Origin of the sequence: Slackia isoflavoniconvertens, from assembly GCF_003725955.1 — a bacterium.
In the GTDB taxonomy this organism is placed as follows: domain Bacteria; phylum Actinomycetota; class Coriobacteriia; order Coriobacteriales; family Eggerthellaceae; genus Slackia; species Slackia isoflavoniconvertens.
Genome location: NZ_QIBZ01000012.1, coordinates 1 through 57,671, shown reverse-complemented (window position 1 = coordinate 57,671; position 57,671 = coordinate 1). Strand labels below are relative to the sequence as shown.

The window sequence follows — 57,671 nt, the reverse complement described above, 5'->3', positions numbered from 1 at the left end:
TCAACTCGTTCTACTACTCCGAAGAGCTTACATCCACGCTCGATCGCAACAAAAATATTCGCGTGCGCGATAGGGCGACGCTGTTCAACCTGCTCATCGGCCTGAATGGCTATACGGTGTGCTCGGGCGTGATTAGCGCTGAGCTCAATGGAGCGTCGATTATTTCAGTTCCGCTCGATATCGATGAGTATATGGAAGTGGGTCTGGTCACGCGCAAGGGCACGCAGCGTTCGGTATACGGCGCGGCGTATGTTGAAGCGATTCGACGACATATTCCGCAATAGGGTCGAGGTGGCGCGAAGCGAAGCGCGCGCGGTGACTTGCCACTTTGTGGCGCATTCTCGCAGGTCGTCCAACGGTGGCCCCCATGCTTCCGTTCTGGTTTGTGTGACGGCGCTCTTGGGTAGCTTGGCTCGGTAGCGCCGTGGCATCGACTCATTGCCTCGGCGGTTCGTCTTAGTACCGTGAGCTCGCGGCGCATTTCGAGGGCTGGCATCCGGCAGCTCGGTTTTCGACAGGCTGGCTGTCTGCATCGCTCTTTGTCCAGCCATAGGAAAAGACTATCACAAAAGCAAAGTTATTCGTATTTCACAATCGCAAAGCAAACCCGCATACTGTTCGGCAGACATTAAACCAATTCGAACAGAGGGTTAAACATGACTGCGAATTCTGTAACTAATGCGCCGTTTCGCTGCGATATCGTTGGCAGCTTTCTTCGTCCCGACGTGCTGAAGCAAGCGCGCGCCGATTTCAACGCGGGCATCATCGACGCCGCCCAGCTCAAGACTGTGGAAGACGTGGCCATTCGCGACCTTGTCGCCAAGCAGAAGGCTGCGGGTCTGAAGGTTGTGACCGATGGCGAATTTCGTCGCAGCTATTGGCACCTCGACTTCATGTGGGGCCTTCAGGGCATTGAGCGCCGCACGAGCCGCGAGGGTTATATGTTCCACGATGAGGAAACCACGGCAGATACCGCGGTGGTCACGGGTTCGATTTCTGGCGAGAACCACCCGTTCGTTGAGCATTTCAAGTTCGTGAAGGCGCTCGCTGGTGACGACCACGTTGCGCGCCAGACCATTCCTGCGCCTATCCAGACGTTTTCGGAAGTGACGCTCGATCGTTGCGACGGCCAGCAGGAAAGCCTGCGCAGCGTGTACGCGACCGAGGAGGAGCTTGCCGATGCGATTGCTGCCGCATATCGCCAGGTGATTGCCGATTTGTATGCCGCGGGTTGCCGCAATATTCAGTTCGACGACTGCACGTGGGGCATCTACTGCGACACCGATTTCGTGGCGAAAACGGGCATGCAGGCCGTCGATATCCAAAAGGTGAGTGAGCTCGGCGTAGCGCTGAACAACGCCGCTATCGAAGGCGCGCCCGAAGACCTTGTGATTAACACCCACGTATGCCGCGGCAATTACCACTCCACCTATGCGTTCGAGGGCGGCTACGACCCGGTGGCGCCGTATTTGTTCGCCCATGAAAACGTCAACGCGTTCTATCTGGAATTCGACACTCCGCGCGCGGGCGGTTTCGAGCCTTTGGCTCACGTCGCCGAGGGTAAGAAGGTCGTGCTCGGCCTTATCACGTCCAAGCAGCCCGGCTTGGAGGACAAGGAAGTGGTGAAGGCGCGCATCAAGGAAGCGTCGAAGTACGTGCCGCTCGAGAACCTCTATCTTTCGCCGCAATGCGGCTTCGCGAGCTGCGAGATTGGCAATAAGCTCACTGAGGAAGAACAGTGGGCGAAAATCGCTCTCATCCAAGAAATCGCCGCCGAGGTGTGGGGCGAGTAACGTTGCGGGCAATGTTGCGGAAATGCGCGATTGCAAACGACTTTATGGCGTGGTCATCGTAGAGTCGCTGTGGGTTGTGTTCTGGTCTGAGGATAAAGAAAGGGCTGGTCGTTTGACCAGCCCTTTCGTGTGCTTACGGAAAATAGGAATCAAACCCGTTTCCGCTTAGCGACGTCCGCCGCGACCGGGACGATTGCCGCCCTTGCCACCACGGTTGTTGCCATTGGAACGGCCGCCGCCGAAGTTGCCGCCACGGTTGTTGCCGCCGCGACCGCCGAAGTTGCCGCCGTTGTTGCGGCTCGCGCCGCCCTTGCCGGAGCGCTGGAAGCCATCAGAATGGCCGCCGTTGCCGGGGCGTCCGCCGCCGTTGCTCGGACGGTCACCGAAGCCCTTGCCGCCGAAACCGTTGCTGCGGTTGTTGCCGCTGCGGCCGCCGATGCCGTAGTTCTTCTTGCCGGGCTTGCTGCCGCGGCCGTCGGAGTACTGCTTGTCGGCGTACTTCTTGCCGCGGGCGCCGCGGCTGCCGCGCTCGTCGTCGAAGAAACTGCCCTGGTAGCCTTCGTTGCGCGGGGTATCCCAGCTGCCACGCTTGCCGCCGTTGCGGTCGTTGCTGCCACGGCGATCGTCGCGGTCGTTGTACTTGCGCACGCGGCCGCCGCCACGGCGCTCGTCGCGGAAGCCGTCGAGGTCGCGGTTGTCATGGTTGGCCATGCGGCTGCGCTTACCGGGCTTGCCCTTCGCGCCGCCCTTCTTCGAGAAGGAATCGTACGAATAGCCGCCCTCGCCGTTGTCGCGCTTTTTGGACTTCTTCTTGCCGCCTTCCATATTCGGCGTGTCGAACATGGCTGCGTAAGCTGCGTCGGCTGCGGCTTGGCGCTCGCTCAGGCTGCGCTTCTTCTCGCCGCCGTTGTTGTGGTGCGGATTGGCGGGAATGTACTCCTCGCCGTTCGCTTCGGCTTCGAGCTTACGCTTGTGCTCGGCGGAACGCTCCAGGTCGCGCTTGCGGGCGCCCTTCTTGCCGCCTTTGCCCTTGCCGCGATCGAACTTGCCTTCGCCGCGGCTTTTGCCGCCCTTCTTGCCGCGGCCCTTCTTCTCTTCGAAGAAGTAGCTCTCGTCGTCGGCGAGCAGGCGTTCATCGGCGCCTTCAACCGGCTCGAACGCATCGGCCGAAACCTCGAAGTTCATCTCGGGAATTTCCTGACCCGTGAACTTCTGAATGTTACGCAACAGGTTGCGCGTGTCAGGCGTCACGAGCGACACGGCGAAGCCATCGGCGCCCGCGCGGCCCGTGCGGCCAATGCGGTGCACGTAATCTTCGGGCATCATGGGCAGATCGTAGTTCACGACGTAGTCGACCTCGGGCACGTCGATGCCGCGGGCGAGCACGTCGGTGGCGACGAGCACGTTGGTCTTGCCCTCGCGGAAATTGGTCAGCGCGCGGCTACGCTGGGCCTGGCTGCGGTCGGCGTGAATGGCCTCGGCGGGAATGCCGATGCGGCGAAGGCGCTTGCAGCAGTTGTCGGCGCCGCCCTTGGTGCGGGTGAACACGATAACGCGGTAGCCGCCTTTTTCCTTGATGAAGGAGTTGAGCAGCTCGGGCTTCTGGCGACGCGTTGTTTTAATCACGTACTGATTGACTTTGTCGGCCGTTTCGCCGCGGTGGGCGATTTCGACGATCGCGGGGTCGTTCAGGATGCTGAACATGGTTTTGTCCTGGCTGCGGTCGATGGTCGCCGAGAACAGCAGCGTCTGGCGGTTTTTGGGCGTGGCCTCGACAATGCGCTGGACTTGGGGCCAAAAGCCCATGTCGAGCATGCGATCGGCCTCGTCGAGAACGAGCACTTGAACCTGCGAGAGGTCGGCGGCGCCGCGCTCCATAAGGTCGATCATGCGGCCGGGGGTCACGATGGCCACGTCGAGACCGCGCTCGAGCTTCTTGATCTGCGGGCCGTAGGCCACGCCGCCCACGAATGTGCCCACGAAGTGGTGCGTGTGCTTGCCGATGGGCATGCACGTGTCAGCGATCTGGCTGGCCAGCTCGCGGGTGGGGGTCACGATGAGCATGAAGGGGCCGCGGTCGTTGCCTTCGCGATGGCCCAGTTGGTCCATGGAAGGAAGCGAGAACGCGGCGGTTTTGCCCGTGCCGGTTTTTGCGGCGGCGATAAGGTCGCGGCCCTGGAGCACCAGCGGAATGGCCTGCTCCTGGATGGGGGTTGAATCGGTGTAGCCGAGGGTGTCAACGGCTTCGAGGGTCTGCTCGGAAAGGCCGAGCTCAGCGAACGTAGTAATGACGTGCTCCTTTGGTCAGGTGCTTTAACGCGATGCGAATTGAATGCGAGGTCGCACGTGGCACGAGGCGAGCAGGCATGCGGGCGAAATGGATGCGTGCGCAGCCGTTTCTGCGGGCATGATGGACGTGGCGCCTGCAGCCGCAGAGCGGCATACGGGTGCTACGGCCGAAAGGTCGCAAAGTGCCAAGCGGCATAAAGCCGCAGCGAAAGTCAGGCGAGCGAGACGCTTGCCTTGTATGCCATTTCTTTTGGACTGTTGCGCGAAACGCGAGAACAACCCGCCATGTGAGGCCAATCGTCGTGTGCGGAGCCCCGGGCGAGTTACATGGGAAGCGGGGAGTCAATCCGCATTCACCGAGCCGCCAAGGCTCTTGGGCGCAATCGATATGCGATCGAATAAAGCGCGGTTAAAAACAACGTTGGCTATTATGCCTGGCAATGCGCGAACGAAGCGCAGGCGGAAAACAATTCACGAAATTTTTATTGCTAGCGTGCTTTAGTGTGCTATAGTGCGTGGCAGCGAAAACGCAGCGCTCACGCGCTGCAGACGATTTTCCGAAAGGAGCCACCAGCATGAACAGCATTCAGAACAACCTCATGAACTGGTGGTGGCGTGATGCGAATACGGTCGGTCGACTGTGAGTTCCTCACGCCTTTTATAGTTTGGCGAATAGGGGCCCTCGGTTAGACCGAGGGCCTTTTTGTATGCGCCGAACTTCCTTGGGCGCCCCAACGTAAAAGGCATCGACCGCATTCGCATCACGCGCCTCTACTTCTTCGAACAATGCTCATTCAGCCTGTTACTCAACCTGCCCCCGACCTGTTAAATGCTCGTAGCATTTAACAGGTGGCATTAGCGAATAGTGCTAACGGGCGACTTTGACAGGCTTTCCTCGAAAGGACGCATCTCATGTCTGAAAATGCTACTACCGCCCAGCCCCGTACCGTCGCAACCGTCGATCGCGGAAAGCTCGACATTAAAGCGCTCGTGCTGCTCGCCATTTTGCTCGCGGCGGGCTTTATTCTGAATATGTTTGTGGGTAAGGCGATTTCTGGCGCCACGGGCGGCATGATTTCGCCCGAGTTCATTATCTCGGCGTTCTGCCTGACTATTTTGGTGGTTCGTCCAAATATCGGCCAAGCCCTGGCCATTGGCCTTATTTCTGCGGCTGTTATTCAAATTACCACCACGTCGCCGTTTATCGATTTCGCAGCGGAAGGCGTTGCCGCGGTGGTTATGGCGCTCATCGTAAAGGCGGGCATGAAGACGCCGGCGAAAAAGATTATTCCTTTGGTCGGCACGTTTGTGACCACGGTGCTTTCGGGCTGCATTTTCATGGTTATCAAGATGGCCATGATCGGCGTGGTGGGGGAACTTGCTGCTGCAATGCTTCCCGTTGTTATCGCCACGGCGGTGTTCAACGCCATTCTGTGCCAGGCGCTTTATGTGCCCATTAAGAAGGCTCTGAAGGTCGAAGATTAGGCCTCACTTAACCTTTCTAAAGGTTATCAAGTATCTAAAAGTAATTAAGTACTATCTCGCATATAGGTTTCCGAAAGGTCAGCCATGAATTCGATCATCGAAGTTAAAGACGTAACGTTCACGTATTCAGGCGCGCAACGTCACGCGCTCGAACGGGTATCACTCGCCGTTGCCGAGGGCGAATTCGTGGGGGTCATTGGGCCGTCGGGTGCCGGCAAGTCGACTCTGGCGGGCGTTATGTCGGGCGCGGTGCCACACCACTTCACGGGCGAGCTGTACGGGGCGTGCCTGGTCGATGGCAAAGATACATGCGAGGTTACCCTAACCGATGTATCACGCCTGGTAGGAAGCGTGTTGCAAGATACCGATGCTCAGTTCGTGGCATCGAATGTGCGTGACGAGTTGCTGTTCGGGCTGGAGAATTTCGGCGTGACGCGCGATGAAATCCCCGCTCGTATGCAGCAGGCGCTCGAAACGGTGGGCATCGAAGATTTGTGCGATCGCGAAATCGCAACGCTTTCGGGTGGTCAAAAGCAAAAGGTTGCCATTGCGGCTATTCTGGCGTTGCGCCCGCGCGTTCTGGTGCTCGATGAACCCACCGCAGCGCTCGACCCGGCGTCTTCAACGCTTGTGTTCGAAACGCTGCGCGAAGTGAACCGATCGGCCGGCATCACCGTGGTGGTTATTGAGCAGAAGGTTGCGTTGCTTTCGGAATACTGCAGTCGGGTTGTGGTGTTTGAACAGGGAAAACTGATATTCGACGATACGCCGCGCAAGGTGTTCTCGCATGGCGAGCGACTGCGTGAGATTGGCGTTGATAGCCCGCGCGTCGCCCGCGTGTCGAACTCGCTTGCGGCGGCGGGGCTGTGCGAGCCGGGTGGGCCGGCGCTTTCCGTCGATGAGGTGGCGGCGCTTGTTGCCCGCATCGTGGGCGAGGGCGTGCGCGGCGCCGTCGTTGAAGGGGCTTGTGCGGTGCCTGTCGTGCCGAGTTCGCCGTGCGACTCATCGATTGACGGTGATTCCGTTGTTGCCGCCGCCTCCTCTGCGCGCACTGGCGAGCCGGTGGCTCGTTTTGAAGGCGTGGGCTATTCCTATCCAGGCGGCGGCGCTTCGGTGCGAGCGCTCGATTTTGAAGTATTCCCTGGCGAAATCGTCGGTATTGTGGGGCAGAATGGCGCGGGCAAAACCACGTTCACCAAGTTGCTCAATGGTTTGCTCAAGCCCGCTGAGGGCAACGTGGTTGTTGCTGGCTTGAATACGCGCGAGGTTCCCACGAGCCGCATTGCCCGTCACGTGTCCACGCTGTTCCAAAATCCTGATCGTCAAATTTGCAAAGATACCGTGCTCGACGAAGTTGCGTTCGGGCTGCTGTTGCAGGGTGTTTCGCTGGACGAGGCATCTGCGCGCGCCAAAGCGACGTGCGAGCGGTTCGGCCTTCCGCTCGATGAAGCGCCGTTTTCGCTGTCGCGCGGCCAGCGCCAGATGGTTGCGCTTGCGTCGGTCGTGGTGGGCGAGCCGCAGATCATCGTGCTCGACGAGCCCACGAGCGGGCTTGACTACCGCGAGTGCATGACGGTCATGGAAACCGTGCGCGACATGGCGGCGGCGGGAAGCGCGGTGGTCATGGTGTGCCACGACATGGAAGTGGTGAGCGATTTCGCCGACCGCCTGGTGGTCATGGCGAACGGGGAAATTCTTGGGCGCGGAACGTGCGCCGATGTGTTCGCGAACGACGGCCTCATGCAGAGCGCCTTCGTCGAGCCTCCTCAGGCCATCGCACTTGCGAAAAGGCTCGCGGCCGAGGTATCGCCGGCGTTCGCGGGGCTTTCCGAAGTGTCGGACATTGTTGCCGTTTCGAAGGAGCTGGCTTGCCGTGCTTAACGTCATCGACTATATGCCGGGCGACACGCTGCTGCATAAGCTGAACCCCGTGGTGAAGGTGGCGCTTGCCGCCTCCATTATCGCGGCGATGTTTCTGACCAATTCTTACGCCATGCTTGTAGGGCTGCTCGCGTTCACGTTGCTTATGGGGGCTTACGCGGGTGTTGCGGGCCGTTTGGTCGTGCTCATGAAACTGCTCGTGCCGCTTGCGCTCATCTTATTTGTGCTGCAAGTTCTTTTCATGCGTGCGGGCACGCCTGTGTTTGGGTTTGCCACCGATGAGGGTCTTATTACGGGCAGCAAGGCGTGCCTTCGCCTGCTCGGCGTGGCGACGCCGCTGTTGCTCATGCTCATGGTTACTCCGCTTGGCGATCTTGCGAACGCCTGCGTCGAGAAGCTGCATATTCCGTATCGCTATGCGTTCACGTTTACCACGGCACTGCGTTTTGTGCCTATTTTCTCGCAGGAAATGACTGCCATCATGGAGGCCCAAACCGCGCGCGGCGTCGAATACGATACGAAGAACCCTTTCAAGAGAATGCGTCTCATGCTGCCTTTGTGCGTGCCGCTATTGCTTTCTTCGGTGGGCAAAACCGACGCCACGGCGCTTGCTGCCGAGCAGCGGGGGTTTTACTTGCGCACGCGTGAGAGCGCCTACGATCGCCACCCGTTCGTGGCGCGAGACTATGCGGCCTTCGCTCTGTGCGTTGCGCTCATTATGCTGGGTGTTGCGTTTTAGTCGGCGCCACTGGTGCCTGTGCGAATGCGCGAAATGGCTTGCCTCATTAAAAAAGGGAGTCGATTGCTCGACTCCCTTTGTGCATGTGCGCGAATGGCACGTTTACAAGTGAGATGCGCGAATTAGAAGCGCAGGCTCAGGCAGCTCAGGCCGCCGTCGATTTTGCGGTACTCAGACGTATCAACGGTGAGCGTTTTGTAGCCCAGATCCTGCACGGCCTTGAGCACGGTGGGGTAGCCCTCGGGCACGATGACGGTGCCGTTGACCCAAATGCAGTTGGCGGCATAAGCCTCGTCCTCGGGAATTTCAACCTTGTTGTACTTCTCGAAGTCGGGCTTGGTCTTGAACTCGCCAGAAACGAGCATGTTGTTGTCTTCCAGGTAGTTCACGCCGGTCTTCAGGTGCAGCACGTACTCCAGCGGCACCTCGCTGCCCGAAAGGCCCCAGCCCTCGAGAATTTCGATGAACTGGCGAATGCCCTCTTCGTTGGTGCGGGCGGAGCGGCCCACATAGAAGTGGTCGCCGACCATCATGACGTCGCCACCCTCGAGCGTGCCAGGAGCGGTGATGTGGGCGATGTGATCGTCGTCGAAGAACTGGCGAATGGTGGGCTCCATTTCCTTGGCCTCGCCATTGCGGGTGCCAGCGCCTGGGTTGTCGATGATGGCGCCGCAGCGGGTGATAACGGCGGTGTCCTCGACGAAGCAGCTGTCGGGATACTCTTCCATTGCGGGAAGCACGGTAACGTCCACGCCACACTGCTTCAAGGCTTCGATGTAGGCGTCATGCTGCTTAATCGCCTTCTCGTAAATCGGCTTGCCCAGCTCGGGTGCGCTGGTGATGCCGTCGCACAGCGATTTGCCGGGGCGGCGGACAATAACGTGGGAAAACTTAGCCATGGAAAGTTCCTCTCTCTGCGAACGTGGCTACAGTCGCGCGTTGCGCGGCTTTCCAAACGACCCCCATTGTACCCCCTTTAAGCGAATACGTCTCGGAGGGAGGGGCCGAGGTTCTTCGTGTCTAATCGAGTTTATCTCCCCCATGACCTTCGTAAACCCAACGCACGTTTGTGCATCGGTTTTCTTGCAAATGCTCGTAAGGCAGCGCTGGGCCATACGAAGCGATATTCCCGGGTTATCATCTACTTGTTTAAGCGGCCGTTCGTCGCGGGTCACGGCACGCAATACGTCGGTCCCACGCGGCGTGGGCGCATCGGGCGATAAACGCCACCTGTAGCGGCTCGGCGGAAACGGCGTTTTCGGCGGCGCGGCTAGCTTCTGGCATGGTTTTTGCTTTTCCTTCCGTATCCACATGCAAGGAGGAGGAAACATGGCAGAAGAAACGTTCGAACCATTTGGCCCGCTGCAGGGCGTGAAGGTTCTTAATCTTTCGCAGGCAATTGCTGGGCCGTTTGCTTGCGCTATGTTGGGCGATTTGGGCGCCGATGTTATTGGCATTGAGAATCCCAAAGGCCGCGACACAAGCCGTCCGAACCCAGCGCTCCCCGGTTGGGGCACGCGCATGGATCGTCGCAACTCCCGATCGCTATGCATGGACGTGCGCCATGGCCGTGGCCGTGAGCTGTTCTACAAGCTGCTTGAAAACGCCGACATTCTGGTTGACGGTTTCCGTGGCGGCCAGATGGACAAGTGGGGCATGAGCGACGAGGCGTTGTGGGAGGTCAATCCGGCGCTCGTCATTGTTCATATTTCGGGTTTTGGTCAAACGGGCGACCCCGGCTACGTAAGCCGCGCGAGCTTTGATGCCATCGGTCAGGCGTTTTCGGGCTATATGGAAATGAACGGCTTCCCCGATCGAGCTCCCGTGCCCGCGTTCCCGCAGCCTTCCGACTACTTTGTTGGCCTGTTTGCCATCGTCGGAGCGTTGGCCGCCCTTAACCGCGCCAAGGAAACCGGTCAGGGCGATTCAATCGATGCTGCACAGTATGAGGCTATGGTGCGCTGCTCGGGCTTCTATGTGGTGAATTACCTCAATGCCGGCGTGCTGCCCAAGCGCGAGGGGTCCCACTCGACGAGCTCTGCGGGATACGGCACCTATACCTGCAAAGATGGCGTGAATCTGTACATCCTCATTCTGGGTGCCGGCGTTGTGCGCAACGCATGCAAGGTGCTCGGCATCGACATTGCCGAAGATCCGTTCTATGACGGCATGGGCCTGTGCGGCATGGGTACGCCCGCTGGCGATATTTTGGAGGGCAAGCTCGCCGAATTCTTCGGTACGCATACGGGTGCCGAGGCTGAGGAAATCCTGCTCGAAGCAGGCGTTCCCTGCAGCCGCATTTATACGTTCGCCGATTGCGATGCCGACCCTCACTACAAAGCGCGTGAAACGTTTACCACGTGGAAAAACGCCCACGATGACGAAACGATGCGCGGTGTGAACGTGGTTCCGAAGTTGAAGAAGAACCCGGGCAAGATTCAGCGCGGCATGCCGCTTGTCGGCCAGCACAACGAAGAGATCCTGCATGGTCTCGGCGTGAGCGACGAGGAAATTGCCCAGCTTTATGACGAGGGCCTTATTCGTCAAGAAACGACACTTACCGGCAAGTAATTGCCTTTCCGCATATTCGGCGGCGGCTCATCTTCCCATTCCTCTCTCATGCCGCCGCATCTCCTTTTTGCGAGCCCGCACTCCATTTCCCCTGGATGCGGGCTTTCTTTTTTCGCGTCGGCCGAAAGTCGAGCGTTCAATTGCTGCTGTTTTTGGCTCAGGGAAACGCGCCGATTGGCCTGTTGCGTTATGTCGCGCACGGCCCTCGTCTTCTTCTGGCCGCTGTGGCATGGTTTTTGCTTCAGCGGAATGGTTGTTTTCGTTTAGAGGTGTTTTATGGTGACTGAATCCCCATCGGGAAATGCTCGGAACGCGCGTCCTCATTTTGGTTTCTTCGTTGTTTTCGCTCTTGTCATATGCATGTTTTGCCCTGTTTCGTTTGGGCATAGCTGTGCCGGAATCTTCTATCCCTATGCCGCCGCCGATTTAGGCGTGGGAACGGGCGTGCTGAGCTACTTCACACCCCTTGCGTGCCTATCTGGTCTCGTATTTCTCCCCTTTGCGGGCCGTTTGCTGAACGGTTGCGATGCGCGTGCATGCATCGGAGGGTCGTGTTTTGTGGCGGCGCTCGCGTTTTTTCTGGTATCGTTTTCGACGCAATTGTGGCAATACCTCGCGTGCGGCGTGCTTATGGGATTTGGCACGTGCACGCTTATTTATCTGGCGCCCGCGACGCTTATCACGCGTTGGTTCGATAAGAATGCGGGCTTCTATATTGGTTTGGTTGCGGCTTTTACGGGTGTTGGCGGCATGGTGTGGGCAGCCGTTGGTGGCGCCCTCATTCAAGCGCTCGGGTGGCAGGCGACCTATCGCGTGTTTGCCGCCATTACGCTCGCATGCGTGCCGATTATGATTGCATGCATCGCAAGCCGTCCTTCCGACAAAGGACTTTTGCCCTATGGGACAAATGCGCAGAGTGCTTCGACCGATGAAAGGGGCCAAGCTTCTGCGCCGATTGATGCCGCTGCCCTTGTCGCTCAACTTGCGCCAGGCGAGCATCCTCGCGCCCGCAAGGGCATCGCGGCGAAGGAAGCGTTCAAAATGCCCCAGTTCTATCTCATTATGGGCTTTTGCTTCTGCTTGAATTTCGGCATGTACCTCAACGGCATGGTTCCCTCGTATGTGCATACGCTGGCGGTTGGATCTGCTGTTCCCATGCTTGGTGCGTGGGCCACGTCGCTTTCCATGGCGGCTCAAACGGGCACAAAGCTCGGGCTTGGATACGTGGGCGAAAAGCATCCATTCTCGGGCACGGTTGCGTGCATCGCCATGGGCATCGTGGGTGCTGTGCTTATTTTGGTAGGCGGCGCCGGCAATGCGGCCGTCGTTATCGCGGTGGGCGCATTCGCGTATGGCGTCTATTACGGCGTCACCAATGTCATGACGCCGTCGTTTGCCCGTAAAACATTCGGCGGCCTTGAATATCCTATTGTGTATGCGCGCATTTCCATGGCAGCGAATGTTGCGGGCGTATGCTCGGGATTTTTATGGGGCGCCGTAATCGATATCGCCGGCTTCGAGGTTGCCTTTGTGGGCGCTGCGCTGCTCATCGCCTGCGCGATTGCCTGCACGCTGGGACTTGCTTATTTTCAGAGTCGCGACATCAAGCGTTTCCTCGAGGGCGATAAGGCGAAATAAGAATGCGGCTTTCTGCTTAAAGAGGATTCGTGATGCCATGGGGTCGCTTCGGCGGCTCCATCGTTTTAAGCGCGCGCTGCGTTTAGAAACGCGCGGAAGAGTGGCGTGGCGTTGCCCAAATATTCCGGATGCCATTGCACGCCTACGTAAAAGGCCGAGGTGTGACTTTCGACCGCTTCGATAACAGGGCCGCACGTCCCGGTTATTTCAAGCAAAGGGGCAATATTGCGAATTGCCTGATGGTGCATGGAATTGACGAAGAGCGGCAGGGGGTCGTCCGCTTGTTCGGCGTGCTCTTCGCGGTATATGGCGTGGAGCGTCGATCTGGGCGAAATATTCACCTCGTGTTGCCCTCGTTCGAAGGGTTTTGGCTGCCGATGAAGGTGAGCCTGCTCGTCGGCGATGCCCTCGATAAGAGCGAGGTCTTGATAAAGAGTTCCGCCAAGTGCGACGTTCATGATTTGCAAACCCCGGCAAATGCCAAGCGTCGGCATGTTTAACACGAAGGCTCGTCGAGCAAGCTGAAGCTCGAAATAGTCCCTTTGCTCGTTGACGCCAAGAATTGACGGATGTCTGAGCGTTTCTCCGTATGCACGAGGAGAAATGTCGCCGCCTCCTGAAAGAAGAACCCCGTCAAGCGAGGCGAGCACGTCTTCGACATAAGAAGGGGAATCTGAGAGGGGCGCCAGCATGACGGGCGTGCCGCCAGCTGCTGCGACGGCGAGCGCGTATTCATGATTAACTTCGCACATGTTCGTCGCGGGATTGATTTCTGCGGTTATTCCAATAAGCGGCTTCATGGTCGCTCGGTCCTTCCATGTCTTAATGCATGCGCGCTTGTTGTTGCGGCGCTGCAAAGTGGTTGCCACATTCTAGGGCAAATAGTGGGTCCCTTCGCTAAAAGCAAGAAGTATGCCAGTTGGAACGTTTGGCCATGGCACGCGTTTTGCTACGCATCTCGTTTGGACGGCAAAACGCGCAAGGAGGCATCGCATGGCGAAAACGAACGACATACCCCGATTCGGGCTCTTGAGCGGTTATCGCGTTGTGATGGTGGGCCTGTCGGTTGCGGCTCCTTTTGCCTCTGAGCTTTACGCCGAACATGGCGCCGATGTCATATGGGTCGAAAACCCCATCAATCCCGACATGGGGCGCTTTTCTCAGCATGGCGCTTCGACGCAGCAAGACCGCCGCAATATGAGAAGCCTCGCTATGAATTATCTGAAGGGCGAGGGGCGCAGTGCGTTCTTGAAGCTTATCGAAACCGCCGACGTGCTCATAGAGGCATCGGTGGGAGGGCGCTTTGCAAGCAAGGGGCTCGGCGATGAGAAATTGTGGGAAGTGAACCCGCGCCTGGTCATCGCCCATATTTCCGGCTTCGGGCAAACGGGCATCGAAAGCTATGTGAAGCGCGCGAGCTACGATCCGATTGCCCAGGCGTTTGGCTGCGCGATGCGCATGAACGGCATTGAAGGCCAGCCGTCGATTCCCGCCATGCCGTTCCCGGGTGATTATTCCGCGGCATTCTACGCGTTTGGCATGACGCTCGCTGCTTTGTTGAAGCGCCAGGAAACCGGCCGCGGCGAATCTATCGACGTGGCGCAATTCGAAACCATGATGCGCATCCAGTCGCAATACCCCATTAAAGGCTGGACGTACGGCGAGGAATATGTGAAGGAAGGTACGCATAGCCTTATTTGCGCGCTGTACGGGACGTATGTATGCAACGACTGCGAAGAAGTGTATGTGCTGTTCTTGGGGCCGGGCGTTTTGAAAGCTGGCCTGCCGTTGCTTGGCCTGGAGTACGCCAGCGAGCTCTTCCCCGAAGGGGAGGGCATTATTCCTTACGGAAGCCATGCGGGCGATGTTGCCGAAGAGGCGTTCGCGAATTTCCTTGCGCAGCACACTGCAGAGGAAGTCGAGACGATTCTGAACGAGGCGGGTGTGCCGTGTTCACGTCTGATGAACTACGAGCAGGCCGCGGCCGATCCCCATTACCAAGCGCGAGGTGTTATCGAGACATGGCCTGCCGTCGATGGCGTGCATGAGATATCGGGCGTGAAGGTTGTTCCCGACCTTGCGAACTACCCCGGGCGCGTATGGCGCGGAGCCCCATGCACGGGCCAAGATAACGATGACATCCTTACCGAGCTCGGCTTTTCTTCGGATGCGATTGCCGAGATGTACGAATGCGATCTTCTCGGCAAAAAATCGTACAAGGAATCTTTCGCAAATTAGCAAAACTGGCACAAAAGTTGCTTATAAGTCGTCATGAAAGTTCTCGACTTTACCAAAAGCGGTGAAGCGTGAGAACTGGGACACAACACAAGGAGGTTGTTGCATGAAGTCAACTGATCTGCCGAAATTCGGCAACCTTCATGGCTTGAAGGTCATCAACGCGGCGTCTGTTATTGCGGGCCCGTTTGTGTGTGGCCTTTTCGCCGAGCAGGGCGCTGACGTTATTGAGCTGGAAAGCGTGAAGGCTCCCGATATGTATCGCATGTATGGCGACGCATGGTCGGCGGAGCGCCGCAACCAGCGCATGATGACGCTGAACATTCCGAGCGACGAAGGCAAGGAAGTGCTGTTCAGACTCATCAAAGACGCCGATGTGCTCGTCGAGTCGTCCAAGGGCGGCACGTGGAAGAAGTGGGGCCTCACCGACGAGGTTCTGTGGGAGCACAACCCTGCACTTGTCATTCTGCATATTTCGGGCTTTGGCCAGACGGGCGATCCCGATTACGTAAAGAAGGCAAGCTTCGATCCCATCGGCCAGGCTTTCTCGGGCTACGCGAGCCTCAATGGCTTCCCGGGCACGCCTCCCTCGGTTACCAAACCTTTCACGGGCGACTACATGACTGGCCTCATGGGCGCATGGGCGACGCTCGCCGCTGTTATCCATGCCAAAGAAACGGGCGAAGGCGAGTCCATCGACTGCACGCAGTTCGAATCGCTTGTTCGCGTTCAGGGCGCGACGCTTTCCGACGGCATTAACCATGGCATTCAGCCGACTCCCATCGGCAACGAAGACTTCGTGGGCGCATGCGCCGGTTCGCAGAAGTGCAAAGACGGCTATGTGCAGGTCGCGGTCGGCGGCGTTGGTCCCGTCTCGAAGCTCGTGGAATTCTTTGGCTTCAAAGACGACCCCGACTTCCAGCCCTTCGGAACCTATCCGTCGATTACCCGCGCTCCGGGTTGCAAAGACATCAACGATCCTCTGCCGGCACGTGCGGCTAAGTTCCGCGCGGCGCTCGACGAGTACTGCCTGTCTCATACCGTCGATGAGGTGAACCAGCAGTTCAGCTCCATGGGCGTGCCGGTGAGCCCTCACATGACGTATGAGCGCATGCTGAAAGACCCGCAGTATCAGGCGCGCGAAGTGTTTGTCGATTGCTTCGACGAAGTGACCGAAACCACCGTCAAGCAGGTGAACATGTTCCCGAAGTTCACCAAGCATCCGGGCCAAATCGTGCGTGGCGGCGCGAAATACGACGCCGATACCGCTGATGTGATGGCCGAACTCGGTTACACCCCCGAGGAAGTCGAGGCGCTCTATGAGAAGGGCGTTTTGAAGAAGGGCAAATAGGCCCATCGAAAGTCCTGTCGGGTTTTTGACAGGCGTTGAAGTTTGATCCCCCGGGCCGCGTGCTTGGACATGCGGCCCCGTGAGATGGTCGGCGAAAACGGGTTCCGATTTTTCGTTGCAGCGAGAAATGGGCACGGTTTTTGCTGATGTTTGGATGCATTCCGATGCATCAGAGAAAGCTCGAAACAAGGAGAGAAAAATGGGAACTGAGAATGTGAAGGGCAGCAATTACGCGTGGGCAGTCGCCATTGCGTGTATTGCGTTCTACGCTGTTCCGCTGGGCTTTGCTGCCAACCATGCGGGCCTGTTCATTACCCCGGTTATGAATGAGTTTGGCTGGTCTCGTACCGACGCCACCCTGTTCATGTCCATCCAGCCTTGGGTTGCCGCCCTGTGCACCCCGCTCGCTGGCAAGCTTATTTCCAAGTACAACCCCCGCTGGATCATGACCGCCTCCGTGCTGGTCTTCGGCTTGGCCAACCTCGCTTGCGCTTGGTTCACCGCGCCGTGGCAGTGGAACATTTACGGTGTGCTGTATGGTGCTTCCGCAGCATTCTGGATGTACATCGCTACCCCGACCATGGTCAACCGCTGGTTCGCTAAGTCCAACGGCACCGTGATTGGCGTTATCGGCGTTATGGTGTCGCTGTTCGGCGCCATCATGTCGCCCATCATCAATGGCTGGATTGCGAGCATGGGTTGGCAGACCGCTCGTATCATCTGCTCTGTGATTGTTATCGTCGTTGGCGGTGGCCTGACCGCGGCCCTGCTGCGTGAGTCCCCCGAGAAAATGGGCGTTCTGCCTTGGGGCTACGGCACCGTCGAGGAGAAGAAGTCCGAGGCTGCTTCCCAGATCGCCGTTGGTGCCGATGAGGGCGCAACCGTTGCTCAGGCTCGCAAGAACCCTGCTCTGTGGCTGCTCATCGTCATGGCTGGCTTCTTCGTCATTTCCGCTTCCTTCGTTCAGCAGCTCGCCTCTTACGCTTCCACGGGCGAACTCGGCGCTGCCGTCGGCGCAATGGCTGTTTCCGTCGCCATGGTCGCTTCCATCATCGGCAAGTTCGGCCTGGGCTGGCTGTGCGACCACATTGGTGCCCGCGCGACTGGCGTTATCGCTGGCGTTCTGGGTGGCGCTGGTGCCGCTATCGCCTTCTTCTCTGGCGCGAATGTCATGGGCTTCTACGTTGGCGTTGCCCTGTTTGGCGTTGGCTACTCCGCGCTGAACATCGTTCCCCCGATGACCTGCCGTCAGGCCTTCGGCAACAAGGACTACGCGAATATCTTCTCGATGGTCGCTACCGGCCTGAACGTGTTCTCCGGCTTCTCCGCACTGATCTACGCTCAGATCTTCGACATCACGGGCTCCTTCGCTGGTGCCTTCTGGATGATCATCGTCTTCTACGTGCTCGTCATCGTCCTGTCGCTGGTTATTGTCCCCATGGGCCGCAAGTCCTGGGCGAAATAAACACCCCACGTATGCCCGTCGCTTAGGCGGGCAGGCATAAGGAATGCGTGGTTCGGGGCTGCAAACTCGAACCAACAAAGAAAGCCCTCGTTATCGAGGGCTTTCTTGCGTTTGGGGGCGAAAACGATACCTCATGTTTTCAGCCGGCGTTTGAGCGGTAAACGCGTTGTCCTATTCGCCCTTCGCGTTTACCGCTGCGGCGCAATGTGCAATGCGCTCATAGAGGTTTGCATCTCCGATGCTGCCAGCGAGTTCTCGAAGCTCTGCCAAATACGTTGCGGCTTCCTGCTTCGTTGGGCTTGTGACTACAAGGCCGATAAGCGACCTGATGAGCGAATAGTTCGCCCCGATTCGTTTCGCGATACGATAGGCCTCGTGATTTGCGAGGTATGCTTGAGCAGGATTGCTTTTGTGCTGCAGCATTCCCTTGGTTGCCAGCATTGCGGCATGCATGGGCTCGTTGTGGCCTGTTTCGAGCAGCGCAATCGCCTTTTCAGTCATGCGGTCGCCCTCTTCTTTATTGCCCATGATGTAGGCGAGCATCGATTTGATGCCCTCCGATGAGGACGAAAAGCTTCGAATGGGCGTTTCTTCGAACGACTCTTCTGCGAGCTTGACCAAATCGAAGATTCGCGGATTGGGGCCTTCTTTCATGAGCGAGATGAGCGTAACGAGGGCCGAGAAGAACAACGATAGGCCTGAGCTGGTATTCGTTGTTGGGATCTGGCAGAGGCTTAAACCGACGATACGGTTGAGGCATTCGATGGAGGAATCGAAATCGCCGACAATCATATACCACGATGAAAGAAATCCTAGGATATAGCTTATGAGGAGCGGTGACGCGCCATTGCAGGTTGCGAGCTGCTCGGCCTTGAGGAGCGATGCGCGAATCTCGGGGTCGAGGGCTTTTTTGTAGCACGGAATAACGCCGGCGCGCACTTCTTCATTCTCGGGAACGCCGTTGAGCTTCCTTGCGGCCTCAAATGTAAGTGCATAGTCGTCTCGTCCCATGGCTTGGGCAATGGAAATCGCGCTTTGCAGATACAAATCGGCTTCATACGTTTTGCCCAAATGGATCATATTGATATACAGAATAAGGGAAGCGTCGAGTTTCTCGGGTCCTTCGAGGTGTTTTACGGCGAGCTTGTAATACTTGATCGCCGCCTCGATTTCGTCAATTTGCAGCAGATAATCGCCAGCCTTCGCCGCATAGGGGCCACATTTTTGTGGTTGGGTGCTTAAACTGTAGTGGCGACAAATGGCGATATCCTGCATGTTCGACGAGGCGTGACCGTAGAGTGCATCCATTGTTTGGGCCAAACGAAAATGCGCTGACTCGAGCCTGCGCGAATCTCGGGCAAGGCGGGAAACGAGAAATTCCTGCATGCGCTTATTGAGGAGCACGATTCGGCCCGAGCCGTCGCGGGCGGCGATGCCCGTTGACGAGAGTTCGTCAAATAGCGCTTCGCCCGTGCCGTTTTCGCAAAGAGCGCCGAATAGCTCGGCATCACAGGGCGCGTTGTGCACTGCGAGCAGGGTGGCGATGAGGGCGGCGTCGGTCGTAAGCGATTTGAACGTGTACTCGAACAGATTCTGAAGCGATGCCTTTCCCGAAAACTCCGTATAGCCGGAATCGAGTCCCTGAATGATTGTCTTCATCAAGAAGGGGTTTCCGTCGGCCAAGGTGATGAGTTTGCGGGCGGTTTGCTCATCGATATCGGGGAAGAAGAACAGTAAGATGTCCATCATGCGTTCGTCGCTAATTTTGGTGAGCTCGATTCTGATCAAAATGCCCTTGCGCTGGAGTTCGTTGAACAGGGCCATGGTGCGCGGTGCTGGAATGATCGGGTTGAACGTTGCAATGAATCGCGCAGAGAGAAATGTTTGATCGTTTATGGCGCGTGAGAGAACCTTGAGGGAGGCTGCGTCGGCGTAGTGGATGTCATCGCACATGAAAAGAAGATGGCAATCTGCGCCTAAAACGCGAAAAAAGTTCTCGATGGTTTCTTGAATTTGGGAGGTTGAGAGGCCAAACGTGGACGCGGGGCGTTCAACGTTGATGTCAATTGAAGGAATGAGACAGCGCAGCCGCCCCCATTGCTCGTCGCCCATGATGCGTTGTGCGCGCAGGGCGATTTTGGGCCAGTCGGAAGCGGTGGTAAGCCCTTTAATCGAATCGATGAGGCCGCCAAAAGGTATCTCACGCGTTTGCTGGGTGAATTTTACGACGATGCGCCGTTCGTCCGTTTGGCGCGGGAGCTCTTTGAGAAAGCGGGTTTTGCCGATTCCCGTTTCGCCGGTAACGAGCACGAACGACCCGTTTGGCGCGGCAAGGGCGCGGTCGACGCGTTCTTGCCGGTCGATGAAGGGCATATCCTTTTCTTTGAGTGCGCGTTGCCCCGATTTCTTGACATGCGCGGTGAATGAATCGTTAGACCCGATGATTGATTGATAGCATTCGACGGTTTGGATTGAGGGAGGCAGGCCCAGTTCGTCGTTAAGGCGCGTGGTGAGCTCTCGATACAATTCGCCAACCTGGGCGCGCATGCCGGCCTTTTCCATGATTGACATGGCGCGCCGGTAGAGGTCTTCGCGAATTTCGTTTTCCGAAATGGCTCGTTCGATAGTGGCAAGTGCGTCGGTGTATCGCTTTTGGATTTCGAGGTCAAATGAGCGCTCGAGTGCGGCGTCAATTGAACGATTCCTCCATTGCTGAGCTTCAGAGCTCACCCATTGGTCGAACGGGTCAGCGTCTTTGATAGAAAAGCCGTCCAGAAATGGCCCGCGGAACAACCCGAGGGGGTTATGGTCGCCATTTCGGTTCGGGTTATTGGCAAACGCGAAGTAATCGCGCGCATCGCTTTCGACATCTTCGGTAAGGGCGATGGTGCCTTGCGATGAGATGACGGCGTCTTCCGAAAGGGCATTTTTCAAATACGAAAGATGAATGCTGAGGTTGCGGCTTGCGACCTGCGGGCTTTTGTCGGGCCAGAAAAGCCATGCGAGCGTGGTGCGCGGAACGGGCTTGAGTTCGGTGGCCAAATAGAACAAAAGGGCTCGTACGCGTTTGCGCGAGAAGGATGTTTCGACTCCATTTTTAAGGATGCGTGGAGTTCCAAGAACTTCTACGCGAATGACGTCATCGGCCATGATTTTCCTTCGTGTGGTGGGTTGTGTCCTCGTGCTGACTATGATGGTTGAAACGAAACCTAAACAAAAAGCTAACAAAAGCATTTATAGCATATCGTCCAGCCGTTTTTCAGGGGGAAGTGGCACGTTAATTGCTTGAAAACAAGGTATACGCGTTGGTTTTCGGCATATGGCCGTGTTTAGTTTGTTAAAGGCCGATTCGTATAGTTTTTGAGCATGAAGAGGGTTGCGCGTGTTGCGCAAAGTTCGAAAGGGGACCGTATGTCAAAGGTGAAAAGCGGGTCGGTTTGGGCATGGCTCGTGCTCATTGGCTGCATAGGTTTTTATTCCATTCCGACGGGCATCATCGCCAACACGTCGGGTATTTTTGTTGCTCCCGTTATGGATCAGTTTGGTTGGAGCCAGACCGATACCACGATGTATCGAACGATTCAGCCTATCGTTTCGGCGATTTGCGCACCGTTCGCTGGCAAGTTGCTGGAGAAGTACGATCCGCGCTGGATTATGACCGCCGTGTCGGCTGTTTTTGGCTTGGCCTCGGTTGCGTCCGCTTTTGCCACTGAGTTGTGGCAGTGGAATTTGTACGGCGTTGTGTTCGGCGTGACCGCCGCGTTCTTCATGTATCTGGCGGCTCCGGTGCTTATCAACATTTGGTTCGAGAAGGGCGCGGGCATTGCCGTGAGCATCTCTGCCGCAACGCTTTCCCTGCTCGCCGTCATTGCGAGCCCAGTTGGCCAGGCCCTCATTAGCGCATATGGCTGGCAGACGGCGCGCTTGGTACTTTCTCTCGTTACCACGGTCGCTTCGGTCGTGCTGTGCGCCGCGTTTGTGCGCAAGTCGCCTTCCGTCATGAACGTTCTGCCTTTTGGCGCTTCCCAGACTGGGGAAGATGCCGAAGAGCGTAGCGCCGAGGAAGCTGCGGCTGCGGTTGCTGCTGCCGAGAACGAAGGCGCCACTATCGAAGAGGCTCGCAAGTCTCCCGCGATGTACACGCTGATTCTTGTGGCAGGCATCTTCTGCATGTGCGCGGCGTTCTTCCAGCAGATTCCGGCTTTCTGTGCGCATGGCGAGCTCGGTGCTTCCGTTGGCGCTATGGCCGTTTCAATCATCATGGTCGGCGGCATCGTAGGCAAGTTGCTGTTGGGCGCGCTGAATGACAAAATCGGCATTCAGTGGACGGGCCTTATCGCGACGATTGGTGGCGCTTTGGGCATCACGCTCGCATGGCAATCGGGCGCAAACGAGGCAGTATTCTATGCAGGCATGGCGATCTTCGGCTTCGGCTACGCAGGTCTTACTGTTATCGCGCCGATGCTCACTCGCGGCACGTTCGGCCCGCGCAATTATTCCCAGATTTATTCCTGGGTTTCCACGGGAATTTTCATCGCAACCGCTATTTCCTTCACGGTATATGGCCTGATTTACGACAACACCGGATCGTATGATGGCTGCTTCATGGTGGTTATCGCGCTGTATGTTGTCGCTGCGGTTCTCGTTCCGTTCACGCTCAAGGCGGGCAATAAACTTTGGAAGAAGTAGGCCTTTCATTTGGCGTACGGTTTCCATTCGGAATGAATCGAAAGGCCAAGGGCTTCGGTCCTTGGCCTTTTCTCTATTGTCGGCCCAATCTGTAGAAGCGTATGCAAGAGGGGCGTCCAGCTTTTTGTGCCCTCGTCATATCGCCTATGCGCTTGCGACCCCAACCACATGCAGCGCATCGCCGTCTACGGTGAAAGCGATGTCATATGCGGCAAAGGCCAAATGGTAGACGCGGCTTGGGTCGTGCTTGCTTCCGGCGCGGCGCGGGTCTTGGCGCAGCACCTCCACGAGACCCTCGAGCTTGTCGCCCTCGATATGCGCCTGCAGCGTTTCGGGGAAGTCGACGTCTAGTTCGTGCCAGGGTGCTTCGTCGATGAAGCCGCCCGTCGCATCGGGGTGGCAGTCGGCGAAGGGAATATAGGGCTTGATGTCAAAGATGGGCGTTCCATCGCGCAGGTCGGCGCCCAACACATGGATAATCGGGCCGTCGTCGGTGAGCTCGACGTGGTCGATTTTGACGCAGGTCAATCCAATGGGGTTGGGGCGGAATGGGCTTCGGGTTGCGAACACTCCCATGCGCTCTGATCCGCCCAAGCGCGGAGGCCTCACCGTGGGCGACCATTTCGTGTTCGTGCCGCTTTTGTCGTCGGTGGCGGCATCTGCTGCAATGTCTTGCGCGGTTCCGCCTGGCGTGCCGTTTTCAAATTCCCAAAGCAGCCATGCGTGCGAGAAGCCGTCGAGTCCCGCGACGGCGCTATTCAACGCGAACTCGGGCTCGAAAACGATGCGCCCTTGCAAATGTGGCGCCAGAAAGCTGTTGCGCGGAATGCCGAACTTCTGGGGAAGGTCGGTGCGAATATGCGCGATGGGTTTCATGCTGCGGGGTCTCCTGTGGTGCTTGTGACGTCGGACGTTCTCTTGGTTCCTTCTTACCCCATTCGAGAGTGCGACTGAGCGCCCTCGAAGAATTTCAAAATTTCAGCGAGGCTTACGGGCGCATAGCCGTTCGCGTCAACGCCCACGTCGTATCGAAGAATGCCGCGCTCGCGGTTGCGTTCGTTGTTGGTGGGTCCTTTGGAGTGGACGTGGCCGTGCAGGGCGATGGCGTCGCGGCGTTTTCCATTCCAGCTCATGATGGGGTAGTGGAACAAAACGAGCTTATGGCCGCGCGCGTAGCCGGGGGCGATTTCGAGATAGTCCTGCTCGGTTTCGAAAATCCCCGCGCCCGCGCCCGTCGACCACGAATCGTCATGGTTGCCGCGAATGAGATGCACGTGCTCGCAAGTGATTTGCTCGCGTAGGCGGCGTGCGTTTTCGGCAGTTGTTTGATACGCGAAGTCACCCAGCACATAGAGCGAGTCGCTGGGCGCTACCCGTTCATTAATCGCCGCAATGAGCCCTTGATTCATGCGTTCGATGGTTTCAAACGGGCGATTCATTTTCGAAAGAATGCTCGAATGGCCGAAGTGCAAATCGGCGGTGAACCACATCATGGGCGGCCTCCAGGGGGGATTTATCGGGTTTGGATGTGGCTATTGTAATGGCCGCGCGGTTTATCGGCTGGTGGATACCACGAAAAGCCGACTTCTTTACGAGGCCGACCCCGAATCTACGATTCTGATGTAGCCGCTTTTCTCGGGATCGATTATTTCCGAGTTGGTATCGTAGAGAAAACGGCATTCTATTTTGTCTCCGATGGCGATGACGTCGCCGCCTTCGATAGGCGCGTTTGCGTTGAGATATGCAGTGTCGAGAATGAAGCCGCTTGATTGGTCCCTGTCGACTTTAATCTTTGCGATGCCGGCGCCATCGAAATCCTCAACGGTGCCTACGAGTGCCCAGGGGACGGCGAAGGGGTCGCCGCCGCTTCCTTCAGGCGTGGGAGGGATTTCATCGATTGCCTCATGGTTGAACGATTCGTAATGGAACAAAATAGTGTCGCGATCGTAAATGGGCGTGTGCGATTCGAATTCGTTCGGGCGAGGGCCAAGCTTTTCTTGCTGGGGTGAGCAACCGCAAGAAAGAAGTAGCACCGCAAGCGCGGTGAGCGTAAGAAAAGGAATTCGAAGATTAGTCAACCCGGCCTCCTCTCTGGGCTTAGCTGAATATTGTAATGCCTAGCGTTGGCCGGCGAAGCGGGCACCGTTATCTTCTCGGCCGATTGTCGATATGCGTTGGACCCGCTTTCTGTTTGTGGTCGTCTCTTCCATCCGCGGCTGACAATCCGCCGTTCGCCGCTGCAATGTGCCGCTCATTCGTGAAGCGTTATCGGCTGGATGCATTGGCACTTTACTGTGCTAGAGTTCGCGAACGCAAGATGAGAGCGCATGTTATTGACGGGTATCGCGGCCGGGGTTTGGTCGTACGAGTGCCGCTATGCGCCACAATGCACGGAAAGGGATCCATGGCCGAGTACAATCAACTCACCCCGGAGCTCATCGCCGAGCTCGAGAATATTGTTGGGGGCGATAATTGTCTGACTGGCGAAGATATCAACGAAGACTATTCGCACGATGAGATGCCTATTTACGGCACGCACATGCCTGACGCTGTGGTTCTTCCTGCAAACACCGATGAAGTGTCGGCCATTATGAAGCTTGCGAGTGCAAACAATATCCCCGTAACGGTGCGCGGTGCGGGAACGGGTTTGGTGGGTGGCAGCACGCCATTGGCGGGCGGCATTGCGCTGTGCACCATGCGCATGGACAAAATTCTCGAATACGACGAGAACAACCTGTTCGTGCGCGTACAGCCGGGCGTGCGCTTGTGCGATTTGGCGGCCGATGCAATCGACCATGGCTTCATGTATCCGCCCGATCCGGGTGAGAAAACGGGGTCTATCGGCGGAAACGTGTCCACGAATGCCGGCGGCATGCGAGCCGTGAAATACGGCACTACGCGCGACTATGTGCTTGCCATGACGGTGGTTCTGCCAAGCGGTGAGGTGCTGCGACTGGGCCGCGAGGTCGCGAAAACGAGTTCGGGCTACAGCCTGCTGCACTTGATGGTTGGCTCGGAGGGCACGTTAGGCATTATCACCGAGCTCTCCATGAAGCTTATCCCTAATCCCAAAGAAGACATGAGTTTCATTCTCTCGTTCAGCGATATTCAAACCGCCATTGCCGCTGTACCGAAAATCAAGCTTGCAGGTTTAAATCCGCAGTCTATCGAGTTCATGGAGCGCGATATCGTGGACTCTTCGGCTGAATACACGGGGAACAAAATTATCCCCACGGTGGTCGACGGCAATGAATGCGGCGCATATATCCTGGTCACGCTCGATGGCAACGACGAGGACGAGATTTTTCAGCGCGCCGAAACGCTGGCCGAAATTGGCGAAGAAGCGGGCGCCTTCGACACGCTCGTTATCGAGCACCCAGCCGACAAGGCGGCGGTATGGGCGGCGCGCAGCGCGTTTCTCACGGTAATCGAGGCCGAAACCGAGCATCTCGATGAGATGGACGTGGTGGTTCCCGTCGATAAAATCGCCGAATTCCTGGGCTTTATTCATGATACGGGCGTCGAGAACGACGTGCTCATTCGCTCGTTCGGTCATGCGGGTGACGGCAACCTGCATATTTATTGCTGCGGAAACAATATTGAGCGTGAGGCGTTCCTTGAGAAGTCGACGCGCGTTATGCATGCGGCGTACGCGAAATGCAACGAGCTGGGCGGCCAGGTTTCTGGCGAGCACGGCATTGGGCATGCGAAAAAGGAATACCTGCGCGAATCGGTGGGCGATACGGCATTCTCCCTGTTGTCGAGCATTAAACAGGCGTTTGACCCGAAGGGCATTTTGAACCCCGGTAAGGTTTGCAACTAGAGCGTAGTTGGCGTATGGGCTTGCATTTCGTGCGACGAGGAGTGCGAACTTGATTGATGCTCCGAGAATTGGGCCAGCGTAAAGCGAGGCATCCATTTTTGCCAAAAGTTGCGAATCCGGGGGCTTTTCAGCACTAAAAGCAAGGGAGGTTGGCCCTATTTGCAAGATATATCTTGCAAATAGGGCCAACCTCTACTCTGAAACGGTTTTATGGGTCCTCGAAGTGCGGCGATTCTGGCAAATACGCCCCCGAATTCGCAACTTTTGTCACTTTTTGCCGATTTACTTTACGTTGATCAAGTCGGCGATAGTTTGCAACGACAGATCGGTCGCCGCCATCTCGTCGGCGCAGCGTTTGAGCTCGGCCTGCAAAAACTCCTGGTTAGGCACATCTTTCTTGTATTTGAGGTCGTGCTCGATGCTTGCCCAGCTATCCATCGCGATGGTGCGAAGTTGAACTTCGACGCACACGCGACGGCCGAATTCGAAGCGATTATCGCCAGTCTGCGCTTCGGCCCCCTTTGACTCGACGGCATCGAATGTGCCCGATGTATTCAGTTGGTCGATAAGCTGCGACAGGGAAATCTCTTGCGCTTCAATGGCCGCCTTGGCCGCGGCTCGCCTCGTTGCATCGGGGTCGAGTTCCGAATCGTTCGTGCGCGCAAGAATCATGTGGTAGCTGCGATATCCGTTTGGCTTTGGGTGCAAAATGTAGTCTTTTTCCTGCACGACCTCGAAGCATGGGAGCTCGCGAATGAACTGCGCGACCGATGCGACGTCGTCGACGAGTGGGCAAATCACGCGCACTCCAGCTGCATCGTGCACGGCGTATACGGCATTTTCGGCAGTAGGCTCGTATCCTCGCTTGATGAGTTTTTCCCTCATGCTGTCGGGCGACTTGATGCGCGTTTTCCACGATGAAATGGGCTTGCGTTCGCGGTTTATGCCGCGCTCCATTAAATACGTCTCGAGAGATATCTCAAAACGCCAGGTAATTTCCTTTAGTTTCTGTAAGTAATCGCCGTAGAAATCGGCATCGGGCGGCAAATCGATCGAGGGAAGAGATTGCTCTTCGGCCTCGGTGGTGTCTGGGTGGGTTCCGACGTGCTGCTGCGTGCCGACGGGTTGAAGAGTGCTCGATGGCTGCATGTAAGCTTCCTTTCCGCGCGCCTACTATGGTACCTGGCGGCTCACGCGCGAAATGTTGGGGCGATGCGGGCGTTGCCAATCCGATGCCTGGCGTTCAGATGCTGGCAAGACGCTTGAGTACGAGGCGCACGTGGAATGTTTTACCGGCGGCGCGACTTGGGATGGGCTTGCGTTTAGCGGCGCGGGTCCTCGGGAAAGGGGTCGTCGATCATGCGTGGCCAGTGATAATCGTCGCGTTCAAGCATGAACAGTTCGAGCAACGTGGATGCGATGCCGGCTGCGCCGTCGTAGAAACCGATGCGCTGCGAGAGCTCTTCGGGGTGTACTCGCTCCCATGCGAAAGGCCAAGAGGCCGACCCGTCGGCGTGCGTTTTCATCGAGCCCAGCAATATATCGCTGCAGCGTGTGGCGAACTCGCGCCAGCGCGGCGACCCATCGATGCAGTACAGACCCAAGAATGTATGCGCCATGCCGGCGTGACCGCAGCAGTAGCATACGGTATTCCAGAGGCCAGCCGACATATGCTCGGGTGCGCCGAGCGCTTCGGCTCCGTCGGCGAGTTGATTGACCATCGTTGCCCAACGAATATCGTTGTCGAGGGTCCCCATCAGGGTGGGGAAGCGCAATGTTCCTGCGATGCCGTGGCAATATCCCAAGTAGAAGACGGTGAATTCGTCATCTCCGCCCAATTTGTGGGGGATGAGCTTGCCTCGTTTTTGCGGCACGGCTACGGCGTCGAGGAAATCGGCACATCTGCGTGCAACTTCAAGATAACGGGCATCGCCCGTGATGCGGAAAAGATGCGCGAGCAGATATCCCGATCCAGCACTCCCGAAGGCGAAATTCGGCCAATCGAATGGGGTTTCGATGCCCGCACCGTTGAAATCGACGCCGCCGCGCGGGCTTTCCGCGCTCCAGCGCAGGTATTGTGCGCCAGCGGCCTTGATGAATTCAAGCAACTGCTGATCGCCGAACGTTTCGTAGAGTGCGATGAGGAATAGCATAATGCCGCCGTCCATCAGTAACGCGGGGCTGCCGGTCCAATAGGGGCCGCTTTCGCCTTGTTGCGCAGATTCGTCGGTATAGAAGCGTCCGATTGCTTGTGCCGCCCGGCGATACTTTTCGGCGTCTCTGCTTTCCGCGAAGGTTTTAGCGCCTTCGATGAGCACGAGGCCCACACCGCCAACGCCCATGTGGGCGCCTAGATGCACGCCAGGCACGCCCTCGCGGTTATCTTGGAAGGCGGCCTGCTCGGGAAGCAGCAGGTCGCGCCAATGCGCGGCTGCGTAGGAAAGCCCGCAGCGTGCTTTCTCGGCGAACTCGGCGTTGCCGGTGACCTCGGTGAGTTTCAGATAGAAATACGCTACACCGGCCGACCCGCTGTACAGCGATAGGTCGATTGACTGGCTCACGTCCTGCTGTCAGAAGATGCCTTCGGGCGTCTTGTGCTCGAAGGTTGCAATCCAGCGTTCGGCCGATAGCGCCGCATTCAGGTAATCACTTGCGTTTTGCGCGTGATGTGTTGGGAACGGTTTTCCGGGGGTGTAGGCCATGCCCTGCGGCGCCTGATTCGATTCGGTTGAGCATGCTTCGCACATGGTGCTTCCTTTGACTTCCTCAATATTTTTCACGAGGACATTGTGACGCAGCGGGGCTTTGATTGACGAAAATTTTTCGCTTGCCAATTGTTTGGCGCCCGTATTTGGACGCTTCACGGCCAGTGGCGCGCGTTTTCGCTGCGAGCAGCTGACTGGTTTCCGCTCGCAGCGAAAAGTTGCCTGTTCGCAACTCACGCAACTATTTTGTGAAATTCGTTCACTTTATCGCATTAAAGTGCGATAGCCCCTTGCACTTGGGGTCGCGCCCCGTATAATCAACGTCACTCAATAAATGCGACGACAGGGCGAGTAGGAACGAACCCATCCCACAGCAAGCAGGCGGACTGAGAACCTGCGGTGGACGGCTCCGAAAACTCCCTCGAGCAGCGAAGCTGAACGCAGCTGGTCAACGCGGAACACCCACCGCGCGCCACCGTCAGTATGCAACGCCGGCGCCTTCCGTGATAAGGCATCGAGAGCGAAGTCTCTTCGGTCGACCGCATTCCTTGGGTTAGCGATAACGCTTGAAGGAAGAAGGAAGAAACGATGCAACTTCGTAGCGATGCCGTTAAAGTTGGCGTGGCGCGTGCTCCCCACCGCAGCTTGCTGAAGGCCGACGGCCTTACCGATGAAGAAATGAAGAAGCCCCTCGTCGCGGTGTTCAATTCCCGCAACGACATTATTCCGGGTCACAATAATCTCGATAAAATTTGCGAAGCTGTGAAGGCCGGCATTTATATGGCCGGTGGCGTTCCGTTCGAAATTTCCACCATCGGCGTGTGCGACGGCATTGCCATGAACCATGACGGCATGCATTACTCGCTCGTTTCCCGCGAAGCTATCGCCGACAGCTTCGAATGCGCTGTTCAAGGCCATCAATTCGACGCTGCCGTATGCATTCCCAACTGCGACAAGATTGTTCCTGGCATGGTGCTCGGCGCCCTGCGCGTGAACATTCCTACGGTTTTCGTTTCCGGCGGCCCCATGCTTCCCGGTCATGAAGCTGGTTGCAACTGCGGTCCCACGACCGATCTGAACACCCTGTTCGACGGCGCGGGCCAGGTGAGTGCTGGCACGATGACCGAAGAGCAGCTCAAGTACTACGAAGACACCGCATGCCCCACGTGTGGCAGCTGCTCGGGCATGTTCACTGCGAATTCGATGAACTGCCTGTGCGAGGCTTTGGGCATCGCGCTTCCCGGCAACGGCACCATCCCTGCGGTGTACTCCGAGCGTCTGCGCTTGGCGAAGCATGCGGGCATGAAGGTCATGGAGCTGCTCGAAAAGGGCATTTGCATCAAGGACATCATTTCTGAGGCGGCGATTCACAACGCCATGGAATGCGACATGGCATTCGGCGGCTCTACCAATACGGTGCTCCATCTGACCGCTATTGCCATGGCGGCCGGCCACCCCATCACCATGGACGATTGGGATGCCGCAAGCGCCCGCACGCCGCACTTGGTGAAGCTGCAGCCCTCTGGCCCGCGCCCGCTTATCGACTTGTATGCCGTGGGCGGCGTGCCGGTTGTCATGCATGAGCTCAACGAGCTGGGCCTGCTCGACGAAAGCGCGATTACCTGCATGGGCCCGCTTCCCGAATATATCGCCAACTGCACCAAGCCCGCCGACGGCGAGGTATGCCGCAAACATGACAATCCGTTCTCCAAGGTGGGCGCCCTGCGCGTGCTCCACGGAAACATCGCCCCTGATGGCGGCATCGTGAAGAAGAGCGCCGTCGACCCCAGCATGCTCACGCATACCGGCCCCGCTCGTTGCTTCAATAGCGAGGAAGAGGCTTGCGAGGCGATTTTCGCTGGCGAAATTAAGCCCGGCGACGTGGTCGTTATTCGCTACGAGGGCCCGAAGGGCGGCCCGGGCATGCGTGAGATGCTCACGCCCACGAGCGCCATTGTTGGCATGGGCCTGTCCAAGAGCGTTGCGCTTCTGACCGACGGCCGCTTCTCCGGCGCCTCGAAGGGCCCCTGCGTTGGCCATGTAAGCCCCGAAGCTGCAGCTGGCGGCCCAATCGCCCTTATTGAAGACGGCGACCAGGTCACCGTTGATATTGAAGGCGGCAAGCTCGAGTTGCACGTAAGCGACGAAGAACTCGCTGCTCGCCGTGCCGCTTTCGTGGCGCCTGCCCCCAAGCATAACCACGGCGTGCTTGCCAAGTACGCGAAACTCGTTTCAAGCGCCGACAAGGGAGCGTATGTCTCATGATGAACACCTTGACTGACAAGCTGGCTCAAAAGCAGCTCGCCATTGAAGGCAAGCCGCTTGGACCTGGCAGCCACACCGAGCACGAGGGCAAAACGATGACGGGCGCCCAGGCGATTATCGCTTCGCTTGAGGCTGAAGGCGTCGACACCGTGTTCGGCTACCCCGGTGGCCAGGCCATCAAAATTTACGACGCGCTGTACGACAGCAAGAAGCTGCACCATGTGCTCGCCCGCCACGAACAGGGCGCCACTCACATGGCCGACGGCTACGCGCGCGCCACGGGCAAGGTTGGCGTTGTGCTGGTAACGAGCGGCCCGGGTGCCACGAACACGGTGACGGGCATCGCGACCGCATACATGGATTCCATTCCCATGGTGGTTATCACGGGCCAGGTCACGCGCGGCGTCATCGGCACCGACTCGTTCCAGGAGTCTGACATCGTGGGCATCACCATGCCCATCGTGAAGCACAGCTTCCTTCTGCAGTCGACCGACGACCTTACCGAGACGTTCCGCGAGGCATTCTACATTGCTTCGACTGGCCGTCCGGGCCCTGTGCTCATCGATATTCCGAGCGATTTGCAGGGCGCTGAAATGGTGTTCCACTATCCCGATAGCGTGAACATTCCCAGCTATCGCCCCACGTATAAGGGCAATGCCAAGCAAATCAAGCAGGCGACCGCGCTCATCGAGACCTCGAAGCGCCCGCTGCTCTACGCAGGCGGCGGCATCGTGAGCTCCCATGCGTGCCAGGAATTGGAGGCGCTTGCGGAAGCTATGCAGATCCCCGTGGTCACCACGCTGCTCGGTAAAGGTTGTTTCCCCAGCTCGCATCCGCTGAGCTTGGGTCCTGTGGGCATGCATGGTTCCAAATACGCCAACATGGCCATGACGGAATGCGACCTCATCATTGCTGCCGGTGCCCGCTTCAGCGATCGCGTGACCGGAAAGCTTGATGAATTTGCGCCGAACGCCAAGGTCATCCATATTGATATCGACCCGGCCGAAATTGGCAAGATTCGTGAAGCGAACGTGCCAATCGTCGGCGATGCTCAGGGCATTTTGGGCGGCATCGTGGCCCAGCTCGAGAAATCGGGCGCTACGCCCGTCGATGCCGAATGGGTCGAAACGGTAAACGAATGGCGTGAGCGCTGGCCGTATTACGACGACCAGTTCAACGACTATCCGAACCAGATCGTTCCTGAAGTTGCGCTCGACGAGCTTTCCAAGCAGCTCGACCCCGACAACTCCATTGTAACGACTGAGGTTGGCCAGCATCAGATGTGGGCTCACCAGCACATTGGCCGTGAGCATGCGCGCTCGTTCCTTTCGAGCGGCGGCTTGGGTACCATGGGCTTCGGTTTCCCCGCTGCTATCGGCGCCAAGTTCGGTTGCCCCGACAAGCAGGTTGTCTGTGTTGCTGGCGATGGGTCATTCCAGATGAACAGCCAGGAAATGGCGACCGCGGCCATCAACAACACCGCCGTGAAAGTGTTCCTGCTCGACAATCGCGCGCTGGGCATGGTGCATCAGTGGCAGAAGCTGTTCTACCACGAGCGCTATTCGTCCACGATTCTCGATCCGGTGCCCGACTTCGTGAAGCTCGCCGACGCATACGGTTGGGAAGGCGAGCGCATCGAGAAGCCCGAAGACGTGGCTCCCGCGATTGCACGCATGCTTGCGAGCGAGAAGCCGTATTTGCTGGATGTTGCCATTTCGCCCGACCAGAACGTGTATCCCATGGTTGCGCCAGGCGCTGCGCTTGACAACGTGATTGGCGCGATTGACGTTACGCTTGGCGCTGTTCGCGTGAATGGCAAGGGCGTTGGTAAGAAGGACGAAAAGGAGGGCGAGGAATAATGAAGCACATCCTTTCCGTGTTGGTCGAAAACAAGTCGGGCGTGCTCTCGCGCGTGACTGGCATGATTTCACGCCGTGGCTTCAACATTGAGTCGCTTACCGTTGCCCCTACCGAAGATTCTACGATGAGCCGCCTTACGGCAATCGTGAACGCCGACGAGGTTGGCTACGAGCAAATCACCAAGCAGCTGCACAAGCTGGTAAGCGTGTACAAGATCACCGACCTCACCGACGAAGACGCTATCGAGCGCGAGCTAGCCTTGTTCAAGGTGAGCGCACCGCCCGATCGCCGTCACGAGATTATCGAGATTGCGAACGTCTTCCGAGCCAATATCGTGGACGTGGGTAAAAACTCGCTCACGATTGAGGCGACGGGTGACGAAAGCAAGCTTGAGGCGATGGAGGATCTCTTCCGAGCCTATGGTCTGAAGCAGCTCGTTCGAACTGGCAAAATCGCCATGTCCAGGAATTCGAAGGACTAGATTGGGCCGATTCCTCTGCGCATTGGCCGCCTTGCCGGTCGAATGATTTGCAAGAAGGGTTGCGTTGGGGAAGGAAAACGCGCGACGCAGCTATGAGCTGTATCGCTGCGAGTTTTGAGACCATGGAGGGCTTTTGGCGTGCGGGGGTGCGCAATGCGCAGTTCCGCACGAGCCGAACAGCACATGAAGTGCTGTTCGTGCGAGCTCAGGACTGTTTGAGCACATGCGTATTCCCGCACGCCAAAAGCTCGATGGGATGATCAAGTTGTATGCAGTCAAAGAAAAGGAGAAACCCATGGCTGTTACTATCTATTACGAAAATGACGTGAACCCCGAAGTCATCAAGGGTAAGAAGGTTGCGATTATTGGTTATGGCTCGCAGGGCCATGCCCATGCGCTCAACCTCATGGACTCGGGCGTCGACGTTCGCGTTGGCCTGCGCGAAGGCTCCAAGAGCTGGGCTAAGGCTGAAGAAGCTGGCCTGAAGGTCATGCTCGAGGACGAGGCTGCCGAGGAAGCCGACGTCATCATGATTCTTATTCCCGATGAGCTGCAGCCCGAGGTTTACGAGCAGCACATCGCCCCGCACCTGCATGCTGGCGACACGCTTGCTTTCGCGCATGGCTTCAACATCCACTATGGCTACATCAAGGCTCCCGAGGACGTCAACGTTATCATGTGCGCTCCCAAGGGCCCGGGCCACATTGTGCGCCGTCAGTTCACCGAGGGCTCTGGCGTGCCTGACCTGGCTTGCGTCGCTCAGGACGCTACTGGCGATGCGTGGGATATCGCCATGTCCTATTGCTGGGGCGTCGGCGGTGCCCGTTCCGGCATCATCAAGGCGACTTTCGCGCAGGAGACCGAGGAAGACCTCTTCGGCGAGCAGGCTGTTCTTTGCGGCGGCCTCGTTGAGCTTGTGAAGGCTGGCTTTGAGACCCTGACTGAGGCTGGCTATCCGCCCGAGCTCGCGTACTTCGAGTGTTATCACGAGATGAAGATGATTGTCGACCTCATGTACGAGTCGGGCATTCACTTCATGAACTACTCCATCTCCAACACGGCTGAGTACGGCGAGTACTATGCTGGTCCGAAGGTCATCAACGAGCAGTCTCGTGAAGCCATGAAGGAAATCCTCACTCGCATCCAGAACGGCGAGTTCGCCAAGGAATTCGTTGCCGACTGCAAGAACGGCCACAAGTGGCTCTTCGAGCAGCGCGAGGCCATCAACAACCACGAGATCGAGAAGACGGGCGCGAAGATTCGCGACATGTTCTCTTGGGTCAAGAGCGACGAAGAGTAAGTACGACGCGCATTAAAAAAAGGAGCCGAAAGGCTCCTTTTTTGTTTGCAGCGATGACGCGTGCGGTATTGACGTCGCTTTGCGGGGTAGACGCTTTTGCCGGGCTCCTATTCGATGATGGAGTTCAAAACCGAACTTGCGATGCTAATCACGATGCTTGCGATGAACGCGCTGCCGAATGACGCGATATAAAAATCAACGCCGAACAGCCCACCCGAGATACCCGATGCCAAGTACAGCATTGCCGTATTCACGACCAGATAAAACAGGCCAAATGTGAGCACTGTGATAGGCAGGCTTAGCGCTTGGAGAATAGGCTTCACGGCCATATTGAGCAGGGCAAGCACAATCGCGAACGCCACGACGTCGATGACGGAATTGCCTGCTGTGGCGAAGCCGATGCCAGGAACGAGCCAAACGGTAAACGCAACGGCAAGGGCGGTAATGAGCCAGCGAACGATGAAATTCATGATGGTGCCTTTCTGCGAGTCTTACTGGGCTGCTTCTGCTTCGGTTTCTTCTTCGGATTCCGCGCTTCGGTTTTGCTTTTCGGGCCCCTTGTTTTCGGCGTGTTCTTTCTTGCGGCGCCTCCTTCGGCGGCGCTTGCCCTCGGAAGCCTTACCTTCCGTTGTCGTGTTTTCTTCGGGCTTGGCCCGAGGCGCCTCGTCCGGCTCGGCGGCTTCCTTCGGGTTCTTTGAGCTGATGATATCAAGGCATTGCTTCAACGGGCTATTTGGAAGCGATTTGTAAACCGGCTTGGCCGCCTCTTCGCGCAGCAGCTCTTCAGTGCACGCGGCAACGATTTCGTCAGCGCGAATGAGCTTGCGCACAGAAGCCTTCATAAGCTTTTGGAAATTGCCGAGCAACGAATGCGTTGTTTGCGGCAACTCCGGTTGGCCGTGTTGTGTGCGGGTTTGCGCATCTTGCGCGATAAGGCGAATGCAGACAAGGCACGCGTCGAAAGCGCACACTTCGTCGGAGCAGGTGAGGAAAGGCTTGAGCGCCTTATACACCGGTTTCGCAGCGGAAGCGAACTGTTTGCTGCCGGCGTCGTCTTTGCGAGAAAGCTTACGTGCCGCTTTCAGGTAGGCCCTGGTCTCGCGCGCAAGCACTTCACGCGCGGCGGCCCAATCGGCCTCTGCCGTATCACGCTTCGAATCTGTTAAATGCTCGCGGCGTTTAACAGATTTTTGCTCGGCCTGCCTCGAAGAAGAGGTCCGTCTTGAAGAGACGTCTTGTTTTGAGGAATCGACCTGCTCCGAAGGGTTGGGTTGTTTTGAAGATGCATCTCCCTTTGAAGAATCGGCTTCTCCCGAATCTGTTAAATGCTGCGAGCATTTAACAGATTCCCGGTCGGACTGACTCGAAGAAGAGGATTGCTTCGAAGAAGAGGTTCGTCTTGAAGAAGTGGCTTGTTCTGAAGAATCAGCCCGATCTGAAGGAATGGGTCGTTTTGAAACAGCAGCCTCCTTTGAAGAATCGGCCCCCTTTGAAGGGAAAGCCTGTCTCGAAAGGGGAGCCTGCTGCGAAGGAGATGCCTGCTTTTCGGGGGCGACCTCATCGGAAGGGGTACGCTGCTCTGCAGAAACGCCCTGCTCAGAGGGTATATTCTGGCAAGACGGCACACTCTGGCCAGAGAGCTCGTTGCGTTCGGAAACCTCCGCTTCCGTCAATACTTCGACGATGAAGGCTTCGTTGATAGCGGCTTTGCCCTCTGCGACGGCGACCTCGTCGATGGCGGTTTCGCCTGCTTCGGCGGCGGTTTCATCGATGGCAGATTCGCCCTCTGCGGCGGTGCCTTCTTCAATCACGGCTTCGCCCTCTGCGGCGATGAAGGCGTTCTGGGGGTATTCGCTTACACGCTCGGCCTCTGCGCTTGCCTCGTCGAGGATCTCGCTTTCGACCTGCGATTCTTTGCGAGCAATCTGCTTTTGAGCCTCGCGCCGGGCTGCTTTTTCTTCAGCTCGACGGGCTTCGGCGCGCTTTTTGCTCGCGCGCCGTTTGGCTGCCTTGGTCGGGCCTTCTCCATTAATCATTTCCTGCGCGCGGGCGCCCGAACGCACACAGGCGGCGTCGATTTTTTCGGCTACTTCGGCCATGCCCTCTTCGGCGGCCGCTTGAAGGCTCGATTTCTCTTCGGCCTTATGGTTGCCGCGTGCGGGAATCGCCGCTAGCTCGGCCTCTTCTGCCGCAGCTTTTTCTTCGGCGGCACGTTTCTCGGCCTCGTGCTGGGCTTCTTCCGCGCGCTTAATGGCGAGAATTTCAGGCGCTTCGGGTGTGACGAATACGCCCGTCTCGTCAAGCACGGGCAGGGGATTGCAGGCAAACGTGCCAGCAGGCGCTTCAGCGGGGATTATTTCCGCGCGGTTCGGTTTTTGCGATTCGTCGCCCGAAATCTCTGGGGCGTCGAGCGCCTCGCCATTATTCGCATTGTCGTTTGCAATCGCGTTTTTGGCCGCCTTGGGCGTCTCGAGCGCGCGTTTGAGCGCCTTCTTCTTTATGCGGCGCAGCTTCATTGTGCCCATAGGCTTCACTTCTGCGAGAAGCCCAGCGTCGCGCACGGCATCGTCGAGCGGCGCTGTTAGGCCACAGGGCCCCATGTTGTGGATGCGCGTGTGCTCGTCGTGCGTGAGCACCATGAGGTTTACCAGGCGATCGTCGGTGCGGTATCCGTTAACGTGATGAACCTCATGTTCGGCATCGCCTTTTTTGAAATCGAGGAATGCCATGGCTACGAGCACCGAACGGTATACTCGTTTCTTGTGGGCCATGCCACCGCGGCGACCGCGTCGCGAAGGGTGCTGCTCTTCGGGCTTGTAGGCGATTTGGTAGCGCCCGTTTGCGAGCATCATGCGCGGCTCGGACCCGTCGATAAGACGCACGTTGCCTCGATCCGATACGAGAAACGGCGTGAGGCCGCAGTACACCTGGCGCCACTGCTCAGGCATCGATCCTTCGAGGTAGGCGACGGCGTCGCGGGCCGTTTTCATGCGCCCGCTTCCGTTTGCGCGCCATCCACAGGCGTGCAATGAGATGCGGTCGGAGTTGCGAAGATATTCGGTTGGCCGGAATCCTTGGCGGTAGAGCCATAAGAATTCGCGAAGGTCTTTGAAAAATGATGACATGGGTGGCCTTTCTGGGTGGCCTTAAAACGCCGTCACGCGGCGTGGTTTTTCAGCCGCCAATTATACGCGAGTTGCGCGTGTGGCGAAAATGCCTGTGTACGGGGCGTGTTGCCGCGGATGGACGGTGCCGCGCGTGGGCGACGCATAGTAGAATGGCAGGCATGAAAAGCGGAAATCACAAAAACTCATCTACGGCGCGCGGTGCTGCTGCTCAGCGTCGCAAGCCGAGTGCTCGACCAGGAAAGGCCGACGAGCGTCGCGCGTCGAAAAGCCGTGGCGCGAAGGGCGGTGCGCCCGCGAAAAACGAATTGGCCACCTTCGACGGTACGAAGCCGAACCGCAAGGGCGGAAATCGCTCGATGGACGCCCGTTTCGGCAAAAACAATCTGGACAAGCCAGGCAAGTCGGGTGAGCCGAGCGATGCGAGCAGGTCGAATAAGCCGAACAGGCCGAACAAGTCGAACAGATCGGGAAAGGCATCCAAATCGGGCAAATCGACAAAGTTCGCCAAGGCCGCACCAGTTCGTCGCGACGGTGGGCTTCGTGCGGGCTGTGCTCGGGGGAGCGTTGCGCCAGGGGCGTTTTTCTGTCCCATCGATAGCAAATGCGGCGGTTGCGAATGGCTTGCCGTGCCTTATGCCGAACAGCTGAAACGCAAACAGCATGAAGTCGAAGGGCTTTTCGACGGTTTGCTCGATTCCGAAACGGCGGTGCGGCCTATTTTAGGCATGGACGACCCGCGTTACTATCGCAACAAGGTCGTGTCGCCTTATGTTGGCATATGGGACAAAAAAGCACGTCAAATGCGTGTTTTGTGCGGTATGTACGAACGAGGAACGCACCGCGTGATTGATTCTGACGAATGCCTGCTCGAAAATCGCGAAGCCAAGCGCATTATTCTTACGATTCGCGACCTCATGCGCCGTTTCCGCATTGAGCCATACGACGAAGACACCGACGAGGGCTTCCTTCGCCATGTGCAGGTGCGCGTCGGGCATACGTCGGGTGAAATCATGGTCACGGTGGTCACGCGCGAAGATCAATTTCCTGGCGCGAAAGGCTTCGTGCGCGCGTTGCGCGAGAAGCACCCGTCCATCACGACGGTCGTGCAGAATGTGAACGCGCGTCAAACGAATGTGATTTTGGGCGATAAGGAACGCACGCTGTTTGGCCCAGGCTTTATTCTCGATGAGTTGTGCGGGCTGAGTTTCCGCATTTCCTCGAAATCGTTTTACCAGGTCAACTCAACGCAAACGGAAGTGCTGTATTGTCGCGCGATTGAGATGGCAAAGCTTGCGGGCACCGAGGTGCTTATGGACGCGTACTGCGGCACGGGCACGATTGGACTTGTGGCTGCGCGTGGCGTCGATGGCAACCCGGGTGCTGCGCGCGTGATTGGCGTCGAAGAGCGCCCCGATGCCGTGGCCGACGCCCGCAACAACGCGCGCCACAACGGCATCAAGCGCGCCGAATTCGTTGCGGCCGACGCGGGCGAATACATGCACCGCATGGCCGACGAGGGGGCGCCGCTCGACGTGCTTATGATGGATCCGCCTCGTGCGGGTTCCACGCCGGAATTCCTGAAGGCTGCATGCGAGCTTGCGCCCAAGCGCATCGTCTACATTTCGTGCAATCCGCAAACACAGGCGCGCGACGCGGCATTTCTCGTCGAACGCGGTTGGCGCATAGTGGAAATGCAGCCGGTGGATATGTTCCCGCACACGAGCCATGCCGAGAATATTATTTTGCTCGAACGGCGATAGATATATATAGGTAAGACGAGATTGGTGCGGCGATTCGCGGGTGGTGCGTTTCAGGAATGCGTCCAAGTGCATTGTGATGCGCAGGCCCATTGAAGGGAGCCGTCGCGCCTCGCTGCCGTGCGATATTGACATGGTCTTCGTTCGAAAGAACGCCGGAAAGGAAAGTTCATGCCCCAGAAAGTTGAAATCATTCTTGCAAGCGGAAGCCCCCGCCGCCGCGAACTGCTCGAGCGAGAGGGCGTTTCGTTCACGGTGCTGAGCGCCGATGTTGATGAATCCCTCGAGCCCGATTTGCTGCGCCAGCCCGAGGAGGCCGCCAAAAAGCTCGCCGAGCGCAAGGCGGGCGCCATTGTGCAGCAGGTGCTTGGCGATCCTGAATACGTGGGTGCTGCGGCGATCATCGGTGCCGACACCGTGGTTGCGGCGAACGGAAAGATCTACGGCAAGCCCGTCGACGAAGACGACGCGTGTCGCATTTTGGGCGAGCTTTCTGGCCGTCCCCATCAGGTTATTACGGGCGTTTCGGTGTGGCTTGTGAGCGCGCCGCCCAATAAAGAAGTTTCGTTGGGTTTCCGCACGTTCACCGAAACGAGCCGTGTGACGTTTAAGGAACTCACCGACGAGGTTATTGCCGAATACGTTGCTGGCGGCGAGCCCATGGACAAGGCTGGTGCTTACGGCATTCAAGGTGACGGCCGTGCCTTGGTCGAGAGTATCGATGGCGACTTCGACAATATCGTCGGTCTGCCAGTAAAGCGCCTGATGAACGAATTCTCCGAGATTTTTGAAGCCGCGCAGTAACGAGTGTTTTTCGAAAATAGGCGCCTGGCCGATTCATCGGCCGGGCGCTTTTGAATGATAGGGGCCGCCATGGCACAAAAAACCGTATACGATTGCGCGCTTGATACGGTGCGCGCGCACAAGATGGCGGGAGCCGACGCCTTTGCGGTGGCCATGGTGAGCGGCGGCTCCGACAGCTGTGCGCTGGCATACATGGTTGCCGATATGGTGGCAGCCGGCGATTTGGGCGCAGCGGTTATGCTGCATGTGAACCACAAGCTGCGCGGTGAGGCGTCCGAAGGCGACGCCCGATTTGTTGTGAAGCTGGCGGAAGCGCTCGGCCTGCCGCTGTTCATGTGCGAAATCGACGTGTCGGCGCTCGTGCGACAGGGCGGCAACATGGAGGCCATCGCCCGCGACGAGCGGTATAAAGCCGCGCGTCAGGCGATTGAAAGCACCTGTTCTCACCTGGGCTTTTCTGAAGATTCGGCGCGCGTATACACAGCGCATACCGCAGACGACCGCGTGGAGAACTTCTATATGCGCTCGATTGTGGGCACGGGCCCGGGCGGGTTCCGTTCCATGAATTACTGCGTGAATATCGATGGCATGCGTGTGTGCCACCCGCTGCTCGAGTTGGGGCGTGATGACTTGCGCGCGTTCATCGCGGGGCGCCCGTGCCCCGTGCGAGATGAATTGGGCGAGCTGTGGCGCGAAGATGCCACCAATGCCGATACCGATCACTTCCGCGCGTTCGTGCGTCACGAAATCGTGCCTCGCGCCAAAGAGCGTAACCCACGCCTGCTCGAAACGCTCACGCGCACGATGAACCTTATCGCCGAAGAAGATGATATGCTCGCCGGCCAGGCGCGCGAACTGCTTCTTTCCAGGGTGCGACCGTTGGGCCAGCTCCCGAGCGAGGGTTTCTTGATTTCGTCCGATATGGCGCATGTTGAGCGTCCACTTGCTCGTCGCGTAATCGACCGAGTGCTTTCACTCGCGCTTGGTCGCGATGCCCGCATCGAAACGGCCTCCATCGAAACCTGTCTCGACGGCTTAGGCAAATCGGGCTTCGTGTCGAACATCCAGGGAAATTTAGCGGTGAGCTACAACAAGAATGGCCTGCGAATTGAGCCCATGGATGCCTTCCGTGCCCGCAGGAAAAAGCTTTAGGTTGCGTACTTCGATGGGCGCAGGTGGCCAGCTCGAAATGCAAAACACCGCTCGTCGCCATTTATTGCGCGCTTTTTGCCCATGTACCTCGAGTTCGAATTGTTTGCGTAAGATGAATGAACTGGGCGTGGTTCGTGCCGCGCATGATAACGGAGGGGGCTGCGTATGAACGAGGGCGTTGCCGAGGCGAGCGAACGCATGCTGAAGGGTGCGGGCGCGTTTGCCCACGAAACCCCCTATGCGGTAGGCAAACATTATCGCCAAATCAGCTCGAGCCCTGATGTATATCTCGTGCGCGTGCCGTTTTTGAATATCTCCACGTCAGAGACGAATTGCTACCTTATTTGCGACGGGGGCGAATGCTTGGCCGTCGATACGGGGGCGCCGACGCCCGAAGGCGCCGCTCTGCTCGACGCGGCAATCGACGAGCTCGGCATTGATAAGGCGCGCATGTCGTTTTTCTTGACGCATTTGCATATGGACCATGCCGGTCTCATCGATCATGTGGCTCCCAAGGAAGCACCCATTGCCCTGAGCCTCACCGACTTCAACCTCATGGCCGCTTCAAGCGACGCCGAATACCTGCGCATCACCGAAGCCCAGGTAAGCGCCGAGGGGCTCGATTGCGACCTTGTGCATAAATCGGCTCGTTACGGCATGGGTATTCCCAGCTTCAAGCCCGAGGGGCGCAACTTGAAATTCGTTGCAGAAGGCGACGTTATTGCAGTGGGGCAAACGAAGCTCGAGGTCGTCGATACCGCGGGCCACACGCCCGGCCACCTCGCGCTTTTCCACCGTGGGTCGGGCTTGTTGTTTTCCGGCGACCACATCCTGTTCGCCATCTCGCCCGGTTTGGGCCTGCGCTTGGGGGTCGTCGATACCATGGGCGTGTATCTTGCGAACCTGCAAAAGGTGTGTGACCTGGGTATTTCGCGGTTGCTGCATTCCCATGGCGAAATACGCCCCGATTGGCGCGAACGTGTGGCGTGGCTTAAAAACCATCATTGTGAACGCATTGAACAAGCGGCGGCGTACATTGCCGAGCATCCTGGTGCAACGGGCGCCGACGTGGTGAAAAACCTTACGTGGAATGTGCCGCAGGCTTGGGAAGATATTTACCCAGCCCAAAAGTGGTGCATTGTCGAAGGCGGCATTATTATCCTGAATCACCTTATCGCCGAGCATCGCATTGCGCGCGAGCCCGACGCCAACAACATTCACCACTACACGCTGCTGTAGACCGTTAATGCGTCCAGCCTGGCGCCTGGCGGATGCCTTGCAATCACGGCTCGCTACCGCTCACTTCGTTCGCTATGCGCTCGCCTGGCTGCGTTTAACTTTGGAAAGAAGGATTTGAGCGCAGACGATTGTCAGTCATCCGTCAGGCGCCAGGCTGGACGCATGATGAATGAAAGCCGTTTTTCATCATGCTTTTGACGAGCCGTGGTCCGCAAGGGGCCCAGTCACACTGGTGTTGCAGGTGCTCTTCTACAATCCGAGCCAGATTTGGAACTTCGGAATGTATCCCATGATGAAAATCACCACCATGAGCACGGGGATGCCATAGGCAATCCATGCATGCGCCCACTTCGGGAAGCGCGGGCCGGCGCCGGTGTTTGCTTCGGTGAGGAAATTCTTCCAGCCCCAGCCGTAGCGGCTTGTGCAGAACAGCACATACACCAGGCCACCCAGCGGAAGCACGTTATTCGAGACAATGAAATCTTCTAGGCTCTGAATGTCGCCGATGCCGGGGAATTGCACTCCCTGCCACACGTTGAAGCCCAGAATGCACGGCACCGAAAGCACGATGATGAGCACGGCGTTGATCGCCACGGCCGAGCGGCGCGAGGCGCCCCATTGGTCCATGCAGAACGCCACGATGTTTTCGAACACGCCAATGACGGTGGAAAGCGCGGCGAAGCTCATGAAAATGAAGAACAGCGTGCCCCACAGCTGGCCGCCCCACATTTGGTCGAATACGCTCGGCAGCGTGACGAATACCAGGTTGGGGCCTGAATCGGGCGAAACGCCATAGGCGAAGCATGCGGGGAAAATAATCAGGCCTGCGAGCAGCGAAATGAGCGTGGAAAGGCCGGCGACGCTTGCCGCTTCGCCCGTCAGGCGACGGTCGCGGCCGATGTAACTGCCGAAAATCGCCATGCCCGAAGCGCCGATGGAAAGCGTGAAGAATGCCTGGCCCATGGCGGCGTATACCGCATCGCCGAAGCCGTTTTCGATCATCTTCCCGAAATCGGGCATGAGGTAGAACTCAAGGCCGGCATGTGCGCCGGGCAGCATGACCGAATTGATGGCCAGAATCACAATGGCCACGAACAGGCACGCCATCATGACCTTCGTCACGCGCTCGACGCCGTTTTGCAGGCCCAGGCCAACGATGAAAAAGCCGATGCCGCAAATAATGACCATCCAGAACAGCATTTGGAACGGGTCGGCGAGCAGTGCCGTGAACGCCTGCTCGGCGGCGCCCGACGCGCTTGCGGAAGCAGAGGTGCCGAGCCCTGTGAGCTGGCCGGTCGCCATTTTGAACGCGTAGGCGATCATCCAGCCGGCGACGGTGGTGTAGAACATCATCAAAATGAAGTTGCCGGCGAACGCAAACCATTTATACCAATGCCATTTGGTGCCTTCGGGTTCCAAAATGTTGTAGCTTCGCGCGCAGCTTTTCTGGCTCGCGCGGCCCACGGCATATTCCATGACCAAGATGGGCAGGCCGAGAATCACCAAGAACACCAGGTAGAGCAGCACAAACGCCGCGCCGCCATATTCGCCGCATACATACGGGAAACGCCATACATTGCCAAGGCCAATGGCGCATCCGGCCGAAATAAGAATGAAGCCGATGCGCGAGCCGAATTTCTCGCGGCCTTCGGTGGTTTTGGGCGTAGTGCTCATGCGTGCGCTCCTGTCGGAATCGAAAATGAAAACGATGGCCACGCGAACGCCACCATCGAGAATGTGCAAACCCGAGCATTATACGCAGCAAAACGAGCTCATGCAAAAAGCGTCCGCGCTGCTCGAGCGCCCAGCTACCGAAGGCTGCGGCGCTCTGCTCGTGCAACTCGTGCATTCTGCGTGGTTGGGCGATAAACTGCACATGAGCGAAGAACCGCTATACTACACTACGCTAAAGTGCTCAAAGAACCTTTGGAAAGGTATGCCATGAACAAAGCCATCATCACCGTGGTCGGTCAAGACACTGTGGGCATCATTGCCCGCGTGTGCACGTATCTCTCGAATCACAAGGTGAACGTGCTCGACATCTCGCAGACCATCATCGACGGTTACTTCAACATGATGATGATTGTCGACTATTCGGCCGCCGATGAAAGCTTCGGCGCGATGGCCGTTGAACTGGAAAGTCTGGGCGAGGAAATCGGCGTGCGCGTGCGTGCCCAGCGTGAGGAAATCTTCACCGCCATGCATCGAATCTAAGCTGGCGACCGCTTTCGTTGGCAAGAAGGCTGGGACCTTGGCGAAGGGCGCATGTGCGTTTCGCGCGCCCGCGTCGCGAGGCTTCGCGGAAGTCCGAGCATTTTCGATGAGGCGAAGCTGCCTCGGCCCACCCCAAATTCATCATTTTGGAGACGTATATCTATGATTAATATCCAAGAGGTCCACGAGACCAATGAAATGATTGAGCAGGAAAAGCTCGACGTGCGTACCATCACCATGGGCATCAGCTTGCTCGATTGCGCGTGCGACAACGTGGATGAACTCTGCGACAGCATCTATGCCAAAATTACGACGCGCGCTCGCGATCTGGTCGCCACGGGCGAAGCCATCGAGCGTGAATTCGGCATCCCCATCGTTAACAAGCGCATCACCGTGACTCCCATCTCGCTTGTGGGCGCCTCGGCCTGCAAAACGTCGGAAGACTTCGTGAAAATCGCTCATACGCTCGACCGTGCGGGCAAGGAAGTGGGCGTTGACTTGCTGGGCGGCTATTCGGCGCTCGTGAACAAGGCCATGACTCCTGCCGAAGAGCTGCTCATCCGATCGCTTCCGCAGGCTCTCGCCGAAACCGACATCGTGTGTTCGAGTGTGAACGTGGGCTCCACGAAAACCGGCATCGACATGAACGCCGTGGAGCTGTTGGGCCACATCATCAAAGACATTGCGCATGCCACCGCCGACAATGATTCGTACGGTTGTGTGAAATTCGTCGCATTCTGCAACGCTCCTGACGACAACCCGTTTATGGCAGGCGGTTTCCATGGCGTGACTGAAGGCGACGCGGTTATCAACGTGGGCGTTTCGGGTCCGGGCGTGGTGAGCCGTGCACTCGATGAGGCCATCGGACGCGATTTCGAATTCCTGTGCGAAACCATTAAGCGCACCGCGTTCAAAATCACACGCGTGGGCCAGCTGGTGGCGCAGGAGGCGAGTCGCCGCTTGGGCGTGCCGTTTGGCATTATCGACCTGTCGCTTGCCCCCACGCCCGCCCAAGGCGACTCGGTGGGCGAGGTACTCGAGAAAATCGGCTTGGCTCAGGTGGGCGCTCCGGGCACCACGGCGGCGCTTGCCATGCTGAACGACCAGGTGAAAAAGGGCGGCATCATGGCGTCGAGCTATGTGGGCGGCCTTTCGGGCGCGTTCATTCCCGTTTCGGAAGACAAGAACATGATCGATGCTGCGGCCAACGGATGCCTTACCATCGAGAAGCTTGAGGCTATGACCTGCGTATGCTCGGTGGGCTTGGACATGATTGCCATTCCCGGCGACACCACGGCAGCCACCATTTCGGGCATTATCGCCGATGAAGCGGCTATCGGCATGGTGAACCAGAAGACCACCGCCGTGCGCGTGATTCCCGTCGAGGGCAAGAGCGTGGGCGACATGGCCGAATTCGGCGGCCTCATGGGCTACGCTCCCATCATTCCGGTGAATCAAACGAGCTGTGAGGCGTTCGTGACCCGCGGCGGCCGTATTCCCGCGCCGATTCACAGCTTCAAGAACTAAATCGCTTTCGAATCGAGGGCGCGCGCCTTCAAAACGGAACGCATGAAGGGCCGAACATTTGTTCGGCCCTTTTTTCGTGCTCATCAACCCGCAAAAGTGTAGGCATTTCAGCTCATGAAATGGTCGACGGCGGAGTAAAATGTTTCAGTTACGTTCCATAGCAAAGAAAGGCCCAACGTGGACATCAACGCATTCCTCATTGATGTCACAGGCGAAATCGACGGCTTCATGTATACCTACATCTTGCTGGCGCTGCTTGTGGCAACGGGCATTTGGTACACCATTCGTACCAAGGCCGTGCAAATTCGCTACATCAAAGACATGTTCACCCAGCTCACCGAGAAGAAGCATGTTGGCGGCAAGCATTCCATCTCGTCGTTCCAGGCGCTCATGGTGTCCACTGCGAGCCGCGTTGGCACGGGCAACATCGCCGGCGTTGCAACCGCAATCGCCACGGGCGGCCCGGGTGCGGTGTTCTGGATGTGGCTTATGGCGATTGTCGGTGCCGCGTCGGCATTCGTCGAATCGACTTTGGCGCAGATTTTCAAGGTTCGCGGCGAAGACGGCGAATTTCGCGGCGGCCCGGCTTATTACATCGAGCAGGGTCTGGGCAAGCGCTGGCTGGGCGTGGTGTTCGCCGTGCTGCTCATCCTGTGCTTCGCGTTCGGCTTCAACGGCCTGCAGTCGTTCAATGCTACGAGCTCGTTGACGTATTACACCGGCGACGGTGAAATGTCTACGAAGGCCGCCATCGCGAGCGGTATCGTGCTTGCGGCTATGACCGCCATCGTCATCTTTGGCGGCTCGAAGCGCATCAGCATCATCACCTCGGTCGTTGTTCCCGTTATGGCGCTCATTTACATCGCGATTGCTGTGTGGACTACCGTGAGCAATATCGGCGAGCTCCCCGCGGTGTTCGGCCTTATGTTCGCGTCGGCGTTCGATTTCCAGTCGATCTTCGGTGGTTTTGCTGGCTCGGTCGTTATGCTCGGCATCAAGCGTGGCTTGTACTCCAACGAAGCCGGCATGGGCTCCGCTCCTAACGCCGCGGCTACTGCAAGCGTTTCGCACCCGGTTAAGCAGGGCCTGGTCCAGAGTCTTTCGGTCTACATCGACACGCTGCTCATTTGCACCTGCTCGGCCATGATGGTGCTCGTGTTCTACGTGCAAGACCCCGAGACGGCCACCGCGCTCAACGGCATGCCGCTCGTGCAGATGGCCGTGAACAACTCGGTGGGCGAGTGGGGCATTCACGTGATCACCTTCGCCATTTTCGCGTTCGCGTTTTCGAGCCTTATCGGCAACTACTTCTACGCCGAAAGCAATCTGCGCTTCATCAAGGATGACAGCCCCGTGCTGCTTACGGTTTTCCGCATCGTGTGCCTGGTCATCATCTACTTCGGCGCTGTGAACAGTTTCGATCTGGCATGGAACCTTGCCGATATCTTCATGGGCTTCATGGCCATCGTGAACCTTATCGCTATTTTGCTTTTGGGCAAATGGGCCATTAAAGCGCTTGACGACTACACCGAGCAGCGCAATGCCGGCAAAGACCCGGTCTTCGTCGCCGACAAAGTCGAAGGACTGCCGAAAACCCAGTGCTGGCACATTGGCGAGGACGACCTGAAAGACGTCGGAGAGCAGCCGGTGAAGGAATACTTCGCCGATGCGATGGAAGCCAAGCCGCTCGAGTAAATCTCGAAGACGTTTGCCATCTGGCGAACGGAGTGGCGCAAACTCTTGTAATCGTGCATGAAGCCGCCTGTTATGGGCGGCTTCTTTATTTGTTGACGATCCGGGGTTCCGTTCGGCACTATCGCATGGTAAAGTGCTAAGGCATTTGTTAATGGGCCGCGCACGGTGAATGTGTGGTTCTCGAACCTAGGGAAGGTTTCATTCATGCAGAAAAAGCAGACGCTCAAGCGATCGGAATCGGTCGCATTTTGCGGATTGGCGATCGCGCTCATCACGATTGGTGCATGGGTTACGGTGCCGTTGGGTCCTGTGCCCTTCACGCTGCAGACCATGGTGCTCGCGTTCGTGGTGCTGCTGTTCCCCGCGCGCGAAGCGGTGGCAAGCGTTGCCGGCTATGTTGTTCTGGGCGCACTTGGCGTGCCGGTGTTCTCGGGCATGGCGGGCGGCCTTGCGAAGGTCATGGGCCCCACGGGCGGCTTTATCATCGGCTTTGTGTTGGGCGCTGTTGCTGCGGCGCTTGTGCTTAAGGCATGGAAGGCTCCCTCGTCGAAGGCTCTCGGCTTGGTTCGTGAGTACGTCGCTGCATTCGCTTTCCTCGCGATTTCTTACGTGTGTGGCTGGGCGCAGCTTATGGCTGTTGCGGGAATGAGCCCCATGGCCGCTTTCCTTGCGGGCATCGCTCCGTTCATTCTGCTCGACGCCATTAAAATCGTGATCGGCGTGAGTTTGGCCCACGCGCTTCGCCAGGCCGTTCCGGCGCTTCGCCGCGCGAACGATTAAGGGGTGCCCAGGAATTATCTTGGGAATCGTTTCGGGCGAGAATGGGAAAACTGGGCGGCGCTTTCCGAAAAAAGGAGCTGCCGTTTTGATATGACGAAAGAATCGCTCGTGGGCGTGGCCTGCGGGCGATTCTTTGTATTGATGGGGATGAGCCGCCTCGCCGCCAGGGCGATGGTAGAATGCCAGTACGTTTTATGTATGGTATGAATTCGCGGCACCGAGCCGCCATGAAAGGTGCATGGACCTTGAGCATGCAAAACGAATCTGCCGCGCGCGGCGCGTGCATTTTAGCATTTGATACGGCGAATGAAGTCGTGGCCGTTGGTGTTGGGATGTATACCGAGGCTCCTGGCGGCGACCCTGAGAATCCGACATTTGGTATGGTACCGCTTGCGTGCCGGGAAATTCCCGCGCATCGCGCGAGCAATACCATTCTTTTGAATGAAGTCGACGCAACGCTTGCCGAAGCGGGGGTGCCCAAGGGCGATGTCGCGGCGGTCGTGTGCGGGCGCGGTCCTGGCAGCTTTACGGGCGTGCGCATTTGCATGGCTACGGCCAAAGGTGCCGCTTCGGCGCTCGAAGTGCCGCTGTATGGCGTCTCGACGCTCGATGCCGTCGCGTGGCGCGCGTGGGCGGAAGGGGTGCGTGGCCGCGTGCTCGTTGCGGCCGATGCCATGCGCAAGGAAGTGTACCCCGCGCTGTTTGAAATTTCGGATTCCGAGATTTCCCGCCTTACGACCGATGCCGTGGTGAAGGCTGCGATTGCGTGCGAATGGGTCGCCGACCAGGAGGCGAAGCTTCCTGAGCGAGCCGGCGATTTGACTATTCTTGGCGACGCCTTGGTGAAATACCGAGAGATTTTCGAGCCTTTGGGTGCCATCGCAGATGAAAGCCTGTGGGCGGTGTCGGGCGCGGGTTTGCTGCTTGCGGCCCAGGCTGGCCTTGCTGCAGGCGATATCGATCTTTCGGCTGACGCATGGCATGGAGAATCGAATGCCGCCGCCGCTCGCGCGAACGCAGGCGCGGCCCCCGTGGCGTTGCGCCCGGGCGACCCTTCGGTGCTTCTGCCCGTATATACGCGCCTTTCCGATGCCGAGGAAAATGAGCGCATTCGCCTGGCGAAAGAAGCCTCCGAGAAAACTGATGCGCTCTCGCCGCGCGATTTGTCGACGGGCGTGCAGCATGCCAATGTCGTTTCGGCAGCAATCGAGAATCGTGCCGCCGTGGTTGCGGAAATCGCCGACGTTTCTGCCAACATCTCGTATCGTCCGCTCGATGCTGCCCACGCTGCCGGCGTTGCCGCTATGGAACGCGAATGCATGGGAAGCGATGCGTGGTCCCCGTCTCTTGTTGCCGACGAACTGCCGCGCCGCGACCGCACGTGGTGGGCGGCATACGACGGACAAAAGCTCGTTGGCTATTGCGGCGGGTGGATCGTCGCTGGCCAGGTGCAAATTCTGAAAATCGCTACCGACCCATCGTATCGCCGTCGCGGCATTGCCGCCGAGCTCATCTCGCTCGTCGCTTCCGATGCGCGGAATTTGGGCGCTACCGAAATGACGCTCGAGGTGCGCGAGTCGAACGTGGGCGCCCAGGCGTTCTACGAAAAGCTCGGCTTGGCGATTATCGGCGTGCGTCCCCATTATTATTCTGACCGCGAAAATGCTGTCATCATGACGGGCCCGCTGCCTGCGTCGGGTGTTTCTGCGCATGATGAGTCGGCGGCTCCCGTTGTTGCCGGTATGGAACTTCAGGTGAGCGCCGTGTCGGGCGCGCCGCGCGAAGCGGCAGCGACCGCGGTCGAGCTTGATTCTTCGAAACGTCCGCTTATCCTGGCAATTGAGAGCTCGTGCGACGAAACCGCGGCGAGTATCATCGACGGGCAAGGCGGCTTGCATTCCGATGTGGTTGCCAGCCAGATTGACTTCCATTCGCGCTTCGGCGGCGTGGTTCCCGAAATCGCGAGTCGCAAGCATATCGAGGCGATTTGTGGCGTGTGCGATGAGTGCTTGGCAACGGCAGCAGCCTCGCTGGGCGTTGGAAGCCTGCGCTGGCGCGATCTCGATGCCGTGGCGGTGACGTATGCTCCGGGCCTGGTGGGCGCACTCGTTGTGGGTCTTGCGTTCGCGAAGGGCGCGGCATGGGGTGCCGATAAGCCGCTTATCGCCGTAAATCACCTGGAAGGCCATCTGTATGCGAACCGCATTGCCGAACCTGGCATGCAGCCCCCTATGGTGGTATCGCTCGTAAGTGGCGGCCATACCATGCTCGTGCACGTGCGCGATTGGGGTGATTACGAAACCATGGGCTCCACCATCGACGATGCGGTGGGCGAGGCGTTCGACAAGGTGGCGAAGGCGCTTGGCTTGGGCTACCCCGGAGGCCCCATTATTTCCAAGCTCGCCGCGAAGGGCAACCCCAAGGCCATCGCGTTCCCGCGCGCGCTCATGCATTCGGGCGATTTACGCTTCAGCCTCTCGGGTTTGAAAACCGCCGTGACCACGTATATTCAAAAGGAGCAACAGGCTGGTCGCGAGCTGAACATGCCCGATATCGCTGCGAGTTTCGAGGCGGCGGTGGTCGATGTGCAGGTGGCGAAGGCGAAGGCCGCGCTCATCGAGACGGGCGCGAAGGAATTCTGCCTTGGCGGCGGCGTGGCGGCGAACCCCATGCTGCGCGGCGCTTACGAGAAGATGTGCAGAAAGCTCGGCGTTCGTCTGACCATGCCGCCGCTTTCGGCATGCGGCGACCAGGCGGCCATGATCGCTGAAGTTGCGCGCGACAGATTTGCGCAAGGCAGGTTCGCCGATCTTTCACTCGATGTAAAAGCGCACGCTCCGCTCGACGAGCCGTACTAGGGCCGTTGGTCTTTTGACCTTCCGAGGGGGCTATCGTGGATTTCATCACCCAACATATACTTACGCTTATCTCGACGAGCGGCGGCGTAGTTCCGGCATTCATCGACTATTTGTCGGTTATCGCCGGCGTGCTTACGGGTGCGCTCGTTGCGTGCAATCGGAAGCTCGATATCATAGGCGTTACGGTGCTGGGGCTGGTCACGGGCTATGGCGGTGGCATGTTCCGCGACTTTTTGCTGCAAAGCCATGGCGTGTACTTCATGGCGCATCCGTATTTGCTGCTTGCTGCCATTGCTTTGTGCGTGGTGGTGTTCTTTTTTCGGCAGATTTTCGACCGCATCGATTACGGCGTGTTCGTGGCCGATGCGCTTTCGGTCGGCTTGTTTGCCGTGGCGGGTGCGAGCAAGGCCTTCTCTTGCGGCGCCGGCTTTGTGATGTCCATAGCGTTGGGCGTGCTCACGGCAGTTGGCGGCGGCGCGTTGCGCGATGTGGCGCTGGGCGAGGTGCCGGGTATTTTTAAAGCCAGCAACTTTTATGCGGTAGCTGCGCTGGCTGGTTCTTTTTTGTACGTGGTGCTTGTGGCATATGGCGCGCAGGATACGCTCGCGGCGGTTCTGTGCGTGGTTTGCGTGGTCATGCTGCGCTGCCTGAGCGTGCGGTTCAATTGGAAAACGGGCAGCGATAAGCTCATGCATCGTCATTAGGGCACGTACGGGGGCCGCAATGTACGATGGCGCTCCGTCTTCTGGGCGCTTGCTGCCAGGGGATTGAGCATTTGCGGGCCTGTCTTAAGGCGAATTCCTCTGTTTTCCTTTTTCGCTTCATTTCTTTGTTGCGGCATTTCTCGTGCTGCTGCTGTTTTTGTAACGGTTGGGCAAAGTCTCGCCCCGCGTGGCATGAGTCGGTCGCATTTTCGTTATAGTTACGAATTGCAATAGTAAGAACCGCATATCTGCGAAGGTTGGGCCGTCTGCGAGACGGCCTTTTTGAAAGGGTGAATTTCCGCTCATGTCTATTGGCATAAGCCTTATCCTCGTCGTATTTTTCCTGGCCATGAACGCATTCTTCGTCATCGCCGAATTCGCGCTCGTGCGTGTGCGCAAGTCGCAGCTCGAGCTCGCCGTAGAGGAGGGCAAGCCGGGCGCCAAGGCGGCCATGGAAATTGCCCTGAACGTGAACAAGTATCTGTCGGCCTGCCAGCTGGGCATTACGCTTGCATCGCTTGCCTTGGGTTGGTTGGGCGAGCCGGCGTTTTCGGCTCTCATTCGACCGCTGTTCGTGTTGTTCGGTCTGCCCGAAGCCGTGATTTCCGTGGTGGCGGTGGCCATTGGCTACTTCATCATGACCACGCTGCATGTGGTGACGGGCGAGCTCATTCCTAAGTCGTTCGCGATTTTCGCCACCGAGCGTTACGCGCTGTTCACTGCGCGTCCGCTTATGGCGTTCTATAAGATTACCTATCCCATTATGGTGCTGTTCAATGGCATCACTAATGCGGTGGTGCGCATTGCGGGCCACGACCCCGCCAATGAGCACGAGGTGTACACCGACGACGAAATCAAGCTGCTCATCGATGAGTCCACCGAAAGCGGCCTTATCGCGCCCGAGCAGAACGAGTTCGTGGACAATATTTTCGACATCGCCGACAAAGATGCCGAATCGCTCATGACTCCGCGCCCCGACATGGTGTGCCTGTGCATGAACGACACGTTGGAAGAAAACATGCGCATCGTCACCGAGGCGAAGTTCACGCGTTTTCCCGTGTACCGTCGCGACAAAGACGATATCGTGGGCTTCGTGAGTGTGAAAGACTTGTACAACTTGTCGCCCGAAAGCACCATGGACGACGTGCGCGTGCGCCGCATCGTGGCGGTGCCTGAGGGCATGCCCGTGGTGAAGCTGCTCAAGGTGCTCAAGCGAGAGAAAACGAAGATGGCTTTGGTCGTCGACGAGCACGGCGGAACGTCAGGTCTGGTGACGATGGGCGATATCTTCGAGGAAATCGTGGGCGATTTCGATGACGAATACGCCCACGGCTTGAGCGATGTGCTTACCGAGGTTGCGCCGAACCACTTCATCACCACTGGCGCATGCCCTATTGACGATTTCGCTGAGCGCATGGGCTTCAAAGACGAGAATTTCACCGAATACGAAACGCTTGGTGGCCTGCTGCTCGACGTGCTCGATCGAATTCCCGATGTGGGTGATGAAGCGAACTATGAGGAAGACGGCACTAAGGTACGTTTTGTGGTACGTTCGATGGATGCGCGCCGAATCAACCAGGTCGAATTCTGGGTGACTGAGGCCACGCCGGACGATCAACCGGCGTAAGCCGTTGACGCTGCGTGGCAATCTGGCTTTGCCTTGGCTTTCAATCGTCGCTCGCGTTTTGAAGCGTGCGTTGCTTCTCATCCGGGGTAATCAGATTTTCCAGCCTGCTGCTCACTGGCTTTGGTGCGAGCATTTCGTTGCGTTGCCGCCAGGGCAGTTCAATGTCACAATGAGCCGGTCTGATGATCGGCTCTTTTCGTTTGAGGAGTACCCATGCCCTATATCGAACTCGAATCGCTTGACGACGCGCGCCTCGATGTGTTCGCGCGCCTGACCGAGGCTCAGCTTCGCAACAAGCTCGAACCCGAAAAAGGAATTTTCATTGTCGAAAGCGAGAAGGTTATTGATCGGGCATTGCTCGGTGGGGTGCAGCCGCTTTCAATGCTCATGACGCCTGAATGGGTCGATCGTACGCGCGAAATCGTGTCGCGTGCCGAGGCGGCGTGTGAAGAGCCTGGTGGGATGCCCGTGTTCGTGGTTCCCGCGAAGGAGGCGGAGCGCCTTACGGGCTTTGCGGTGACGCGTGGCATTCTCCTGGCGTGCCGTCGTCCCCAGCTGCCGAGCGTGGAAGACCTGCTTGCTCGAGTTGACGCCGAAAAGGCCGCACGCGCGGCGGCTGTTGCGGCGGGCGAGCTTGATCCAGGCGAGGTGGGCAACATGCACGATGCGAGCCGCAGGCGTATCGCAGTGCTCGAAGGCATCGTCGACCATACGAACGTCGGTGCCATTTTTCGCTCGGCGGCGGCCATGGGAATCGATGCAGTGCTCGTAACGCCTACGTGCTGCGATCCTTTGTATAGGCGTGCGGTGCGCGTGTCGATGGGCTGCGTGTTTCAGGTGCCGTGGACGCGCATTGGCGAAAGCGTGCGCGATTGGCCCGCGGCGGGGCTTGAGCGCCTGGGCGCGCTTGGATATAAGACGGCGGCCATGGCCTTGTCCGACGATTCCCTTCCGCTTGGCGCGCCTGAGTTGGCGCAAATCGACAAGCTCGCGCTCGTGTTCGGCACCGAAGGCGATGGGCTGTCGAACCGCACTATCGCGGGCTGCGATTACACGGTGCGCATTCCCATGCGCCCCGGGGTCGATAGCCTGAATGTAGCGGCGGCAAGTGCGGTTACTTTTTGGGAGCTTTGTAAATAGTGGGATGCTGGTATTAAAAAGATACCGATAATACTTCCTTTTAGATATCGAATAAGGTTCCAATAGAAACTGTAATACTTTCTTTTTGATATTGCATTACTCTTTAAAAGAGATTAACTAACAAAAAGTTACTAAGATTAGTATCGTAATGAAACCATAGGCCGCGCTGTCATTTTGGACGCGTGGTCTTTTTCTTGGTGCCGATTTGGGCCGCTCTGTTCTGGTTGGCGTCGCCTTCCTCTCGTACGCTTTCCTCAAATTCATCGAAGGGGAAGGAGCGTCGAATGAAGGCTTCGAAAAAGCAATGGTGGCGCGTATGCCTTACGTCGGTAGTCGTTGCGTTTGCTTTGGCGTGTTCATGCATGATTGCGGGTTGCGGCGGCGGGTCTGGAGCCGTCGAATCGAAGGAACGCGTGCCCGAGGCGAACGTCGACCCTTCCCGCATCGACTCGGGAAGCTACCTCGCTGACAATGGCTTCGGATACTCTGCTGACGTGTGGTATATCGATGGCGACACGTCGCGCCCCGGCTTCTATCTAGAAGCGTGGACGGTCGTTTTGCCCGTGTTCTTCGACGAGAGCGGCAAGCCCATCGATCCCGACTGCGATGCCACGATAAAAGATAAGCATCTGGTGCCCTCCGAAGAATGCGAGTCTGGTTACGATATCGTTTTCGTTGACCCCATGACCTGCTACGACTCTGTGAGCAATACCTGGTATTCGCGTGGCGACTACAATGCCGTGATGGCAAAGGTCGTCAATACGAAATGGAAGTCGCTCACAAACGAGTCCATCGAAATCGAGCTGAGGGAAGATGGAACGCTTGTCGAGAGCCGCGATGGCAAGCAGGCTGAGGCGGGTACCTGGGCCATTACCGCCGTCGACCAGGTTGGCTTGTATTGGGATGATGAAGACCCGGCGTGGAACTATGCCATCCATTGCGATTCGAACGGCAAGGCCGATAAGCTCGATTGGGGCTTTGACGGCAGCGGTGACTACGCACGCGTCGACTAACGGTTTTCTTCATAAAGGCGATCGAGGGCTCCTCGCTTACAAGGCGGGGAGCCTTCTTTGTTGCGGCGTGTCCGCCCGCGCGGCAGCCCTTGGGCCCCACGGCGTTCGCGGCAATCACGGCATTGTCCTTAACAATAATGGGGTCGCGTGCGGTTTTGTGGATGCTCGCTCGCGTCAGGTTTATTTTGCGAGTGCGGACGGGTTTGCAGGTGTGCGCTCGTGCGAGACTGCGTTCTGTGGGGTGTGGCCGTTCGGTAGGCGCCTGGTCGCGCTAGGATTCGCCTTGGGTTTCTCGGCGGCTTGACGAGGTCGTCCGCCGCGAGGAGGCGGCCGAGGCCGAGTAGGGCGGGTGCCGGCGCCCTTGCTGCCGGCGGTCGCGGCTCCGGACAGCGTACGTAAAGATGAGCCAGACCCCCGAATCCGCCCGATTTGGGGGGTCTTTCTCGTCAAAATGTACGCTAAATCCATGAGGGTATATAATGGGACGCTCTGCTCGAATGCACGAAGGAAGGATTGATGATGCCTGGTCACGAGAAGCGCGTCTTGTCGCTTGACGGCCTGCGAGGGCTCGCGGCGCTGATAGTGTTCCTGTATCACGTCGACATCATGGTCAAGCCGTTTGGCGCGGGGGGTCCGAGCCTCTTCCCTGGCACCGCGTCGGTTATGGTGTTCTTCATCCTGTCTGGCATAGTGCTGTCTCTTGTTCCCTTTAAGCACATGGGAAACGGCGGGTACGACTGGCTTGGCTATTACCCAAGAAGGGTCGTCCGCCTTTGCGGGCCGCTGTTTGCGGCGATTGCGCTGGCCCTTCCTATGGGCTACGTGGCCTGGCGCCTGGGGTCCACGTCGCGCTCCGCGCTTGCCGTCGCCTACGACGCGGGCCTTCCCACTGCGGTTCATGACATCCTCATGCAGTTCGACGTGCTATTCAACGTGTCCGATGGCGTCAACAACCTCTTTGGCGCGCAGCTCGTCCGCGTTGACTCTCCCGTCTGGTCCATGAGCTGGGAGCTCTGGTTTAGCCTGACGCTTCCGCTGGCCATCTGGTGCATATCAAGGATTCGCCGGACGAGTCTGGCGGTTGTTGCGACCTTTATTGCGGTGCTTGTCTCGCACTGGACGGGCTACTTTCCGCTGCGCCTTTGCCTGATGTTCTGGCTTGGCGTCATGGTGGCCCGGCGATTCGACAAATTCAAGGCCGTCAAGCTTTCAATACTGGCTGAGCTGGCGCTGCTTGTGGCCTCTGTTGGTGTTATCGAGCTCTCGCTCGTGTGGCATCCCGGTGGGGTTCTCGAGGCGTTGAAGTCCACCGCCATGAACGCGGCCTGCCTGGTGGTGTTGATGTTCACTAAGAAGTGGTCCGAGTGATCACTGGGAAATGAGCACCGTGAGCACGAAAAATTGAGCAGTTTAAGCAAGAGGGCCGCGCCCCGGGGACCGGGGGCGCGGCCCTCGCCGTATGG

43 protein-coding genes (1 of these 43 running past the window's edge) are annotated in these 57,671 nt (G+C 57.9%); 30 read left to right on the top strand and 13 right to left on the bottom strand.

Annotated features, from left to right (window positions below; all coding sequences use genetic code 11):
• A protein-coding gene (locus DMP05_RS07235; protein ID WP_123219812.1) for a LysR family transcriptional regulator crosses the window boundary here: on the top strand, window positions 1-284 show its 3' portion. 619 nt of this gene lie to the left of the window's left edge; the window shows 284 of its 903 coding nt (coding positions 620-903); its start codon lies off the left edge, out of view; the stop codon is at window positions 282-284.
• 372 nt (window positions 285-656) lie between these two features.
• Window positions 657-1,793 (top strand): 5-methyltetrahydropteroyltriglutamate--homocysteine S-methyltransferase, encoded by a 1,137-nt coding sequence (locus DMP05_RS07230; protein ID WP_123219811.1) that lies wholly within the window; start codon window positions 657-659, stop codon window positions 1,791-1,793.
• 165 nt (window positions 1,794-1,958) lie between these two features.
• Here the strand turns inward: DMP05_RS07230 and DMP05_RS10250 are convergent, their stop codons facing one another.
• Window positions 1,959-3,977: a DEAD/DEAH box helicase gene (locus DMP05_RS10250; protein ID WP_375781751.1), complete on the bottom strand. Its 2,019-nt coding sequence runs from the start codon at window positions 3,975-3,977 to the stop codon at window positions 1,959-1,961.
• 1,017 nt (window positions 3,978-4,994) lie between these two features.
• On the opposite strand from DMP05_RS10250, the gene DMP05_RS07215 reads away from it, so the two are divergent.
• The 3 genes from DMP05_RS07215 to DMP05_RS07205 all read left to right on the top strand — a co-directional run bounded on the left by DMP05_RS07215 (window position 4,995) and on the right by DMP05_RS07205 (window position 8,187).
• On the top strand, window positions 4,995-5,567 hold the full coding sequence (locus tag DMP05_RS07215; protein ID WP_123219808.1) for a hypothetical protein: 573 nt from the start codon (window positions 4,995-4,997) through the stop codon (window positions 5,565-5,567).
• Window positions 5,568-5,651: 84 nt separating this feature from the next.
• On the top strand, window positions 5,652-7,448 hold the full coding sequence (locus DMP05_RS07210) for an ABC transporter ATP-binding protein (protein WP_123219807.1): 1,797 nt from the start codon (window positions 5,652-5,654) through the stop codon (window positions 7,446-7,448).
• Window positions 7,441-8,187: an energy-coupling factor transporter transmembrane component T family protein gene (locus tag DMP05_RS07205; protein ID WP_123219806.1), complete on the top strand. Its 747-nt coding sequence runs from the start codon at window positions 7,441-7,443 to the stop codon at window positions 8,185-8,187. The genes DMP05_RS07210 and DMP05_RS07205 overlap by 8 nt, the downstream gene beginning before the upstream one ends.
• A 122-nt stretch (window positions 8,188-8,309) precedes the next feature.
• On the opposite strand, the gene DMP05_RS07200 is transcribed toward DMP05_RS07205, so the two are convergent.
• On the bottom strand, window positions 8,310-9,086 hold the full coding sequence (locus tag DMP05_RS07200) for a dimethylarginine dimethylaminohydrolase family protein (protein WP_114615352.1): 777 nt from the start codon (window positions 9,084-9,086) through the stop codon (window positions 8,310-8,312).
• 430 nt (window positions 9,087-9,516) lie between these two features.
• On the opposite strand from DMP05_RS07200, the gene DMP05_RS07195 reads away from it, so the two are divergent.
• Window positions 9,517-10,758 (top strand): CaiB/BaiF CoA transferase family protein, encoded by a 1,242-nt coding sequence (locus DMP05_RS07195; protein ID WP_123219805.1) that lies wholly within the window; start codon window positions 9,517-9,519, stop codon window positions 10,756-10,758.
• Between the two features lie 276 nt (window positions 10,759-11,034).
• Entirely contained in the window at window positions 11,035-12,396 is a 1,362-nt protein-coding gene (locus DMP05_RS07190; RefSeq protein ID WP_123219804.1) for an MFS transporter, read from the top strand.
• A 65-nt stretch (window positions 12,397-12,461) separates the two neighbouring features.
• Here the strand turns inward: DMP05_RS07190 and DMP05_RS07185 are convergent, their stop codons facing one another.
• Window positions 12,462-13,196 carry a gamma-glutamyl-gamma-aminobutyrate hydrolase family protein gene (locus DMP05_RS07185; protein ID WP_148039711.1) on the bottom strand — a complete coding sequence of 245 codons (735 nt, stop codon included), beginning with the start codon at window positions 13,194-13,196 and terminating at the stop codon, window positions 12,462-12,464.
• 193 nt (window positions 13,197-13,389) lie between these two features.
• On the opposite strand from DMP05_RS07185, the gene DMP05_RS07180 reads away from it, so the two are divergent.
• From DMP05_RS07180 to DMP05_RS07170, 3 genes are all read left to right on the top strand, one after another.
• Complete coding sequence (locus DMP05_RS07180) at window positions 13,390-14,634, top strand: CoA transferase (RefSeq protein ID WP_123219802.1); 1,245 nt, start codon at window positions 13,390-13,392, stop codon at window positions 14,632-14,634.
• Window positions 14,635-14,737: 103 nt separating this feature from the next.
• Complete coding sequence (locus DMP05_RS07175) at window positions 14,738-15,982, top strand: CoA transferase (protein WP_123219801.1); 1,245 nt, start codon at window positions 14,738-14,740, stop codon at window positions 15,980-15,982.
• A gap of 199 nt (window positions 15,983-16,181) precedes the next feature.
• Window positions 16,182-17,447, top strand: coding sequence for an MFS transporter (locus tag DMP05_RS07170; protein ID WP_123219824.1), 1,266 nt, complete (start codon window positions 16,182-16,184; stop codon window positions 17,445-17,447).
• A gap of 171 nt (window positions 17,448-17,618) precedes the next feature.
• On the opposite strand, the gene DMP05_RS07165 is transcribed toward DMP05_RS07170, so the two are convergent.
• Window positions 17,619-20,597: an ATP-binding protein gene (locus DMP05_RS07165; protein WP_161957497.1), complete on the bottom strand. Its 2,979-nt coding sequence runs from the start codon at window positions 20,595-20,597 to the stop codon at window positions 17,619-17,621.
• 261 nt (window positions 20,598-20,858) lie between these two features.
• On the opposite strand from DMP05_RS07165, the gene DMP05_RS07160 reads away from it, so the two are divergent.
• On the top strand, window positions 20,859-22,136 hold the full coding sequence (locus DMP05_RS07160) for an MFS transporter (RefSeq protein ID WP_123219799.1): 1,278 nt from the start codon (window positions 20,859-20,861) through the stop codon (window positions 22,134-22,136).
• A gap of 144 nt (window positions 22,137-22,280) precedes the next feature.
• On the opposite strand, the gene tsaA is transcribed toward DMP05_RS07160, so the two are convergent.
• The 3 genes from tsaA to DMP05_RS07145 all read right to left on the bottom strand — a co-directional run bounded on the left by tsaA (window position 22,281) and on the right by DMP05_RS07145 (window position 24,214).
• Window positions 22,281-23,012: a tRNA (N6-threonylcarbamoyladenosine(37)-N6)-methyltransferase TrmO gene (tsaA, locus tag DMP05_RS07155; protein WP_123219798.1), complete on the bottom strand. Its 732-nt coding sequence runs from the start codon at window positions 23,010-23,012 to the stop codon at window positions 22,281-22,283.
• 53 nt (window positions 23,013-23,065) lie between these two features.
• On the bottom strand, window positions 23,066-23,629 hold the full coding sequence (locus tag DMP05_RS07150; RefSeq protein WP_123219797.1) for a metallophosphoesterase: 564 nt from the start codon (window positions 23,627-23,629) through the stop codon (window positions 23,066-23,068).
• Between the two features lie 96 nt (window positions 23,630-23,725).
• Window positions 23,726-24,214, bottom strand: coding sequence for a hypothetical protein (locus tag DMP05_RS07145; RefSeq protein ID WP_123219796.1), 489 nt, complete (start codon window positions 24,212-24,214; stop codon window positions 23,726-23,728).
• 326 nt (window positions 24,215-24,540) lie between these two features.
• On the opposite strand from DMP05_RS07145, the gene DMP05_RS07140 reads away from it, so the two are divergent.
• Window positions 24,541-25,959 (top strand): FAD-binding oxidoreductase, encoded by a 1,419-nt coding sequence (locus DMP05_RS07140; protein ID WP_123219795.1) that lies wholly within the window; start codon window positions 24,541-24,543, stop codon window positions 25,957-25,959.
• 282 nt (window positions 25,960-26,241) lie between these two features.
• Here DMP05_RS07140 and DMP05_RS10240 read toward each other — a convergent pair whose 3' ends face one another.
• From DMP05_RS10240 to DMP05_RS07125, 3 genes are all read right to left on the bottom strand, one after another.
• On the bottom strand, window positions 26,242-27,108 hold the full coding sequence (locus DMP05_RS10240; protein WP_123219794.1) for a GTP pyrophosphokinase: 867 nt from the start codon (window positions 27,106-27,108) through the stop codon (window positions 26,242-26,244).
• 173 nt (window positions 27,109-27,281) lie between these two features.
• Window positions 27,282-28,520, bottom strand: a complete 1,239-nt coding sequence (locus DMP05_RS07130; RefSeq protein WP_123219793.1) for a lanthionine synthetase LanC family protein — start codon at window positions 28,518-28,520, stop codon at window positions 27,282-27,284.
• Window positions 28,521-28,529: 9 nt separating this feature from the next.
• Entirely contained in the window at window positions 28,530-28,823 is a 294-nt protein-coding gene (locus tag DMP05_RS07125; RefSeq protein ID WP_123219792.1) for a hypothetical protein, read from the bottom strand.
• Window positions 28,824-29,252: 429 nt separating this feature from the next.
• Here DMP05_RS07125 and ilvD point away from each other — a divergent pair, with 429 nt between their 5' ends.
• The 4 genes from ilvD (at window position 29,253) to ilvC (ending at window position 34,570) form a co-directional block, all read left to right on the top strand.
• A complete protein-coding gene (gene ilvD, locus DMP05_RS07120) occupies window positions 29,253-30,929 on the top strand; it encodes a dihydroxy-acid dehydratase (RefSeq protein ID WP_123219791.1) in 1,677 nt (558 codons plus the stop codon).
• Window positions 30,929-32,788 (top strand): biosynthetic-type acetolactate synthase large subunit, encoded by a 1,860-nt coding sequence (gene ilvB / locus DMP05_RS07115; RefSeq protein WP_375781752.1) that lies wholly within the window; start codon window positions 30,929-30,931, stop codon window positions 32,786-32,788. The genes ilvD and ilvB overlap by 1 nt, the downstream gene beginning before the upstream one ends.
• Entirely contained in the window at window positions 32,788-33,270 is a 483-nt protein-coding gene (gene ilvN / locus DMP05_RS07110; RefSeq protein WP_123219789.1) for an acetolactate synthase small subunit, read from the top strand. The genes ilvB and ilvN overlap by 1 nt, the downstream gene beginning before the upstream one ends.
• Window positions 33,271-33,565: 295 nt before the next feature.
• The gene (gene ilvC, locus DMP05_RS07105; protein WP_114615268.1) at window positions 33,566-34,570 is read left to right on the top strand and encodes a ketol-acid reductoisomerase; all 1,005 of its coding nucleotides are present in this window, start codon (window positions 33,566-33,568) and stop codon (window positions 34,568-34,570) included.
• Window positions 34,571-34,677: 107 nt separating this feature from the next.
• Here the strand turns inward: ilvC and DMP05_RS07100 are convergent, their stop codons facing one another.
• A complete protein-coding gene (locus DMP05_RS07100; protein ID WP_123219788.1) occupies window positions 34,678-35,040 on the bottom strand; it encodes a phage holin family protein in 363 nt (120 codons plus the stop codon).
• A 21-nt stretch (window positions 35,041-35,061) separates the two neighbouring features.
• Window positions 35,062-37,560: an HNH endonuclease family protein gene (locus tag DMP05_RS07095; protein WP_161957496.1), complete on the bottom strand. Its 2,499-nt coding sequence runs from the start codon at window positions 37,558-37,560 to the stop codon at window positions 35,062-35,064.
• A 296-nt stretch (window positions 37,561-37,856) separates the two neighbouring features.
• Between DMP05_RS07095 and rlmD the strand changes: the two genes are divergently transcribed.
• The 4 genes from rlmD to DMP05_RS07075 all read left to right on the top strand — a co-directional run bounded on the left by rlmD (window position 37,857) and on the right by DMP05_RS07075 (window position 42,650).
• A complete protein-coding gene (gene rlmD, locus DMP05_RS07090) occupies window positions 37,857-39,458 on the top strand; it encodes a 23S rRNA (uracil(1939)-C(5))-methyltransferase RlmD (protein WP_244595088.1) in 1,602 nt (533 codons plus the stop codon).
• A 168-nt stretch (window positions 39,459-39,626) separates the two neighbouring features.
• Complete coding sequence (locus tag DMP05_RS07085; protein WP_123219786.1) at window positions 39,627-40,259, top strand: Maf family protein; 633 nt, start codon at window positions 39,627-39,629, stop codon at window positions 40,257-40,259.
• Window positions 40,260-40,328: 69 nt separating this feature from the next.
• Window positions 40,329-41,411: a tRNA lysidine(34) synthetase TilS gene (tilS, locus tag DMP05_RS07080; RefSeq protein WP_123219785.1), complete on the top strand. Its 1,083-nt coding sequence runs from the start codon at window positions 40,329-40,331 to the stop codon at window positions 41,409-41,411.
• Between the two features lie 165 nt (window positions 41,412-41,576).
• Window positions 41,577-42,650, top strand: a complete 1,074-nt coding sequence (locus DMP05_RS07075) for an MBL fold metallo-hydrolase (RefSeq protein WP_123219784.1) — start codon at window positions 41,577-41,579, stop codon at window positions 42,648-42,650.
• Window positions 42,651-42,899: 249 nt separating this feature from the next.
• Here DMP05_RS07075 and DMP05_RS07070 read toward each other — a convergent pair whose 3' ends face one another.
• The gene (locus DMP05_RS07070) at window positions 42,900-44,324 is read right to left on the bottom strand and encodes a sodium-dependent transporter (RefSeq protein ID WP_123219822.1); all 1,425 of its coding nucleotides are present in this window, start codon (window positions 44,322-44,324) and stop codon (window positions 42,900-42,902) included.
• Window positions 44,325-44,591: 267 nt separating this feature from the next.
• Here DMP05_RS07070 and DMP05_RS07060 point away from each other — a divergent pair, with 267 nt between their 5' ends.
• The 10 genes from DMP05_RS07060 to DMP05_RS07015 all read left to right on the top strand — a co-directional run bounded on the left by DMP05_RS07060 (window position 44,592) and on the right by DMP05_RS07015 (window position 57,576).
• Window positions 44,592-44,864, top strand: a complete 273-nt coding sequence (locus DMP05_RS07060; RefSeq protein WP_123219782.1) for an ACT domain-containing protein — start codon at window positions 44,592-44,594, stop codon at window positions 44,862-44,864.
• Between the two features lie 162 nt (window positions 44,865-45,026).
• Window positions 45,027-46,391: a PFL family protein gene (locus tag DMP05_RS07055; protein ID WP_123219781.1), complete on the top strand. Its 1,365-nt coding sequence runs from the start codon at window positions 45,027-45,029 to the stop codon at window positions 46,389-46,391.
• A 228-nt stretch (window positions 46,392-46,619) separates the two neighbouring features.
• On the top strand, window positions 46,620-48,086 hold the full coding sequence (locus DMP05_RS07050; protein WP_170151668.1) for an alanine/glycine:cation symporter family protein: 1,467 nt from the start codon (window positions 46,620-46,622) through the stop codon (window positions 48,084-48,086).
• Between the two features lie 204 nt (window positions 48,087-48,290).
• Window positions 48,291-48,866, top strand: coding sequence for a biotin transporter BioY (locus tag DMP05_RS07045; RefSeq protein WP_123219780.1), 576 nt, complete (start codon window positions 48,291-48,293; stop codon window positions 48,864-48,866).
• 251 nt (window positions 48,867-49,117) lie between these two features.
• Window positions 49,118-51,724, top strand: a complete 2,607-nt coding sequence (gene tsaD / locus DMP05_RS07040; RefSeq protein ID WP_244595089.1) for a tRNA (adenosine(37)-N6)-threonylcarbamoyltransferase complex transferase subunit TsaD — start codon at window positions 49,118-49,120, stop codon at window positions 51,722-51,724.
• Window positions 51,725-51,759: 35 nt separating this feature from the next.
• Window positions 51,760-52,428 carry a trimeric intracellular cation channel family protein gene (locus tag DMP05_RS07035; protein WP_244595087.1) on the top strand — a complete coding sequence of 223 codons (669 nt, stop codon included), beginning with the start codon at window positions 51,760-51,762 and terminating at the stop codon, window positions 52,426-52,428.
• Window positions 52,429-52,732: 304 nt separating this feature from the next.
• Window positions 52,733-54,055, top strand: coding sequence for a hemolysin family protein (locus DMP05_RS07030; protein ID WP_123219779.1), 1,323 nt, complete (start codon window positions 52,733-52,735; stop codon window positions 54,053-54,055).
• Window positions 54,056-54,268: 213 nt separating this feature from the next.
• Complete coding sequence (locus tag DMP05_RS07025) at window positions 54,269-55,195, top strand: TrmH family RNA methyltransferase (protein ID WP_123219778.1); 927 nt, start codon at window positions 54,269-54,271, stop codon at window positions 55,193-55,195.
• Between the two features lie 284 nt (window positions 55,196-55,479).
• A complete protein-coding gene (locus DMP05_RS07020; protein ID WP_123219777.1) occupies window positions 55,480-56,208 on the top strand; it encodes a hypothetical protein in 729 nt (242 codons plus the stop codon).
• Window positions 56,209-56,724: 516 nt separating this feature from the next.
• Complete coding sequence (locus tag DMP05_RS07015) at window positions 56,725-57,576, top strand: acyltransferase family protein (protein WP_123219776.1); 852 nt, start codon at window positions 56,725-56,727, stop codon at window positions 57,574-57,576.
• Window positions 57,577-57,671: the final 95 nt, after the last annotated feature.

What these genes read in the sequence shown, in the direction of transcription:
- DMP05_RS07230 (WP_123219811.1), top strand. Translation starts at nt 657, where the DNA reads ATGACTGCGAATTCTGTAACTAATGCGCCGTTTCGCTGCGATATCGTT.
- DMP05_RS07215 (WP_123219808.1), top strand. Translation starts at nt 4,995, where the DNA reads ATGTCTGAAAATGCTACTACCGCCCAGCCCCGTACCGTCGCAACCGTC.
- DMP05_RS07210 (WP_123219807.1), top strand. Translation starts at nt 5,652, where the DNA reads ATGAATTCGATCATCGAAGTTAAAGACGTAACGTTCACGTATTCAGGC.
- DMP05_RS07200 (WP_114615352.1), bottom strand. Translation starts at nt 9,086, where the DNA reads ATGGCTAAGTTTTCCCACGTTATTGTCCGCCGCCCCGGCAAATCGCTG.
- DMP05_RS07195 (WP_123219805.1), top strand. Translation starts at nt 9,517, where the DNA reads ATGGCAGAAGAAACGTTCGAACCATTTGGCCCGCTGCAGGGCGTGAAG.
- DMP05_RS07190 (WP_123219804.1), top strand. Translation starts at nt 11,035, where the DNA reads ATGGTGACTGAATCCCCATCGGGAAATGCTCGGAACGCGCGTCCTCAT.
- DMP05_RS07185 (WP_148039711.1), bottom strand. Translation starts at nt 13,196, where the DNA reads ATGAAGCCGCTTATTGGAATAACCGCAGAAATCAATCCCGCGACGAAC.
- DMP05_RS07180 (WP_123219802.1), top strand. Translation starts at nt 13,390, where the DNA reads ATGGCGAAAACGAACGACATACCCCGATTCGGGCTCTTGAGCGGTTAT.
- DMP05_RS07175 (WP_123219801.1), top strand. Translation starts at nt 14,738, where the DNA reads ATGAAGTCAACTGATCTGCCGAAATTCGGCAACCTTCATGGCTTGAAG.
- DMP05_RS07170 (WP_123219824.1), top strand. Translation starts at nt 16,182, where the DNA reads ATGGGAACTGAGAATGTGAAGGGCAGCAATTACGCGTGGGCAGTCGCC.
- DMP05_RS07165 (WP_161957497.1), bottom strand. Translation starts at nt 20,597, where the DNA reads ATGGCCGATGACGTCATTCGCGTAGAAGTTCTTGGAACTCCACGCATC.
- DMP05_RS07160 (WP_123219799.1), top strand. Translation starts at nt 20,859, where the DNA reads ATGTCAAAGGTGAAAAGCGGGTCGGTTTGGGCATGGCTCGTGCTCATT.
- tsaA (WP_123219798.1), bottom strand. Translation starts at nt 23,012, where the DNA reads ATGAAACCCATCGCGCATATTCGCACCGACCTTCCCCAGAAGTTCGGC.
- DMP05_RS07150 (WP_123219797.1), bottom strand. Translation starts at nt 23,629, where the DNA reads ATGATGTGGTTCACCGCCGATTTGCACTTCGGCCATTCGAGCATTCTT.
- DMP05_RS07140 (WP_123219795.1), top strand. Translation starts at nt 24,541, where the DNA reads ATGGCCGAGTACAATCAACTCACCCCGGAGCTCATCGCCGAGCTCGAG.
- DMP05_RS10240 (WP_123219794.1), bottom strand. Translation starts at nt 27,108, where the DNA reads ATGCAGCCATCGAGCACTCTTCAACCCGTCGGCACGCAGCAGCACGTC.
- ilvD (WP_123219791.1), top strand. Translation starts at nt 29,253, where the DNA reads ATGCAACTTCGTAGCGATGCCGTTAAAGTTGGCGTGGCGCGTGCTCCC.
- ilvB (WP_375781752.1), top strand. Translation starts at nt 30,929, where the DNA reads ATGAACACCTTGACTGACAAGCTGGCTCAAAAGCAGCTCGCCATTGAA.
- ilvN (WP_123219789.1), top strand. Translation starts at nt 32,788, where the DNA reads ATGAAGCACATCCTTTCCGTGTTGGTCGAAAACAAGTCGGGCGTGCTC.
- ilvC (WP_114615268.1), top strand. Translation starts at nt 33,566, where the DNA reads ATGGCTGTTACTATCTATTACGAAAATGACGTGAACCCCGAAGTCATC.
- DMP05_RS07100 (WP_123219788.1), bottom strand. Translation starts at nt 35,040, where the DNA reads ATGAATTTCATCGTTCGCTGGCTCATTACCGCCCTTGCCGTTGCGTTT.
- DMP05_RS07095 (WP_161957496.1), bottom strand. Translation starts at nt 37,560, where the DNA reads ATGAAAACGGCCCGCGACGCCGTCGCCTACCTCGAAGGATCGATGCCT.
- rlmD (WP_244595088.1), top strand. Translation starts at nt 37,857, where the DNA reads ATGAAAAGCGGAAATCACAAAAACTCATCTACGGCGCGCGGTGCTGCT.
- DMP05_RS07085 (WP_123219786.1), top strand. Translation starts at nt 39,627, where the DNA reads ATGCCCCAGAAAGTTGAAATCATTCTTGCAAGCGGAAGCCCCCGCCGC.
- tilS (WP_123219785.1), top strand. Translation starts at nt 40,329, where the DNA reads ATGGCACAAAAAACCGTATACGATTGCGCGCTTGATACGGTGCGCGCG.
- DMP05_RS07075 (WP_123219784.1), top strand. Translation starts at nt 41,577, where the DNA reads ATGAACGAGGGCGTTGCCGAGGCGAGCGAACGCATGCTGAAGGGTGCG.
- DMP05_RS07070 (WP_123219822.1), bottom strand. Translation starts at nt 44,324, where the DNA reads ATGAGCACTACGCCCAAAACCACCGAAGGCCGCGAGAAATTCGGCTCG.
- DMP05_RS07060 (WP_123219782.1), top strand. Translation starts at nt 44,592, where the DNA reads ATGAACAAAGCCATCATCACCGTGGTCGGTCAAGACACTGTGGGCATC.
- DMP05_RS07055 (WP_123219781.1), top strand. Translation starts at nt 45,027, where the DNA reads ATGATTAATATCCAAGAGGTCCACGAGACCAATGAAATGATTGAGCAG.
- DMP05_RS07050 (WP_170151668.1), top strand. Translation starts at nt 46,620, where the DNA reads ATGTATACCTACATCTTGCTGGCGCTGCTTGTGGCAACGGGCATTTGG.
- DMP05_RS07045 (WP_123219780.1), top strand. Translation starts at nt 48,291, where the DNA reads ATGCAGAAAAAGCAGACGCTCAAGCGATCGGAATCGGTCGCATTTTGC.
- tsaD (WP_244595089.1), top strand. Translation starts at nt 49,118, where the DNA reads ATGCAAAACGAATCTGCCGCGCGCGGCGCGTGCATTTTAGCATTTGAT.
- DMP05_RS07030 (WP_123219779.1), top strand. Translation starts at nt 52,733, where the DNA reads ATGTCTATTGGCATAAGCCTTATCCTCGTCGTATTTTTCCTGGCCATG.
- DMP05_RS07025 (WP_123219778.1), top strand. Translation starts at nt 54,269, where the DNA reads ATGCCCTATATCGAACTCGAATCGCTTGACGACGCGCGCCTCGATGTG.
- DMP05_RS07020 (WP_123219777.1), top strand. Translation starts at nt 55,480, where the DNA reads ATGAAGGCTTCGAAAAAGCAATGGTGGCGCGTATGCCTTACGTCGGTA.
- DMP05_RS07015 (WP_123219776.1), top strand. Translation starts at nt 56,725, where the DNA reads ATGATGCCTGGTCACGAGAAGCGCGTCTTGTCGCTTGACGGCCTGCGA.